Below are 55,516 nucleotides of genomic sequence, written 5' to 3'. Positions count from 1 at the left end.
GCCCGACAAGCGTCGCGAAGAACGTTTCGCGTTTGCTTTGAAGGCGCATGGCGTAAACGAGGCGCAAATCGTCGAAAAGGCTGAGATCGATCCGTTCGCGGGCATTGCGGCGAAGATCGAGCAGGATCGGCGTGGCGCGTTCGATCAGCGGATTGAGCCTCAGATAGTCGAGCGCGTGATCAAGAAGCCGAATGCCGGGCACATAGCCCCGGCCCGAAACGTCGCGTGCGATGTAACCGAGCGTTCGCAATGTGTGGACGACTCGCTGAGCAGCGCTGCGCCCGATACCGCTCGCGTCAGCGATGTCGGAGAGGCTCATCGGCTTGTCGCTGCGATGAAAGGCCGACAGAACCTGCATGGAACGGGCGATTGCGTTGACGAAAAGCGGATCTTCCATCTCCTGCTCGTTCGGGACGCGCTCACCTTCCTCCCCGTTCATGATGTTTCGTTGCAAAAGACACCTGGCATTGTGTGTTGACGAAGCGTCATAGCACTCTTACGGTAACAGTTCGATTAAAATATATCGCCTGCCGATACACTTTCTCACGCCAACGGTTTGAAGAAGGGTTGCGAATGACAAGACGCGTCGCGGTTGCCGGTTTCGTGCACGAGACGAATACATTCGCGCCCAGCCTGGCTCGCTACGAGGATTTCCAGCGAGGCGGCGGCTATCGGCAAATCAGCCGAGGTGACGAAATTCCCGAGCGGTGTGCAGGCGTCAATTTGTGCATTTCCGGTTTCATCGACTATGCGCGCCGTGCAGGCTGGGAACTGGTGCCGTTGTTGTGGACCGGCGCGAGCCCATCCGCCCATGTCGAGCGCGAGACCTATGAGCGGATCGCGGGCGAAATTGCCGAGAGGCTGAAGGCGGCTGGGCAGATCGACGGCCTGCTTCTTGATCTGCATGGGGCGATGGTCGCCGAGCATGTCGACGATGGCGAGGGCGAACTGATTGCACGCCTGCGCGCCATTACCGGCCCTTCCGTGCCGATTGCCGTGAGCCTCGACCTGCATGGCAATGTCACCTCGCAAATGGTCGAACAATCGGACGTTCTGGTCGCCTTCCGCACCTATCCGCATGTCGATATGGCCGAGACGGGCGAGCGTACCGCAGAGCAGCTTGACCGGTTGATGACGCGCGGCAAGCCGTTCGCCAAGGCGTTCCGGCAATTGCCGTTCCTGATCCCGATTCCGTGGCAATGCACGATGATCGAGCCGGCGAAATCGCTTTATGAAGAGGTACGCGCTGCCGAAACGGGCAAGGTTTCCAGCGCCTCGATCCTGACCGGATTTCCCGCTGCCGACTTTGAAGATTGTCTGCCTTCGGTGCTGGCCTATGGCGACACTCAGGCCGCGGCCGATGAGGCGGCAAACGCCTTGGAGAAGGCGTTTCTCGACCGCGAGCAACGTTTCGCCGGGAAGGCGTGGGAGCCGGGCGAGGCGATCGCCGAGGCGATGCGGATCGGCAAGAGTGCGAGCCGGCCCGTCATCATCGCGGACACGCAGGACAATCCGGGCGCCGGCGGCGATTCCGATACGACCGGCATGCTTCGAGCGCTGATCGCCGCTGGCGCGCAGGACGCCGCGATCGGCCTGATCGTCGATCCGCAATCGGCAGCGCGTGCGCACGAAGCGGGCGAGGGGGCGGAAGTCGAGCTGTCGCTCGGCGGCAAATCGAACATCAAAGGCGACGCGCCGCTCGTTGCGACCTTTCGCGTAGAGCGCGTATCGGACGGGCGTTTCCTCGCGCCGGGGCCGTTTTTCGGTGGCGCTGCGCTCGATCTCGGTCCGTCCGCGTGTCTTGCCATCGGCGGGGTGAGGATCGTCGTCGCCTCCTACAAGACGCAGATGGCGGACCGGGAGATGTACCGCTTCATCGGCATCGAGCCGGAAGCACAGAAGATTCTGGTCAACAAGAGTTCGGTGCATTTTCGCGCCGATTTCGAGCCGGTGGCCGAGACGATTCTCGTGGCCACTGCGCCCGGACCGATGGCGCTCGACGCCGCAGATCTGCCGTTTACCCGCCTGCGCGCTGGAACGCGTCTTTCCCCCATGGGGCCGGCCTTCCAGCCAGAGGAGGCTCGCGCACACGCGAACTGACGGCACACGATAATTTTCGAAGCCGGCATCAAGACCGGCGGCAAGGCGAAGGCGAAATCAAACGAAAGAGGGTTCACTTATGACGTTCATTCCACGTGACTTCACGAAATCCACTTTGAAGAAGGGTAGGGCGGGGTTCGTTGCCGCCGCACTTGCCGCCTCGACGGCGCTTTTGCCGTCGGGCGCAGCGCTTGCCCAGGACACCGAGACGATTACCGCCGTGATGCATTCGGGCCTGCGCGTGCTCGATCCCATCATCACCACGGCGCACATCACACGCAACCACGGCTACATGATCTATGACGTCCTGATCGCGATGGACGATCAGTTTCAGGTGCATCCGCAAATGGCGGATTTCGATGTTTCGGACGACGGCCTGACCTACACCTTCACGCTGCGCGATGGGCTGATGTTCCATGACGGCGAACCGGTCACGGCGGCCGACGCGGTCGCCTCGCTCCAGCGGTGGGGCGAGCGCGATTCGGGCGGTCAGCTCATCTTCGACGTGACCGAGAGCCTTGAGGCAACCGACGACAAGACGATCACCTGGACGCTTGCTTCGCCCTTTGCGCCGCTTCTGGACATCGTCGGCAAGCAGTCGGCGGTTCCGCCGTTCATCATGCCCGCGCGTGTTGCCGAGACTTCGTCCGACGAGGCGATCACCGATTATACCGGCTCCGGCCCCTTCGTCTTCGTCGACGAAGAGTTCGAGCCGGGCGTGTCTGTTACCTACGCCAAGTTCGAGGACTACGTGCCGCGCGAGGAGCCGGCCAACTGGATGTCGGGCGGCAAGGTTGTCAATGTCGAGCGCGTGCGCTGGGTCGCGATGCCCGACGCGCAAACCGCGATGAACGCGCTCGTCTCCGGCGAGATCGATTATCTGGAACAGTCGCAGATCGATCTTCTGCCGATCCTCGAGGCCAGCCCGGATGTCGTGACGGAAGTGCGCGATCCGCTTGGCTTCCAGACGATGGGCCGGATGAATTTCAAATATCCGCCCTTCGACAATGAGCAGATCCGTCAGGCCGCATTGATGGCGATGGGCCAGGAAGCGGTGCTTGCGACGCTGATCGGCAATCCCGAATATTACGAGCTTTGCGGCGCGGTCTTCGGCTGCGGCACGCCGCTGGCCTCCGAAACGGGTTCAGAGACGCTGACGAGCGGCGGCGATGCGGAAGGTGCGCGAGCGCTTCTCGAAGAAGCCGGCTATGACGGGACGCCCGTCGTCCTGATGCAGCCGACCGACGTGACGACGCTGACGGCACAGCCCGTCGTCGTCGCGCAGCAGCTTCGCGAAGCCGGCTTCACGGTGGATATGCAGGCGATGGACTGGCAGACGCTGGTCACCCGCCGCGCAAGCCAATCGGCGCCTGCCGAAGGCGGCTGGAACATCTTCTTCACGAACTGGATGGTTCCGGAGATCGCCTCGCCCCTGATCAACCCGATGGTGAACGGGCGCGGTGACGATGGCTGGTTCGGCTGGCCGGAAGACGAGCCGCTCGAAGAACTGCGCGCGGAGTTCATCGCCGCCGACACGCCGGAAGCGCAGGCCGAGGTCGCCGACCGCATTCAGGCGCATGTCATCGACGTGGTGAACTACGTCCCGCTCGGTCAATACCTGACCGTGCAGGCGCGGCGCGCCAACCTTGTCGACATGATCCAGTCGCCGGTTCCGGTCTTCTGGCAGATCGACAAGACCGAATAGGGCTTGGGCGAACGCTGGTCTCCGGCTTACCGGCCGGGGACCTCGCATTTGATTTCCAAAGGATAATCAAGCCGATGCTGGGCTATATCATCCGGCGCATTCTCGCCGTCATTCCCGTGATGGTGATCGTCGCGATCTTCGTTTTTCTCCTCCTTCGCCTGACGCCGGGCGATCCCGCCGCGATCATCGCGGGCGACAGCGCCACGCCGGCGCAGATCCAGCGTATTCGCGAATCGCTCGGTCTGGCCGAGCCGCTGCATGTCCAGTTCATCACCTGGATGGGGCAACTCGTTCAGGGCGATCTTGGAACGTCCATCATCTCCAACCAGCCGGTCACGCGGCTGATCGGCCAGCGCATCTGGCCGACGCTGCAGATCGGCACGCTGACGATCATCCTGTCGGTGCTCATCGCCGTGCCGCTCGGCGTGCTTGCGGCGTGGCGTCACCGCACGTGGATCGACTACGCCGTGATGACGTTCTCGGTGCTCGGCTTTTCGATCCCCGTCTTCGTCATCGGCTATATCTTCATCAAGATTTTCGCCATCGACCTGCGCTGGCTGCCGGTTCAGGGCTACACCGCTCCCGGTCAGGACGTGCAGGGGTTCTTCATGCGCGCCATCTTGCCATGCCTGACGCTGGCGACGATCTATGTCGCGCTGATCGCGCGCATGACACGGGCGAGCCTGCTTGAAGTGCTCGGCGAGGATTATGTGCGCACGGCCCGTGCCAAGGGCGTGAAGGAGCACATCGTCCTCTTTCGCCATGCGCTCCGAAACGCCGCCGTACCGATCATGACCATCATCGGCACCGGCTTTGCGCTTTTGATTTCGGGCGTCGTGGTGACGGAAAGCGTCTTCAACATTCCGGGCATCGGCCGCCTCACCGTCGATGCCATTCTTGCGCGCGACTATCCGGTCATCCAGGCGATGATCCTTCTGACGAGCGCGATCTACGTCTTCGTCAATCTGCTCATCGACATCTCCTACACCTTCTTCGATCCGAGGATTCGCTACTGATGGCCGCCCAACCGCAACCGACCTCCGCCATGCAGGTCGTGCTCGGCGCGATCCAGCTTCCACGCCGCTGGCGTCTCGGCATCGGACCGATCCTGGCCGCGATCGTTCTGGTCGTGATCGTCGCGGCGACGGCGACCGCCTATCTCTACATTCCCAACAATCCGATGGCGATGGACGCGCTCCAGCGCCTGAAAGGACCAAGCGAGACTTACTGGCTCGGCACCGACCCTTATGGGCGCGACCTGTTTTCGCGCGTGATGGTGGGCGGACAGGTGTCGCTTCTGATCGGTGTGGCGGCCGCGATCGTCTCGGTCGTGATCGGTCTCGTCATCGGCCTCGTTTCGGGCTTCTTCCGTGCTGCGGATGCGCTCATCATGCGCGTCATGGATGCGCTGATGGCGATCCCCTCGATCCTGCTTGCCATCGCGCTCGTCGCGCTGGTGGGGCCGAGCGTCGGTTCGGTCATCTTCGCCATCACCATTCCTGAAGTTCCGCGCGTGGTAAGGCTTGTACGCTCCGTCGTCCTTTCGGCCCGCGAGGAACCTTACGTCGAAGCCGCCATCGCGCTCGGCTCGTCCATGCCGAAGATCTTGTGGAAGCACCTGATGCCGAACACGCTCGCTCCGCTCATCGTGCAGGGCACCTATATCTGCGCCTCCGCCATTTTGACCGAGGCGATCCTGTCCTTCCTCGGCGCTGGTGTTTCGACGGAAATTCCCACTTGGGGCAACATCATGGCCGAGGGGCGCGTGTTCTTCCAGATCAAGCCGGAACTGATCTTCTGGCCGGGCCTGCTGCTGTCTTTGTGCATCCTGTCCATCAATCTTCTGGGCGATACCGCGCGCGATCTCCTCGATCCGCGCCTCAAGAAGCGGGAGGCCTGACCCATGCAGTTTCGCAAGCGTTCCTTCGACGAAATGCCCGTCGCCTTGAAAATAGAAAAGCTGTCGGTCCGCACGTCGAGCGACCGTGCCGCCGTCGCGATCCTCGACGAGATCGACGTGACGATCCGCGAGGGCGAAACCGTTTGCCTCGTTGGCGAAAGCGGGTCGGGAAAGTCCGTCACCTCGCTTGCCGTCATGGGACTTTTGCCGAAGGGCGCGCTGGAAGTGGTGGGCGGGCGCATCGAACTCGACGGCAAGAATCTTCTCGACCTCGACGCTTCGTCGATGCGCAAGCTGCGCGCCAGCCGCATCTCCATGATCTTTCAGGAGCCGATGACGGCGCTCAATCCGGTCATGAAAGTCGGCGATCAGATCGAGGAAGTTCTGGACAGCCATGCCAGATTGCCGGCGCGCGAAAAGAAGAAACGCGTCATTGACATCATGAACCAGGTTCACCTGCCCGACGTCGAGCGTATCTACGGCTCCTATCCGCATCAGCTTTCGGGCGGGCAACGCCAGCGCATCATGATCGCCATGGCGCTGATCCTCGAACCGAAACTTCTGATCGCCGACGAGCCGACGACGGCGCTCGACGTGACGACGCAAAACCAGGTGCTGAAGCTCATTGCCGAACTGCAGGAAAAGAACGGTACGGCGGTGCTGTTCATCACGCATGACATGGGTGTCGTCGCCGAGATCGCCGATACCGTCTATGTCATGCGCCACGGCGAGATCGTGGAGAGCGCGCCGATCGAAAAACTGTTGCGCGACCCGCAAAAGGATTACACGCGCAATCTTCTGTCCGCCGTGCCGAGCCTCATTCCGCGTCACGCCGGTGCGCTTGCGCAATCGAAGCCGGTGCTCGATGTCGACGGTCTGACGAAAATCTACGACACACGCGGATTTTTCGGCAAGGGCCGCAAGACGAAGGCGGCACAGGATGTGCGCTTTGCAATCCAGCCCGGCCGCACGCTGGGCATCGTGGGCGAAAGCGGTTCCGGAAAATCCACGGTCGCGCGTTGCATCATGCGGCTGATCGATCCGACCGATGGGCGCATCGTCGTCGGCGAAGCGGATATCGCAAAGCTTGGCCGCGCTGCGCTCCAACCGCATCGCAAGCACATCCAGATCGTCTTCCAGGACCCGTTCCGCTCGCTCAATCCGCGCTGGACGGTCGGCGAAAGCCTGATCGAAGGCCCTCTCAATTTCGGGCAAACCCGCAAGGCGGCGCTCGACCATGCGCGCGAACTGATGGAACTGGTCGGGCTGCCGGCGGACGCCCTCAACCGCTACCCGCACCAGTTTTCCGGCGGCCAGCGCCAGCGCATTGCGATTGCCCGCGCCATCGCCATGCGTCCGGACATTCTCGTCGCCGACGAAGCGGTTTCGGCGCTCGACGTTTCGGTGCAGGCGCAGGTCCTGAAGCTTCTCGATGATCTTCAGGAAAAGCTCGGCATCGCGATCCTCTTCATCACGCATGATCTGCGCGTGGCGGCGCAGATTTGCGACGACGTCGTGGTCATGCAGCATGGACGGATCGTCGAGCATGACACCGCCGCGAACGTCTTGTCGCGCCCCCAGCACGACTATACCCGCGCGCTGATCGAGGCCGCGCCCGGCCGTCGCTGGGATTTCGCGAATTTCAAGGAACTGGAGACGGCCTGACGCCGCTTAAATCAGGAGAAGCAGAATGCCCACCATGCCGCGGATCGAAGAATATGCCGAGGAACTGACAGCGATCCGGCGCGATCTTCACGAGAATCCGGAGATCGGTTTCGAGGAGACGCGCACCTCCGCGATCGTTGCCGAAAAGCTCAAATCGTGGGGCATCGATGTCCATACCGGCATCGGCAAGACCGGCGTCGTCGGCGTTCTCGACGGCAAGCGCGAAGGGCGCACCATCGGCCTTCGCGCCGATATGGACGCGCTGCCGATGGACGAGGAAACCAACCTTCCGTGGCGTTCGAAGAGTGCGGGCAAGTTTCATGGCTGCGGCCATGACGGGCACACGACGATGCTTCTGGGCGCGGCGCGCTATCTGGCCGAAACGCGCGATTTCGCAGGTAAGGCCGTCTTCATCTTCCAGCCGGCCGAAGAGGGGCTGGGCGGCGCGCGCGCGATGCTTGCCGAAGGGCTGTTCGAGCGTTTTCCCTGCGATGAAATCTACGGCCTGCACAACAACCCGCTTGCCGGCCCCAACGAGATCGGCGTGAAGCCGGGACCGGCGATGGCCGGTTCGACGTTTTTCGACATCGTCGTCAAGGGTGTCGGCAGCCACGGGGCGATGCCGCATCATTCGCGCGATCCGATCGTGGCCGTCACCTCGCTCGTCCAGTCGCTGCAGTCCATCGTGTCCCGCAACGTTCCGGCCATCAAGCCGGCGGTTCTGTCGGTCACGCAAATCCATTCGGGGTCGGCCTATAACGTCGTTCCGGATCGCGCGACGATAGGCGGCACGATCCGCTATTTCGACGACGAGGTGAAGGATCTGATCCTGCGGCGCGTGCGCGAGGCCTGCGAAGGGTGCGCGAAGCTCTTCGGCGTCGAGGTCGAGGCGGATCTGCGCGACACCTTCACCGTCCTGATGAACGATGAGGATCTGACGGAAGCCTATCTGGATGCAGCGCGCGACATCGTGGGCGATATCAACGTCTCCACCAAGAACGATCTCGTCATGGGGTCGGAAGACTTCGCCGACATGCTGAAAGTCGTGCCGGGCGCCTATTGCACGGTCGGCCATGCCGGTGACGTGCCGGTGCACAATCCGGCCTTCGTCCTCGATGACGGCATCTTGCCGGTCGGCGCCAGCCTTATGGCCCGTATCGTCGAAAAGCGCCTGCCACTTTGATTTCGGGGAAGATGATGAACCTCAACGAACTGCCTTTCGACGCCGACGCGATGCTTGCCGGTCTGAAACCCTGGATCGAATGCGAAAGCCCCACCTTCGATGCCGCCGCGGTCGATCGCATGATGGATCTGGCAACCTACGATCTAGCCGCCGCCGGTGCCGAGATCGAGCGTATTCCCGGTCGAATGGGTTTCGGCGGATCGGTGCGCGCGCGCTTTCCGCACAAGGATTTCGGCAGGCCGGGCATCTTGATTTCCGGCCATCTCGACACGGTGCATCCGCTTGGCACGCTGGCGAAGCTGCCGTTCCGCCGTGAAGGCAACAAGGCCTATGGCCCGGGCATTCAGGACATGAAGGGCGGCAACTTCGCGGCGGTCGAAGCGATCCGTCAATTGGCGCTGGCCGGGATCGACACGCCACTGCCAATGACCGTTCTGTTCACGCCCGACGAAGAAGTCGGCACGCCCTCGACGCGCGAATTGATCGAGATGGAGGCGCGGAAGAACAAATATGTTCTGGTGCCCGAACCTGCGCGACCGGACGGCGGCGCGGTGACCGGCCGTTACGCCATCGCACGGTTCAATCTGAAGACGGCAGGACGCCCGAGCCATGCAGGCTGGGCGCTGAAGGAAGGTCGGTCGGCCATCGCCATGATGGCGCGCAAACTGCTCGAAGTCGAAAAGATGACGACGGACGACTGCACCTTTTCGGTTGGTGTGATCCATGCCGGGCAGTGGGTCAACTGCGTCTCGTCCGAATGCCACGCAGAGGCGCTCTCGATGGCCAAGCGTCAGGACGATCTCGACAAGGGCGTCGAGGCGATGCTCGCCATGTCGGCGGAAGAAAACGACGTGATTTTCGAAGTGACGCGCGGCGTGACGCGCCCGGTCTGGGAGCCTGATGCCGGGACCATGGCGCTTTACGAAGTCGGCAAGCAGGTCGCCGCCGATATCGGCTTCGATCTGACGCATGGCAGCGCGGGCGGCGGCTCGGACGGCAATTTCACCGGCGCGCTCGGCATCCCGACGCTCGATTCCATCGGCGTGCGCGGCGCAGGCCTGCACACGCTGAACGAACACATCGAGATCGACAGTCTTGCGGAACGCGCCCGGCTGATGGCGGGGCTGCTGCACCGCCTTTCCTGACGGATTGCCACAAGCACAACGCGCCTGCGCGCGTTTTGCTTGTCCGGCTTCGTCACATATGATCGCGTGGAATGCGTTTCGACCGTCGGTTCGAAAACACCTTCTCGCCATTGTGATAGGCCTCGACGCTGTCGGTGATCAGCCAGTCGTCCCGGGTGCAGGAAAGCGTCGATATGCAATGGGTCGTCGTTTCCCAACCTTCACGCGAAAGCTGGCAGGTCCAGCGTGCCTCACCGGTCATCGACAGGGCGTCGCCGGCCGCGATCAACCATGTTTCCTCGCGCCGGTCGCGCGAGGCAAGGCCATTTGCGGGGTGCCGGTTGAGGCCGCCATCGTCGATGATGTGATAGCGGGTCACGCCGTTCTGAAGATCGCGCTCGACCCAGCGCCGGCTTTCCGCCGGTTCGACCGTTTCGTATTTCGGCAACGGATCGGGATTGGCAGGCGTTGCGACATCGATCCGCTCATGCGCGCCGATCAGTGGCAGGGACAGTTTCACCGCAGACAGGTCGATGTCGAGCGTCGCATCGTAAGGAGCAGGCAGGATCGTCGGCCAGTACGCCGTCGAGATGGAGAGCCGGATGCGGTGCCCCGGAGCAAACCTGTATGCGCAGGCGTCGAGGGCGATGGAAAGATCGTAATCCTCTCCCGGGGTGAGCGGCTCGGGGTCCGCGTTGCCGTTGCGGTGCGCAAGATTGAGAACGCCGTATGATACGCGCGTGGCGGTCCCGTCCGGATGAACGTCGATCAGGCGGACGGCGATGTTGGCAAGCGGGCTGTCGCTTGCCAGTCTGACGCTCAAGACAGGTCGCCCGAGGATAATCTCTTCGCCCGCAAGTAGCTGGCTTTCGAAGGTCAGCGAACCTGCATCGTCGCTCCGCTGGTCTCCGGCCAGTTGTGCGTCGGGGCTGGTGGTGAACCACTCGCCGGCTGCCGTTCCCGTGTCGAGCGGCGAACGCAAAAGCACGCGTCCCGAGGCCGAGTGCTGCGGTCGTTCCGAAAGTCGGGCCCCTTCATCGAGCGCCAGTTCAAGGAACTCCGGCTCCTCCCATTTGTCCTTCGCGATCCAGTAGCCCGGATCGCTTTCCCGCCAGCCTCCGGGGCAAGGGCCGTCAAGAACGAACGCACGGACCTGCGGCGTGTCGTCCTCGGCCTTGAGTGACGCGTCATCGTTCAGCCAGCGTCGCCACCACGCGATCGCCTCGCCGTGGAAATCCGCGCGCGGCTTCGGATAAGCGAAATGCGGATATTTGTGGACCCAGGGGCCAATCAGCGCCCGTGCCCTGTCCGGCATGCCTTCGACGGCCTTCAGCGGCGTATTGCGATAGCCGTCCGCCCAGCCGGCGATCACCAGCGCTGGTACGGGAAAGGCCTCGAAATCTTCGCAGATGGAGCCGTGTCGCCAGAAATCATCGCGGCGCTGGTGCGAAAGCCATTCGTCCATGAAGAACGGCTCGTTTTCGAGGCGTTCGAGCCACATCTCCTTCCAGCGGTCGCCGACGATTTCGGGGTCTGGCGAGCGTGACTGATACGCGAGCATGGTGCCGGCCCATGAAAGCTGTGCCGACAGTTGCGTGCCATTCTTGTAGTGAATGTCGTCATTGTATCGATCGACGGTCGATGCGATCGATATGACGGCCTTGAGTGCCGGCGGTTTCAGCGCGGCAACCTGAAGGCAGTTGAACCCGCCCCAGGAAATTCCCATCATCCCGACATTGCCGTTCGACCATGGCTGTGCGGCGATCCATTCGATGATCTCGACGGCGTTGGCAAGTTCGAGGGGCGTATACTCGCCGTCGATAACACCGTCGGATTCACCCGAACCGCGAATGTCGACGCGCACGCCGGCGATGCCGGCTTCGGCGAAACCCGGATAGGTGGATTCGTCGCGCGGCGCCGTGCCGATCCGCTTGCGGTAGGGCAGGAATTCAAGGACAGCGGGCACGGGATCGCTTGCCGCGTCGTCCGGCATCCAGATACGCGCGGCTAGCCGCGTTCCGTCCTTCAGGTGAATCCACTCGTTTTCGGTGACGGTGAAACTACGCTTGGTCATATTGCTGGCCTTAAATCTTTATGCGGCAGAACGCGCCGCGCGAGTGGTTCGCGCGGGTACACGGTCGAAATGGAACGCTTCGTCAGTCGTCGAGCCAGACCACGCTGGCGACGCGGCCGTTGCAAAGATCGTTGCCGATATCGTGGACGTAGTTGCGCAAACGTGTGCTCGCCGCATTCACATAATCATTGAAGACGGGAATGATCGCGCCGCCCTCATTGTGGATCAGAAGCGCCATGTCGCGGTAAAGCGCGCGACGGCGATCTTCATCGAGCTCGGCGCGCGCCTGTTTCACCATCGCGTCGAATTCCGGCCGCTTGAAGCGCGTGTCGTTCCATTCCGCGTTGGAGACGTAGGAGGTCATGTAGCGCGAATCCTGGGTCGGACGCCCGCCCCAGTAAGTGGCGCAGAATGGCTGGACGTTCCAGACTTGCGACCAGTAACCGTCGTCCGGCTCGCGCTGCACCTGGATCGGGATGCCCGCCTCGGCCGCGCTTTGCTCGAAAAGCTGTGCGGCATCGACCGCGCCGGGGAAAGCCGCCTCGGCCGTCCGCAGCAGGATCGGTCCATCATGGCCGGATTGCTTGAAATGGAACGCGGCCTTTTCGGGATCGTAGACGCGTTGTTCTATGTCGGTCGGGGCGAGCGCGTAGTTTTCGTTGACGGGATAATCATTGCCGATCACGCCGAAGCCGCCGACGACCTGATTGAGGATCGCCTCGCGATCGATGGCGTATTTCAGGGCGAGACGCAGATCGTTGTTGTCGAACGGCGCGGTGTCGCAGTGCATCAGGAAGGAATAAAAGCCCTTGCCGGATGTTTGCAGGATTTCAACGTTCGGCGAGCGTCCAAGGAAGGCGGCCGTATTGGGTGCAACCGTGTTGATCAGATCGACCTGACCGGCGCTGATGGCGCTGTTGCGCGCAGTCGCGTCGTTCATGACGGTGATTTCGACGGCATCGACGAAGCCGCGATCGTCACGCCAGTCGTTCTCGTTCTTCTCGAAAGTGGCGCGAACGCCCGGCGTGAAGTTCGTCAGTTTGAACGGCCCGGTGCCGACGGCGGCGGCGGGATCGTCGCGCCCGCCATTCGGCTGGATCTGCAGGTGATAGTCGGTCAAGACCAGCGGCAGGTCGGCATTCGGCTCGGTCAGCGTGATGACGAGTTCACCGCCATTCGCCTCGATCCGTTCGATGTCACCGAGCAGTCCGATCGCACCGGACTCCGAAGCTTCGTCCGCGTGTCTGCGCAACGTCTCGACGACGTCTTCGACAGTCAGTGGTTTGCCGTCATGAAATTCGACGCCTTGGCGTATCTGGAACGTCCAGGTTATGCCGTCTTCGGACACGTCCCAGGATTCAGCCAGCGAGGGCAGGGCTTCGCCCGTTTCAGGGTGCGATTCAACCAGGGTGTCGCCCCAGCAATGGCACAGAATGAATGCGAAAGTGGCTGCTGCAAGTGCCGGATCGAGCGTGTCGGCAGTCGACCCGCCGCCGAGTCCCATCCGTAGGGTGCCACCACGCTTCGGCTCCTGTGCGCGTGCTTTTCCACTGACAAGCAGGCCGGACGTTGCCGCGATACCGACCAGAGCGCTGCCGTGAAGAAAGCCGCGGCGGGTAAGGTTGAAGGGAGCGCGCCGCTTGGACAGGTCGAACGTCATGTCTGTATCCTCGGATTGAAAGTGCCGCGATCATTCTGGCGAAAGGCCGGGCCAAGGCAATTTCGCGCCTTGACGCTGGTTTGCGCTGGTTTACGCTACTCGCCATGTCAGCCCATCCCGAACCATTTGCGGAAAACCTGCGTTATGCCTGCGCGACGATGCCGTCAGTTTCGCATGTCTGTCGGCAGCACGGCTTCAATCGTCAGCAGTTCAATCGCTACATATCCGGCCAGTCGAGACCGTCGCCGAACAACTTACTGAGGATCGCGGCGGCGTTCGGCCTCGACACGGCCAGCTTCGATCTGGACCCGGAAAGCTTCAGGGCGGCGATGAGCGAACGGCGTTCGCCCACCGTTCGGAAATCCCTACTCGAAGATGGCTTTCCCGGCGATATCGATCAGCTTCGCCGCTATCTCGGCTTTTACCAGACTTGGCATGTTTCGCTTTCCTGGCCGGACCGGATCGTGTGCTCCTGCACGCATCTGGTCGAACAGGACGACAAGGTCGTGATAACCTCGCTTGAACGGATCGAGGATGCACAAAGCGGCATCCGGCAGCGATCGCGATATCACGGTCTCGTCGCCTACAGGCGCGGGCGCATTTTCGTGACCGAGCGAACCAGAGGCGAGGCGCCGACATTCGGCCAGACCATCATGCTCCCCTTCGAGATGCATCAGCGGCTGTACCTTCGCGGCCTGACGATGGGCGTCTCGTGGCGAAACGACAATCAGCCTTATGCATCGCGCATGATTTGGCGCTTTCAGGGCACGCATACAAATGTGCGCAAGCTTCTCGAAACATGCGGAATCTATCGCTCGAATTCGGCAGAGCTGCCGTCACCGGTAACGAGCTATCTGTCAGGCCCGCATCCGCTCACTGTCCTGCACGCAAATTGACCGACGAGCGCGCTCCCGCTCGATCCACCTGAGCGGCGGCGGCAGCGATCGCATTTCGCAGCCACACATGGCGCGGCGAGCCATGCTGGCGGGCATGCCACAGCATGCTCAGCGTAAAACGGCCGGGATCGGCCGGCGGCGCGCGCATGACGAAACGGTCCATGCCCGCCGCCATGCGGGCGAGACTTTTCGGTAAGGTCATCACGAGATCGGTGCGCGCCGCCATCTCGACCGCTGCCAGAAAATTCGGAACCCTCGCCTTGACCCGTCTCGTTCGCCCCATCGCCGCCAGCACCTCGTCGATCGGAGTCGATCCGACACCGGTGACGCTGATCGCGATGTGATCGAGTTCGAGAAAGCGCGGCAGCGTCAACGCACCTTCGCCCGCCGGGTGTCCCGAGCGCAGCACAGTCACATAGGCATCATCGAACAGGCTCCGGCGCTTTATACCGGCCGGCGCGTCGTCGATGACGCCGATCACCGCATCCAGCGTGCCGTCCTCGAGTTCATGGATGACGTCCGGTCCCGGCGCGACGATGTCGAGATCGAGCCCGGGCGCTTCACGGCCAAGGTGGCCGAGCAGCGGCGGACCGATAACGGCGGCGTAAAGGTCCGGCGTCGACAGGCGCACGCGGCCCGTTGCGGTTGCGGGATCGAAGACGGGCGCATCGAGCATGTCACCGACGCCCGCGAGAGTCTGCCGCAGGAGGGGCGCGATCTCCGTGGCACGCTCGCTCAAAACATATCCGCCAGTCCCGTCGACGAGCAGCGCATCGCCGAACAGGGATCGCAAACGCGCAAGGGCACGGCTGACAGCAGGCTGGCTCATGCCTAGGCGCACAGCCGCGCGCGTGACGTTCCGCTCGTCCAGCAGCGCTTCGAGCACTGTCAGAAGATTGAGGTCGACCGCACGTAAATTCACCTGACGCATGACGATTATATAACACATGCATTTCAAGCATGATAATGTGCAAGTTACCTTTCGACCATGATCACACAACATCAGGAGATCGGATCATGGACGTTATCTTTGGAGCCAATGGCCGCGCCGGCGGCGAGGTCGCAAGGGCACTTCTGGCAGACGGAAAAACCGTGCGCGTCGTCTTGCGCCGGGCGGAGCAGGCGGAAACCTGGCGGGCGCGAGGCGCCGATGTCGCGATTGCGGATATGGAAGATGCCGATGCCGTCGCGGCTGCACTCGAAGGCGCTACCGGCGCATTCCTGCTCAACCCGCCGCCCGTTTCGGGCGATCCGTATCTTCGTGCCGATATGATCGGAAAGGCACTGGCGCGAGGGGCGCAGCGTACCGGTCTTCCGAAGGCAGTCGTCCTGTCCTCGATCGGCGCGCAGCATGAATCGGGAACGGGCGTGATCTCCACCTTGCACCAGATCGAGACCCTGCTTGCCGATGTCGCCCCTGCCATCGCTTTCCTGCGGCCGGGCTATTACGTCGAGACATGGGGCGAGGTCGTCGATGCCGTTTTAGGCCAAAGCGTTCTTCCGACCTTTCTTGATCCCGATCTCAAAATGCCGATGGTCAGCACCATCGATGTCGGCCGTACGGCGGCGGCGCTGCTGGGCGAGGCGTGGACGGGCAAACGGGTGATCGAGCTTGGCGGCCTGGACGAATGGAGCGCCCGGAACGTCGCCGATGCTTTCGCCGCGGTGCTCGGCCGCGACGTCGCGCCGACCTTTGTTCCCGCGTCGGAGCGTTCGGGTGTCTATGCCGAGGCCGGCGTTCCGGCAGAGATCGCCGAGGCGCTTTCAGGCATGTATGATGGGCTTGCGAGCGGTCGTGTCGCGCGAGAAGGCGGCAGCACCGAGGACAGGCGCGGAACGACGCCGCTGGTCACGGCTGTCAGGCGCATCGTGGAAAACGCGCGGGAGAGCGCGGACCGATAGCGCGGTTTCCGATCGTCCAGCAAAACGGTGTTGAAAACGACATCGACGCGGTCATTGACAATGGCCGCGTCGAAAGCCCATTCTGCGATTTCACCAGGGGGGTCCTGACAAGGGGCTGAGATACTGCTGGCCTGAAGGCAGCGCAGTGACCCGTTGAACCTGATCCAGTTCACACTGGCGTAGGGACGGTGCGGGTGCCTTACCGGTCGGTTCGCGACTTTTCTTTTTCGAGGCGTCCTTCCTCCATCCCGTCAGAGCTGGGTCTCCATTGCTGCCAAGCGAGGAGCCTGACATGACATCGATTTCCGCCCCGAAAGTGACGACCGGCCCGTTGCCGGCCTCCGCCAAGATTTTCAAACCGGGCGTTCTGCATCCCGATATTCGCGTGCCCATGCGTCAGATCTCGGTGCATCCAAGCGCGGGCGAGCCACCCGTGACGGTTTACGATTCCTCCGGTCCCTATACGGGTGAGGGTGACATTGCGATCGAGCGTGGATTGCCGCGCCTGCGCGAAGGCTGGATCACCGCGCGCGGCGATGTCGAGGCTTATGAGGGCCGCCATGTCCAGCCGGCCGACAACGGGTTCGTGTCGAAGGATCGCCTGACGCCGGAATTTCCGCTTCGCCATCGCCCGCTGCGTGCGAAAGCTGGAAAGGCTGTCAGCCAGATCGCCTATGCACGCGCGGGCATCGTCACACCGGAAATGGAATTCGTCGCCATTCGCGAAAATCTTGGCCGCGCGGCGATGCGTGAGAAGATGACGCGGGACGGCGAAAGCTTCGGCGCAGCGATCCCCGACTACGTGACGCCGGAATTCGTACGCGAGGAGGTGGCGCGGGGACGCGCGATCATCCCGGCCAACATCAACCATCCCGAACTCGAACCGATGGCGATCGGTCGCAATTTCCTCGTCAAGATCAACGCCAATATCGGCAATTCCGCCGTCACATCTTCCATGGCCGAAGAGGTGGAGAAGATGGTGTGGGCGATCCGCTGGGGCGCGGATACGGTGATGGACCTGTCGACGGGGCGCAACATCCACAATATCCGCGACTGGATCATCCGCAACGCACCGGTGCCGATCGGCACGGTGCCGATCTATCAGGCGCTCGAAAAGGTCGGCGGCGTGGCGGAAGACCTGAACTGGGACGTGTTCCGCGACACGCTGATCGAGCAGGCCGAGCAAGGCGTCGACTATTTCACGATCCATGCCGGCGTGCGGCTGGCGCATATCCCGCTCACGGTCGACCGCGTCACCGGGATCGTGTCGCGCGGCGGCTCGATCATGGCGAAGTGGTGCCTGCACCATCATCGCGAGAGCTTTCTCTACGAGCATTTCGAGGAAATCTGCGAAATAGCGCGGGCTTACGACGTGTCGTTCTCGCTCGGCGACGGGTTGCGTCCCGGCTCCATCGCCGATGCGAACGACGCCGCGCAATTCGCCGAACTGGAGACACTGGGCGAACTGACGCAGATCGCCTGGAAGCACGATTGTCAGGTGATGATCGAAGGCCCCGGCCATGTGCCGATGCACAAGATCAAGGAAAACATGGACAAGCAATTGGAGGTCTGCGGCGAGGCCCCGTTCTATACGCTCGGGCCGCTGACGACCGACATCGCGCCGGGTTACGATCACATTACCTCCGGCATCGGCGCGGCCATGATCGGCTGGTTCGGCACGGCGATGCTTTGCTACGTCACGCCCAAAGAGCATCTGGGACTGCCCGACCGCGACGACGTGAAGACCGGTGTCATCACCTATAAGATCGCCGCCCATGCTGCCGATCTCGCCAAAGGGCATCCGGCGGCGAAAATCCGCGACGACGCGCTTTCCCGCGCGCGCTTCGAGTTTCGCTGGGAGGACCAGTTCAACCTCTCGCTCGATCCCGATACGGCGCGCAGCTTCCATGACGAGACATTGCCGAAGGAGGCGCACAAAGTCGCGCATTTCTGTTCGATGTGCGGGCCGAAATTCTGCTCCATGAAGATCAGCCACGACATCCGCGACGCCGCGCGCGCGGAAGCCGGGATGGCGGACATGGCGCAGAAATACCGCGAGGGCGGCGACCTCTACATGCCGGTGGAAGCGCGTCAGGCGGGAGAGTGATGGTGCGGGTGCTCGTCAGGGGCGCGGGCGTGGCCGGTCTCGCCGTCGCGTTTGAGCTTCGCCGGCAAGGCCATTCTGTCGAAATCTTCGATCGTGCAGGCGTGGTCGGCGCGGGCGCATCGGGGCTTGCCGGCGGCATGCTTGCGCCGTTCTGCGAAGGGGAAAGCGCACCCGAGATCGTCACGCGGCTTGGCCGCGCCGCCGCTGACTGGTGGGAGGCAGCGCTGCCCGGCCATGTGCGCCGTAAAGGCACGCTTGTCGTCGCGCCGCCGCGCGATACGGGCGAATTGAAACGCTTCGCCGAGCGCACGACAGGCCACGAATGGCTCGGCGAAGACGCTATCGCCGAACTCGAACCTGCGCTGGCGGGACGGTTCCGCACGGCGCTGTTCTTCTCCGAGGAGGCGCATCTCGACCCGCGCGCTGCGCTCGGTGCGCTTCATGAACGGCTGGCGGGCGATGGCGTGCGGTTCCGTTTCGGCGCGTCTTCATCAGCGGAGAATTTCAACGCTGTGTTCGACTGCACGGGTGCGGCAGCGATCGGTGCACTCCCGGGGCTGCGCGGCGTGCGCGGCGAAATGCTTTATCTGGAAACGGACGAGATAGCGCTGTCGCGCCCCGTTCGGCTCCTGCATCCGCGTCATCCGCTCTATGTCGTGCCGCGGGCGGGCGGGCGTTTCATGGTCGGTGCGACGATGGTCGAGGCGAATGAGGGTGGGCCAGTCTCGGCACGCTCGCTGATGGAACTTTTGAACGCCGCCTACGCGCTTCATCCCGCATTCGGTGAAGCGCGGGTGGTGGAGACCAGCGCGGGCGTACGCCCCGCCTTCGACGACAATGTGCCGCGCGTCGTGCGCATCGGCGATGCGGTCCACGTCAACGGTTTTTACCGTCACGGCTTTCTGCTCGCGCCAGCGATGGCGCGTGAGGCCGTGTCGCTTCTGGAAAGGGTGCCCGCATGAGAAAGATCATCGTCAACGGGGAGGAACGGGCGGTCGAAGCCGCGACGCTCGACGCGCTCCTGTCACTGCTCGATTACGAAGGAAACTGGATCGCGACGGCGGTCAATGGCGAGATCGTGCGCAAGCCGGATCGCAGTGGCTGTACGCTCAATAATGGCGACCGGGTAGAAATCCTTTCGCCGATGCAGGGAGGCTGAAAATGCTCGATCTTTACGGCGTTAACGTCACATCCCGCATGCTTTTGGGCACCGCGCGCTATCCATCACCCAAGGTGCTGGCGGATGCCGTGCGTACGGCTCGAACCGAAATCGTCACCGTTTCGCTGCGCCGCGAAAGCGCGGGCGGCCGGGCGGGCGGAGCCTTCCTCGAGATGATCGCCAAGCTGGGCGTGCGGGTCCTTCCGAACACGGCCGGTTGCCACAGCGCGCGCGAGGCCGTCACCACGGCGCAGATGGCCCGCGAGATTTTCCAGACCAACTGGATCAAGCTCGAAGTGATCGGCCACCACGACACGCTCCAGCCCGATGTGTTCGGGCTGGTCGAGGCCGCGCGCATTCTTTGCGACGATGGCTTCGAGGTCTTTCCCTACACGACCGACGATCTCGTCGTCGCCGAGCGCCTCGTCGAGGCCGGAGGCAAGGTGCTGATGCCGTGGTGTGCGCCGATCGGATCGGCTATGGGACCGGTCAATCTGCCGGCGCTGCGGTCTATGCGCGCGCATTTTCCCGATGTGCCGCTGATCGTCGATGCGGGGCTTGGCCGTCCCTCGCATGCGGCTGCCGTCATGGAACTCGGCTATGACGCGGTTCTCCTCAACACGGCGGTGGCGAATGCGGGCGATCCGGTCGCCATGGCCGGTGCGTTCGCGAATGCAGTCGACGCCGGGCGTGCAGGTTTCGACGCCGGGCTTCTGGAGCCGCGCGACATGGCGGTTCCCTCCACGCCCGTGATCGGAAAGGCGGTGTTTTCGTGAAGCTCGACCCGTTCTACCTCATCGTCGACAGCGCCGACTGGATCGCGCGCCTCGTGCCGCTTGGCGTCAAACTCGTCCAGTTGCGCATCAAGGATGCCGACGAGGTCACGCTGCGCGCTGAAATCCGAGCGGCGAAAAAGGTCTGCGAACGTCACGACTGCACGCTGGTCGTCAACGACTATTGGCAACTGGCGATCGAGGAAGGTTGCACCTTCGTACACCTGGGGCAGGAGGATCTGGCGGACGCCGACCGTGACGCTATCGCGCGCGCCGGCATGCGCCTCGGCGTTTCCTCTCATGACGGCGCGGAGCTTGATGCGGCGCTCGGCGCACGGCCGGACTATGTGGCGCTCGGTCCGATCTACCCGACCATATTGAAGAAGATGAAATGGGCGCCACAGGGTGTAGCTCGGCTCGCATCATGGCGTGAACGCATCGGTGATCTGCCGCTTGTCGCGATCGGCGGGCTGAACCCTGAACGCCTGCCTGGCGTGTTCGAAAACGGAGCGGACAGCGCCGCCGTCGTCACCGATATCACGCTCAACGCCGATCCCGAGGCGCGTACGCGTGAATGGATCACGGCGACCGAAAGATGGCGTCACCACTGACGGTAGAAATGATGGAGCGGCCCATGGCCATGACCGACATCGAGCCGGTCCGCCGCGCCGAGCGCGCCCTGGAGATAGTCCTTGGCGCGCCGCACCGCATCCTCGACTGCGTATGAGGGCAGCAGCGCGGCGATCGCAGCCGACAGGGTGCAGCCCGTGCCGTGATCGTTCTTCGTCGCGATCCGGGGCGCGGAAAGCTCGATTGTCGTCTCGCCAGAATGCAACAGGTCGACGCTGGTCTCGCCGCCGGCGTGCCCGCCCTTGAGCAGGACCCAGCGCGAACCGAGCGCGTGGAGATCGCTGACCTTTTCGCGCATCTGATCCAGCGACCAGTCGGACTCGATGCCGAGAAACACACCTGCTTCGGGCAGGTTCGGCGTGATTACGTCGGACAGCGGCACGAGGCTTTCGCGCAACGCCGAGACGGCTTCCGGAGCAAGCAGGTGATCGCCGCTCTTGGCGACCATGACCGGGTCGAGCACGATGTTCTTCGCGCCATGATGGTAAAGGCGATCCGCAATGGCGCGCGCGATTCCTTCATTGGCGACCATGCCGATCTTCACCGCGTCGACGCGCACGTCGTCGAAGACGGCGTCGATCTGCGCGGCGACGAAATCGGGTTCCAGCGCCACGAAGGAGCGCACGCCTTGCGTATTTTGTGCGACGACGGCTGTGACGACCGACATCGCATAGGCTCCCATGGCGCTGAACGCCTTGATGTCGGCCTGGATGCCCGCGCCGCCGGTCGGGTCGGTGCCGGCGATGGTGAGAACGTTGGGCGGTGTCTTGGGCATGGTCGATCCTTCATTCCAGCCGGTCGCGATGGGACGGGTCAAGGGACGTCCGCTTTCGCGATCGCGTTTCGTCGGCGCATATAGGCTGCCAGCAGTGCCAGCAACAGCGTTCCGACAATGAGGAGCAGCGCGGCTGCCGCGATGGCGGGCGAGAGGTTTTCGCGGATCGAGGAAAACATCTGGCGCGCAAGCGTGCGCTGATTGGGGCCGGCAACGAAAAGCGTCAGCACCACTTCGTCGAGCGAGGTCGCAAAGGCGAAAACCGCACCGGTGACGATGCCGGGCATGGCAAGCGGCATGGTCACGCGGCGAAAGACGCGCGCAGGCGACGCACCGAGCGAGGCTGCGGCCCGCTCCACCGCCGGATTGATCCCTTGCAGGGCCGTCGACACGGAGACGATGACGAACGGGATGCACAACACCGCATGGGAGACGATGACGCCGGGATAGCTGCTGCCAAGCCCGATCCGCGCGAGCGATATCTGGAGGCCGACGCCGAGCACGACCGCAGGCACCACCATGGGCAGCAGGAAGATCGTGCGCAACACGTTCGGGAAGGGGATCGTGCCGCCGCGCAACCCCAGCGCCGCGAGCGTGCCGAGCACGACCGAAAGCACCGTTGCGCCCGAACCGATGATCAGGGAGTTGACGATCGAATTGCGCCACTGCACGGCGCGGCTGAGTTCCTCGAACCATCGAAGCGAGACGCCGGGAATGGGATAGTTGAGGAATATGCTCGAAGTGAAGGCAAGCGGCAGAATCGCGATGATCGGCAGGATCAGGAACGCGGCGGCGGCGATGCCGAAAAGGGCCTGTGCGACACGCAGCATCGTCACGTTCCCGTCGGTGCGCCGCCGCGCGAAAGGCGGCCATAGATCATGTAGAGCACGGTGGTGATCGCAAGCAGCAGGATGCCGAGTGCGCCAGCCATGCCCCAATTGGCGGTCTGGAGCGCGTAGAACGCGATGACCGACGAGATCATCTGGTCGTTTGGGCCGCCGATGAGCGCCGGGGTGATGTAGTAGCCGATCGCCACCATGAAGACGAGCAGCGAACCGGCAAGGAGGCCGGGCAGAGAGAGCGGCAGCAACACGCGCCAGAAGGCGCGCAGAGGTCGCGCGCCCAGCGATGCCGCCGCAGGCATCAGGTTCTTCGGAATGGCCGAGACGACCGAAAAGATCGGCAGCACCATGAACGGCAAGAGCACATGCGTCATGGCGATGATGACGCCGAGCCGGTTGAAGATCAGCGGCAACGGCCCTTCGATCCAGCCTAGGCCGATCAGCGTGCGGTTGATGAGGCCCTCGTTCTGCAAAAGGATGAACCACGCTGCGGTGCGCACCAGAAGCGAGGTCCACAGCGGCAGGAGAACGGCCAGAAGAAGCGCTGTGCGTTTCCATCCGGTCACCGACGCGACCAGCATCGCATAGGGCAGGCCGATCAGCGCGCAGAGCAGCGTCACCGATCCGGCGATTGCGAATGTGCGCCAGACGATCAGCCGGTTGGCTGATGCCGAAGCCGGCAGGGCCTCGATCCGGCCCTCGTCGCCGCGTTGCAGGTCGAGTGCGGCGAGGAGGTTGCGGTCGGTATAGGGCGCGACGGAAATCTGGATCGCACGCCAGAAACGCGGTTCGCTCCAGCGCTCGTCAATGGCGGCGAGGTCGAGGGTCTCGCCGTCGTTCGTGTCGCGCGCAGCCGTCGCGGTGCGCCCCATCAGCGTGCGGAAACCGGAGACCTGACTGTTCAGTGTGCGCACCGCCGCGCCGAGCGTCGATTGCGGCGTTTCGCGAAGATCGGCGACGAGGGCGGACTGGATGCCAGCATCGGGCATCGCCTCGCCGTCCCATTCGCCAATCAGTTCGGAAGTGCGCGGAAAGGCCCCGCTGATCGCGTCGTTTCGGATCGATACGTCGACCATCAGCCAGAGCGGCCACGCGAAGAACACGCCGAGGAAGATCACGAGCGGCGCGATGAGGAGCGCGGCGCGTCCCCGCGCGTATCGCGTGCGCGTGCTCATGCGGGAAAGACCGAGCAATCGGCGGCGGAAAAGGACACCGGAATGTTGTCGCCGACCGTGCGCGGTGCCGCGCCGCGCTCGAGACGCGCGACCAGCGGCAGCCCGCCGGCATCGAGGTGAAGGCGAAGGTGGTCGCCCTGATAGACGATGTCGTCGATACGGGCGGACATGCGGTTTTCGCCCGTCTCGCCGCCGAGCCTGAGGCGTTCGGGACGGATCGAGACGAGCACCTGTCCGTCGGACGGCTGCTCGTCGCATCGAAGCTCGATATGCGTGCCGTTTTGAAGCCGCACCGTCGATGGCCCCGTCATCGTACCTTCAAGAAGGTTCGTCTCGCCGATGAACTCGGCGACGAAGCGGTTTTGCGGATCGTCATAGACTTCGTCGGCCGTGCCGATCTGCGCGATCTTGCCCTTGTCGAAGATCGCGATGCGATCCGACATGGTCAGCGCCTCGCTCTGGTCATGGGTGACGAAGATGATGGTCAGGCCGAGCTTACGGTGCAGTTCGCGAATTTCGAGCTGCATTTCTTCGCGCAGCTTCTTGTCCAGTGCGCCGAGCGGTTCGTCCATCAAGATGACGCGCGGCTCGTAGACCAGCGCGCGGGTCAGCGCGACGCGCTGCTGCTGGCCGCCCGATAGCTGGTCGGGCCGTCGGTCCGCCAGATGCTCCAGCTGCACGCGCGCCAGCGCCGCATCGACCCGCTGGCGGATCTCGGCACGGGGCACGCCGCGCATTTCGAGCGGGAAAGCGACGTTCTGCGCCACGTTCATATGCGGAAAGAGGGCGTAATTCTGGAAGACCACGCCCATGCCACGCCTGTAAGGCGGCAGATGACCGATCTTCCGGCCTTCGAGGAGAATGTCGCCCGAACTCGCATCCTCAAACCCGGCGATCATCATCAATATGGTCGTCTTGCCCGATCCCGATGGTCCGAGTAGGCTCAGGAACTCGCCTTCGCGCACGTCGAGATTGAGCCCTTCGACGACGGTTACCTGCCCGAAGGTCTTCGACACCTCGCGAAGCTCGATGAAAGCTGACATGCCGGTACATTGCTCGCCTGGATGGAAAAAAGAGCGCGCCCGCAAAACGGGCGCGCCGTGCCGGATGGCTTTACTGGGCGAGCCAGGCGTTGAAACGCTCGTTGAGCTCCTCGATATTGTCGACCCAGAAATCGCCGTTCAGCGGGATCGCGCCTTCGAGATTTTCCGGAGAGGTGGGCAGTTCGGCCGCGACTTCGGGCGCAAGCGACTCGCCTGCCTCCACATTTGTCAGACCGTAGGCGATGAATTCGGGAAGTTTCGACTGGTTCTCGGGTTGGCTGGCGAAGTCGATGAATTCGAATGCGGCCTCCCGGTTAGGCGATCCCTTCAGGACGACCCATGAATCGATTGCGTAGATCGAGCCGGGCCAGACGATCTGGAAATTGGTGCCTTCCGTCTTGTTAATGCCGGTTAGGCGGCCGTTATAGGCCGTCGTCATGACGACTTCGCCGGATGCCAGAAGCTGGATCGGCTGTGCACCGGCCTCCCACCAGACGATGTTGCCCTTGATCTCATCGAGCTTGGCGAAGGCGCGGTCGACGCCCTCGTCGGTTCCCAGAACGTCATAGATTTCCTCGACCGGTACGCCATCGGCCATCAGCGCGATTTCGAGCGAGTATTTGGGGCCGCGCCGCAAGCCGCGATTGCCCGGATAGGCTTCGGTGTTCCAGAAATCCTCCCAGCCAGCGGGAGCGTCGGTCAGCTTGTCCGCGTCGTAGGACAGGCCCGTCGACCACACGATCGCGCCGACGCCGCATTCATGGACGGCGGCAGGCAGGAACGTGTCCTCGCCCCCGAGTGCTTCCCAGTCGACGGTCTCGTACATGCCGTCGGCGCATCCAAGTTCCAGTTCCTCGGTTTCGACCTGCACGACATCCCAATCCGCCGGCGGCGTCTCCATACGGGCGGCGATGACGCCATATCCGCCATCCCAGGATTCTTCGGTAATGGCGACGCCGCTTTCTGCCGTGAACGGCTCGAAATAGATTTCACGCTGCGCATCCTGATAGGTGCCGCCCCACGACACGATCGTCAGGTTCTGGTCCTGCGCGGTCGAGGCGGACAAACTCAGCGCAAGCGTCGATGATGCCAGGGCGAGGCTTGTAATGATGCGTTTCATGGTTGTTCCCCTTGTTGGTCGTTTTCATCATCCAAGCATAGAATCGCCGGTTTGAAACGATCAAAGCGTTCCGGATCGACAAATTTCACCAAGCCGATCACTGCGGGAGGCGGACTTGAGGTTTTTTGCTGCGATGCTATAAGGCCGCGCCTGCCAGATAAGGCAGGTTTTATCCGCTGATCGGGGGAGGGCACGATGACGTGCGATGCCCCGACATGAGGCCAATCCTGTCATCTTCCCGTGAAGATGACCGTCGATCTTCCCAGCTATCAACGCGATGCCGCCGGCAACCGATGCGGCAGGAACAGTTTTATTCCCAGTGAAATTCCGGACCAGCATATGACCAGCCAAAGCGAACCGCGCACGCCCTACTACCTGATCGACAAGTCGAAGCTCATGGACAACATGAAGATCATCGACCACGTGCGCGAAAAGTCCGGCGCGAAGGCGCTGCTGGCACTCAAATGCTTTGCCACATGGTCGGTGTTCGATCTGATGCGAGAGCATATGGATGGCACGACCTCGTCCTCGCTCAACGAGGTTCGGCTCGGTCGCGAAAAGTTCGGCGGCGAAACGCACGCCTATTCCGTCGCATGGGCCGACCACGAGATCGACGAGGCGGTCTCGCACGCCGACAAGATCATCTTCAATTCGATCCAGCAACTGGAGCGGTTCGGCGGCAACGCGGCCGGCATCGTGCGCGGCCTGCGGCTCAATCCGGGCGTCTCGTCATCCACCTTCGACCTTGCCGATCCAGCGCGCCCGTTCAGCCGTCTGGGCGAGTGGGATCAGGAAAAGGTCCTGCCGGTGATGGACCGGATCAGCGGCTTCATGATCCACAACAATTGCGAGAACTCGGATTTTTCCCTGTTCGCGCGCATGCTCGACCAGATCGAGGAGCGCTTCGGCGAGCTTTTGAAGCGTGCCGAATGGGTCAGTCTTGGAGGCGGCATTCACTTCACCGGCAAGGATTACCCGATCGATGATTTTTGCGCGCGTCTGAAGGGTTTCTCGCAAAAATTCGGCGTGCAGGTCTATCTGGAACCGGGCGAGGCCGCGATCACCAGGAGCACCACGCTCGAAGTCACCGTGCTCGACACGCTTTATAACGGCAAGCATCTGGCGATCGTGGATTCCTCCATCGAAGCGCACATGCTCGACCTTTTGATCTATCGCGAGAGCGCAAAGATCGGACCGAATGCGGGCGATCACGAAATCATGGTGTGCGGCAAGTCGTGCCTTGCCGGGGACGTGTTCGGCACGTTCCGTTTTCCCGAGCCGCTGAGAGTCGGCGACCGCATCACGGTCCAGGACGCGGCCGGCTACACAATGGTCAAGAAGAATTGGTTCAACGGCGTCGCGATGCCCGCCATCGCCATTCGCGAGCCTGACGGTTCCATCCGCACCGTCCGCGAGTTCGGCTACGCAGACTACGAAGCGAGCCTTTCCTGAAATACCCGAAAGACACGGAGCATACACACGGAATGAAAAAGAACGTTCTCATCATCGGCGCCGGCGGCGTGGCGCAGGTCGTGGCGCACAAATGCGCGCAGAACAACGATGTGATCGGCGATATCCATATCGCCTCGCGCACCGTTTCCAAATGCGAGGCCATCGTCGCTTCCGTCCATGAGAAGAAGGCGCTCAAGGTCGAAGGCAGGGTCGAGGCGCATGCGCTCGACGCGATGGATGTGGAAGCGACGAAGGCGGTAATCGAAAAGACCGGAGCCATGATCGTCATCAATGTCGGCTCGGCCTTTCTCAACATGTCGGTTCTGTCGGCCTGCATCGAAACGGGCGCAGCCTATATCGACACGGCGATCCATGAGGACCCGCTGAAGATCTGCGAGACGCCGCCATGGTATGCGAACTACGAGTGGAAGCGCCGTGAGGAAGTCGAAAAGGCCGGCATCACCGCCATTCTCGGCGCGGGTTTCGATCCGGGGGTCGTGAACGCCTATGCCAAGCTCGCCTATGACGAATATTTCGACCGTGTCGATTCCATAGATATCGTGGACATCAACGCGGGCAGCCATGGCCGCTGGTTCTCCACCAATTTCGACCCGGAGATCAATTTCCGCGAGTTCACCGGACAGGTCTGGTCCTGGCAGAACGGCGAATGGGTTTCGAACCAGATGTTCGAGGTCGGCAAGGAATGGGACCTGCCGGTCGTCGGCAAGCAGAAGGCCTACATGACCGGCCATGACGAGGTGCATTCCCTGTCGCAGAGGCTCGGCGTGCCGAACGTCCGCTTCTGGATGGGCTTCGGCGATCACTACATCAACGTTTTCACGGTGCTGAAAAATCTCGGCCTGTTGTCCGAACAGCCGGTGACGACCGCCGAGGGGCAGGAAGTGGTGCCGCTGAAGCTGGTGAAGGCCGTGTTGCCCGATCCAGGCTCGCTCGCGCCCGACTATACCGGCAAAACGTGCATCGGCGATCTGGTGAAGGGCGTGAAGGACGGCGAGGAACGTGAAGTCTTCATCTACAACGTCGCCGACCACAAGGATGCGTTCAACGAGGTCGGCTCGCAGGGCATTTCCTATACGGCCGGCGTTCCGGCAGTGGCCGCAGCCATGCTGATCGCAAGCGGCGAGTGGGACGTTAGGAAGATGGCGAATGTCGAGGATCTGCCGGCGCAGCCCTTCCTCGCCGTGCTCGACAGGATTGGCCTGCCGACCCGCATCAAGGATGAACAGGGCGACCGCGCGCTAACATTTTGATTTCGATGCCTGAAACCGACGTCACGCCTCGGTCTGGTAATCGCCGGGCTGAGGCGGGGCGATCGGCGTGAAGCTGGAGCGCTCCGGCTTCAAATCGATGAGGGGCGTATCGTCGAGACAGTCGAGGCCCTGAACGAAAAGCGTCGCGCCTTCGCGGCGCACCAGCCTGACGATCGATGTTCCGATCGGGTTCGGCCGAACGGGTGTGCGCAGCGAAAAAGTGCCGCGCACATTACCGTCACTGGCCGGGCTCTGGTGAACCAGATCGCGGCGCGACATGTGCAGCCAGTAGAGCACCTCCAGTTCCTCGAACCGCTCGATCCCGTCGAGCGCGGCGACCCAGGGCTCGCTGATCTCGATGCGGCAGACGGGGCCATCCATACGGCCTTGGCGTGGCGTTTCCAGCCGCGACGTCCACGGCGTGCGGATGCGTCCGATGAAGACGAGGCCTGCATCGGTTGCGGGCGGGGCCTCGACCGAGACCTCGCCCTTTCGGATTTCATTTTCGCGGACCATCGGACCTGGCCTCTAGTCGACTGCGACCATGACGTCGGACGCCTTGACGACGGCGTAGGCTTGCCCGCCGACTTCGAGCTTCAACTCGTCCACCGCCGCGTTGGTGATCGAAGCGGTGACGACCGTGCCGCCGCCGATATCAATCTTCACATGCGCCGTCGTCGCGCCTTTGGTTACGTCGACGATCTTGCCTTTCAGCGTATTGCGGGCACTGATCTTCATGGAAATGCTCCTTCGTGTCGGTTGAGTTTCGGCGCGCAGACATTGCGGCCCGCCTCGGCCATATAGTCGATGGCGACCTCGACACCATATATGGCGCGAAGGGCGTCGGGTGTGACGGTCTCGTCCGGTGTGCCGACTGCGATGACGCGGCCGGCTTTCATAAGCGCCACGCGGGTCGCGCAGGCGAAGGCGTGACCGGGATCATGCGTGGACAGAACGATAGCGAGGCCCGATTCACGCAATGCGCCGATACGTTCGAGAACGCGGGTCTGGTTGCCGAAATCGAGGCTGGCGGTCGGCTCGTCCATCACCAGCATGTCAGGTTCCTGCGCAAGCGCCCGGGCGATCAGCGCCATCTGCCGTTCGCCGCCGGAAATTTCGGTGAAGGGCCGTTCAGCAAGATGGTCGATGCCGAGCGTCGCCAGCGCGCGGTCCGCCGTTGCGCGGTCGGTCGGGGAGGGCGTCGCGAATGTGGAGACGCGGGCCGCGCGCCCCATCAGCACCATTTCGCGCACGCGGAAAGGGAAATAGGCGGCATGCGCCTGCGGGACGTAGCCGACGCGGCGGGCGAACTCCGTTCGCGAGAACGACGCGACGTCGCGCCTGTTGAGTTCCAGCCGCCCGCCCTGCGCCGGCAGGAGGCCGAGCATGGTCTTGAACAATGTCGTCTTGCCGCAACCGTTCGGGCCGAGCAGACATAGAACCTCGCCGCTCGTCACCGACAGCGTCACATCCTCGCCGATCGGGTGGGCGCGGTAGCCGAAGGCGAGATCGGTTGTCGAAAACCGCATCATCGCCACCCGTAGCGCGCGGACATGAGAAGCCACAGGAAGAACGGCACGCCGATGGCCGCAGTCAGGATTCCGAGCGGCACCTCTATTTCGGCGATGGAACGGGCGAGCGTATCGACCGCGACGAGGTAGCCGCCTCCGAGCATCAGCGAGGCGGGCAAAAGACGCGAGAAATCCGGCCCGACGATCATACGCGCGACATGCGGTACGAGCAGCCCGATCCATCCGACGATCCCGGAGACCGACACGGCGGCGGCGGTCATCAGCGTGGCGGCAGCGACGAACAGAATGCGCAGGCGCGCCGTCTCGACGCCGAGCGCACGCGCTTCCTCGTCATCGAGCGTCATCAGATTCATGCGCCAGCGCAAAAGCGCCATCGGCACGAGGCCGATCACCATCGCGGGCACGATGGAAAGCATGTCGCCACGCGTGACGCTGGCCAGACTGCCGAGCAGCCAGAAGGTGATGGCGGGCAACTGATTGTAGGGATCTGCCAGAACCTTGAGCAGCGACAGACAGGCGCCGATCAGGGCGCCAACCGCAACGCCTGCAAGAACGAGAACCAGCACCGGATCGCGGCCCCGGATCGAAGTGCCGACGACATAGACCATGGCGACGGCAGACAGACCGCCGACAAAGGCGAGGCCTTGGATCATCAGGACGGATTGCGACAGGAAGATGCCGAGCACGGCACCGAGGCTGGCACCAGCCGAGACGCCGAGAATATCGGGCGAGACGAGCGGATTGCGGAAAAGCCCCTGATAGACGGCACCGGCCGCGGCCAGAGAAGCGCCGACGAGAAGGCCGGTCAGGACGCGCGGCAGGCGCACGTTCCAGATCACCGTTTCGGCGGTGGCGTCCGCCCCGCTCGGTGCGCCTGTCAGGCCGGCGCCGAGAATGCGCAGGATTTCGCCGGGCGACACTGCGTATTTTCCGACGCCAAGCGCGAGCAGCATGATGAGGACGAGCACGAGAAGCCACACGGCAAAGCCGCTCAGTCCGAGCCGTGACCGCACGGCGACCGTCTCCCGGCGGACTTCGCTCATGAGCCGCCTTGGGTATCGGAGAGAAGCCGGTCAATCTGATCGTCTGTCAGGTCGACATGGTAGAACAGCGAATAGAAATCGCGTGTCTCGGCTGAAAGATCGATGTCGACATGCTCGGGATAGAGCACGCTTGCCAGCCATGCGGCCGACATCACGCGGTTGACACCGGGTGGCGTGTCGAACCAGCCGAAGGGCAGCGTCGGCGCGCGATAAACACGCCCCGCTTCGATGGCCGAGATGCCTGCCCAAAGCGGGTTCGTTTGCACCGATGCATGAAAATTCGGATCGAGCGTCAGGATCACGTCCGGGTTCCAGGCGAGCACCTGCTCGACCGACACATTGGCAAGCCCACCTGTTCCCGCCGCCGCCGCGACATTTTCCGCGCCGACCGCGTCGAGAACTTCCATGTTTATGGAGCCTGCCAGACCGGTCTCCAGCCCGTCAGGTCCACGCCCATAATAGACGCGCGGACGCGCATCTTTCGGTACGTCGGCGAGCGCTGCATCCAGCCGCTCGAAGGCGGCTTTCACATAGGAGGAGAGTTCGCCCGCGCGATCTGTCTCCCCCAAAAGTTCGCCGGCTTTTTCGAGCGTTTCCGCCGTGTCGGAAAATCGTCCCTCGATCAGCACATAAGGAATTCCGGTCTGTTCCTGAACGCGGTCGGCGAGCGAAGCATAGGTCGCGTCGACCGTACCGACATCAATGATGATGTCCGGACGCATGGCGAGCGCGGCCTCGATATTCGCCGTTCCGCCCCGTCCGGTAAGGCGTCCATGCGCAGGCAGTTCGCGATAGGGCTCGGCGATGAATTCTTTCGCTTCGTCCGACGGAGCGGTGACCCACCCCACCATCTTTTCGGGCGCAACGACGTAAAGCAGGACCGACGCCGGCGGCCCGGCCGCCATGACGCGTTCGATCCGGTCGGGGATCTCGACCGTACGTCCGGCATCGTCCGTAAAGCTGCGCGTTTGCGCCAGCACCGGCAACGAGAACAGTATCGAGGCCAATGTACAGAAGACAACCAGAAACCTGTCGGCCGATACGGTCATGCTGGACCTCCATGCGTTGTCATCTCTGATTGTTATGTTCACATGGCTATATCGGTCAAGGATGCCGGTTCAGGCTGGCGTCCGTTGGATCGCGTTGGACAACCTGTGTGCTATGAAAGTCATCGGTTCGAGGCGAGCAGGGGAGGAATGATGCTCGAGCGAGGCAAGACCTTCGAGGATGTCCACAGGTCGTTCAGATGGACGATCCCGGACCGTTTCAACATCGGCGTCGATATCTGCGACAAATGGGCGGCAGCCGACCCGGAGCGGACCGCGATCGTGGATGTGGAGCCGGGTGGGAGTTCTCGCGAATATTCGTTCGCCGAGTTGAAGGCGTTATCCAACAGACTGGCGAATGCTCTGGCGGCGCGGGGTATCAGTCGCACGGACGCCAGTGTCGGCGACCGGGTCGGGGTGCTGTTGCCCCAGCGTGTCGAGACCGCGCTCGCGCATATCGCCATCACCAAGATGGGTTGCATCTCGATTCCGCTGTTCACTTTGTTTGGACCGGAGGCGCTCGAACATCGCCTGCGCGATTCAGGGGCGAAGGCCGTCATCACCGATGCGGCGGGATTGAAGCGGCTTGAAACCATTCGCCAGGACCTTCCCGACCTCGAACTGATCCTGTGCGTCGACGGGCCTTCGGCCGGTGCAGAAGGATTTCAGGAAATCTGCGCGGGCCAGTTGGAGGATTTCGAGCCGGTGGAAACGCGCGCCGACGATCCCGCGATCCTGATCTATACGTCCGGCACGACCGGAAATCCCAAGGGCGCGCTTCACGCGCACAGGGTTCTGCTCGGGCATCTGCCCGGCGTCGAGATCAGCCACGATTTCTTCCCGCAGCCGGGCGATCGCATCTGGACACCGGCAGACTGGGCATGGATCGGCGGCCTTCTCGATGTGCTGATGCCGGCGCTTCATCATGGTGTTCCGGTCGTCGCTTGCCGTTTTCCCAGATTTACCGCCGATGCCGCGATCGATCTCATCCGAAGCCACGGAATCCGAAACGTCTTCTTTCCGCCGACGGCGCTGAAGATGATGAAGCTGAAAGAATCCGGGGAGGGATACGGTCTGAACCTGCGCTCGGTGGCAAGCGGCGGTGAAACGCTCGGCGCGGAACTGATCCAATGGGGCAGGGACGCGCTTGGCGTTACGATCAACGAGTTCTACGGCCAGACGGAATGCAACATGATCGTCTCGTCCTGCGCGGCGTTGGAGCCGCCGTCGCCCGGATGCATGGGACGCCCGGTGCCTGGACATGTCGTGGACGTGATCGACGGGCTCACTGGCGTGCGACAGGCGGACGGGATCGAAGGCGCGATCGCCGTCCTGTCTCCCGATCCGGTGATGTTCCTCGAATACTGGAACAACCCGAAGGCGACGGCCGCCAAGTTCGTCGATGGCCGCGACGGGCGCTGGCTTTTGACCGGCGACAGGGGCGTGCGCGAGGCCGACGGGCGAATACGTTTCGTCGGACGCGACGACGACGTGATCGGATCGGCCGGATACCGGATCGGACCGGCGGAAATCGAGGACTGCCTGCTCGGGCACGAAAGCGTGTTGCTGGCAGGCGCGGTCGGCAAACCGGACGCGATCAGGGGCGAAGTCGTCGCGGCCTATATCGTCCTGCGCAACGGGGTGGTGCCATCGCAATCCCTCGCCGACGAGATTGGAGACTTCGTGAAGGCGCGACTGGCTGCGCACGAATATCCGCGCGTGGTCAGGTTCATCGACGAGATGCCGATGACGACGACGGGCAAGATCATCCGCGGGGAACTTCGAAAGATGGCGCAGGCCGAGGCCGCTTCGGAAATCTCCTAAAGCCCGCGCGTGAACCTCGACGATTAAACTTTACCATTATTGTCATATTTTGCATAAGTCGGTTCATGGAACCGATCTTGAAAGCCACCTTCGGACCGCGCATGGAAAGCCGCATCACGGGCTTTTCGGTAAAAGACCTGAAATGGCGGGCCTGGGGCGGGCTTGTCGCGGATTTGTGGGATGTCGAGTGCGCGGACGGCGCGCAGGGGAATTACCTGTCGCCCGATCCGCGTCTGTTCGTTCCGCTGGACGTTCGCGGCGCGGGCGTTTTCATGCTGAGCGATACGCACCAGAGTCAGGAGTTTGGCAGTCAGATTATCGATACCGCAAGCTTTATTCCCGCCGGCCACGCGACGCGGGGCGCGGCAAAGGGTGGTCTGCGGTTGCGGCATCTCGATGTGCATATGAGCGAAGCCGGAGTCGTCAGGCGGTTCGGGCGGGCGCTGTCCCGGCAGCAGATCGAAGAGCCGCGTCTGTCGCTTCAAGACGCACGGATTTCGGCGCTCAGTCGGCTTCTGGCCGATGCGCTGGAAGCCAGCGAGCCGTGTCACGATCTTTATCTCGACGGACTGGCGAACGCGCTTCTGGCGGTGCTCTTCGACATTCGCCCGGAAACGGAGCGGCGGCGGCCGGCTCTGTCGCGCACGCAGCTTCGTCTCACCCTCGATCATATCGACGCCCATTGTCTTGAGTCGCTTCGCCTCGCAGATCTTGCCCGGCTGGTCGGCGTTTCGGAGACCTATTTCAGCCATGCGTTCAAGGCTGCGACCGGTGTGCCGCCGCATCGCTTCGTCATGCAGGAACGCGTGCGCAAGGCGCAAGGGATGATGCAGCGCTCGGCAGCGTCCATCGGCAGCATCGCCGCCGAATGCGGCTTTTCCGATCAGGCCCATTTCAACCGCGTGTTCCGGCAGGTGACTGGCCTGACGCCGGCCGTCTGGAAGCGCGACAACGTCACGATCAAGTGACATTTGTGCATCACGCGCACGGCCCGCAGCGTTGCCGGAACAAAATTGATCAATTCAGTCAAGATTATCCAATTCAGCCGATTTAAGTAGAGATACACGGTCAGGTTTAGGGGGCTGGCGTTTCGCCGGCACGGGGTTGACCGGAGTTCTCGATGACCAATCGCGCACATTTTCGTTTCGCTCTTGCTGGCGGTGTCGCCGCATTGGCGTTGTTGCCGGGGCTGGCAGCCGCGCAGCAGGCCACGCAGCTTGAAGAGATCGTGGTTGAAGGCGCGGGGCAGGAAGAAAAAGGCGGCGTCGGACCGGTCGAAGGCGTCGTTGCGCGCTCAACGCGTACCGGAATGAAATCTGGCACGGAAATCACCGCGATCCCACAGGCCGTCTCCGTTGTCGGGCGCGAAGAGATAGACGATATGGGCGCGCAGAATGTGGGCGAGGCGCTGCGCTATACGCCGGGTACGTTCAGCCAGCCTTTCGGCTCGGACGCGGATACCAACTGGCTGTTCATTCGCGGTTTCCAGGCGACGCAGACCGGCGTCTACATGGATGGATTGCAGCTTTTCGGCTACGCGTTCGGCGGCTTTTACGTCGATACGTTCGGGCTGGAGCGTGTGGAAGTGCTCAAAGGCCCGGCCTCGGTTCTTTACGGCGGCTCGAATCCGGGCGGTATCGTCAACTATGTTTCCAAGCGGCCGAATTTCAGCCGTGAGAAATATGTCGAGACAGGCATCAACGATGCCGGCACCGGCTATATCGGCTTCGATTTCAGCGAGGTCGCAAACGAAAGCGTTGCCCTGCGCATGAACGGACGTCTTCAGGGCGGCGACGGCTACAGCGATAATCAGGACGGCTGGCGCGGCTTCATCGCACCAAGCCTGACGATCCAGCCGGAAGAAGGCACCAGCCTGACTTTCTTCGGCAACTACACGCATATCGACGAGACGCATAATGGCGAAAGCTTCCTGCCCTATGAAGGGACGGTGGTCGACCGGATCGTCGGCGGTGTGAATTACGGCCGGATCGACCGGGACGCCAATTTCAGCGAACCATCGGTGGACAAATACGAACGCCAGCAAGGCTCGATCGGCTACGAACTCGAGCACACGCTCGAAAACGACTGGACAGTTCGTTCCAACGCCCGCTTCGGCGTTTCGGACATCGACGAGCAGTTTCTCTATGCGGACGGATGGGCGAGCGCGACCGAGTTGAACCGTGTCAATTTTGCTCACCAGACGAAGTCGACGACTTTCCTGATCGATAACCAGATCGAGGGTACGGTGAATACCGGCGCAGTCGAGCATCGGTTCCTGGGCGGCATCGACTACAAGTTCTTCAATATCGATCAGGTGCAGTCGTCTGCCCTGTTCGGCACCACGCCGCCGATCGACGCTTTCAATCCCGTCTATGGTGCGCCGTTGACCATACCGGTCAGCTATACCAATCAGGACCTCACCCAGCGCCAGTTGGGCATCTACCTTCAGGACCAGATGCGCTTCGGCGGCGGCTGGATCGCCACGCTCAATGGCCGGTACGACAGGGGCTGGCTTGAGGCGAACGATCGTCCGACCTTCTATGCGCCTGATCAGAACGTCACGCAGAAGCGTTCGGACGGCCAGTTCTCCGGCCGCGCGGGCCTCGCTTATGAATTCGCGAACGGCATCACGCCCTATGTGAGCGTGGCGACGTTCTTCAATCCGATCATCGGCACGGATGCAAACGGACTTCTGTTCGAACCGGAAGAGGGCACGCAGTACGAAGCCGGCATCAAATACGCGCCGACATTCATCGATGGCCTGTTCACGCTTTCCGTCTTCGATCTGACACGCGAGAACGTGCCGTCCAACGTCACCGCCTTCACCCAGCTTCAACTTGGTGAAGTTCGCTCGCGCGGTTTCGAGGCCGAAGCCAAGGTCAACGTCACAGAGCAGTTCAAGGTCACGGCTGGCATCACCGCCTACGACATCGAGATTACGGATGATGCCAACGCGGCGCTGATCGGCAACACGCCCTTCATCGTCCCGGAAGTTCTGGCTTCGGTGTCGGCGGATTACACCTTCCGCAATGGCGATGCGTGGTATGATGGCGTGACGGCAGGCGCAGGCGTGCGCTATGTGGGTTCGTCCTTTGCGGATAACGAGAACACGTTGAAGGTGCCCGATGTCACGCTGGTCGATCTCAAGCTTGGCTACGAGAAGGACAATTGGGGCGTTGCCCTCAATGTCACCAATGTGTTCGACGAGACATTCGTGTCGAGCTGTCAGGGCGTCAATGTCTGCTCCTATGGCGAAGGCCGCACCTTCAAGCTCAAGGCTCATGCCCGCTGGTGACGATGACTGAACGCGGAACGACCGAACGTGAAACGCTGCTGGCGCTGGAGGATGTGACCTTCAACGCCGGTTCCGTTTCGATCCTGAAGCCCGTTTCGCTCGACCTCGTTCGCGGCCGCATGACCGGCATCATCGGCCCCAACGGGTCCGGCAAGAGTTCGCTCGTGCGCCAGCAAAGCCCAAGTTCAGGCACGATCCGGCTCGACGGCCGCCCGCTCGATGCCTACGGCGACCGTGAACTTGCCCGGCGCATCGCCTATATGCCGCAATTCACCCCGCCGGCAGAGGGCATGACCGTGCGCGAACTCGTCGCGCTCGGCCGCTTTCCCTGGCATGGCGCGCTCGGCCGTTTTGGCGCGAGCGATGCGCAAAAGGTCGAGACTGCGCTCGAACGCACCGAATTGATACGCTTTGCCGACAGGCTGGTGGACAGCCTTTCGGGCGGCGAGCGCCAGCGCGCGTGGCTCGCGATGATGCTGGCGCAGGACGCATCCTGTCTGATCCTGGACGAGCCGACCTCCGCGCTCGACATCGCGCATCAGGCCGACATGCTGGCGCTGGTGCGCGACCTGACGCGCGAACGCGATCTTGCAGCGGTGGTCGTCCTTCACGACATCAACATGGCCGCCCGCTATTGCGACGAACTCGTCGCGCTGAAGGACGGACGGATCGTTGCGCGCGGAACGCCCGACGCCATCGTCGTGCCGGAAACATTGGCCGATCTCTATGGTCTGCCGATGGGGATTTTTGCCCATCCCGCGACGGGACAGCCCCTGAGCTATGTCGCCTGACCGATGCAGGACGCGCGCAAAACTCTAGCGGCGATCTCGCGCCGCACCTTTCTGGCTTGCGGCGCAGCAGTGCTCGCCGCGCCCGGTGCGCGCGCCGACGGTCCGCGCAATATCGCGATCATCGACTGGGGATTGCTGGAAACCGCGCTGGCGCTCGGCGTCGTGCCGAAAGCGGCAAGCGAACTCATCCAGTATCGCTCGCTCGTGGTCGAGCCGGCGGTGCCAGATACGGTCGCCGATCTCGGGCTGCGCGGCTCGCCCAGCTTTGAGATGCTGCGGCAGGTTGCGCCGGACCTCATCGTGATCTCGCAATTCTACGAATATCAGCGCCCGCAACTGGAGCGGATCGCGCCCGTCCTGAACCTGCCAGTTTATGAAGCCGGAACGCCTCCCTACGAACTGGTCGAGGCTTCGACATTGAAGCTCGGCGAGGAACTCGGCATTGCCGGGACCGCGCGGGACTATGTCGATGCAAGCGCGCGAGAGATCGATGCGCGCCGCACGGCGTTGACGCGGCATGGCGGGCGACCGATCTTCGTCATCAGCCTGGGAGATTCGCGTCATTTCCGGGCGTTCGGTGGTGATTCCATGTTCGGAGATGTGCTCGGCCGTCTCGGCATGGCAAACGCCTGGACGGACACGACAAGCTACAGCGCCGCCGCGCCCGTAGGGATCGAAGCGCTGGCGCGTGTGCCCGATGCCGGCATCATCGTCGTCGATCCGTCGCCACCGGAAGTCGCGCGCGGCCTGCCGCGCAACGCGATCTGGAACGCGCTTCCCGCCGTGAGGGAAGGGCGCGTCGCCACCATCGCGCCGGTCAACCATTTCGGCGCATTGCCCTCGGCGCGCCGCTTCGCACGGCTCGCCGAGGCCGTGATATCCTCATGGCCGACAGCATGAAGGCGCAGCAGCGTATCCTTTTGCCATGGGCCGGGCTGGCGGCGCTGGCGGTCGTTCTGTTCGTCGTCAGGCTTCGCGATGCGTGGCCGCAGGGCGACGATGCGCTGCAGTGGGTCATCCTCGAAAACGCGGTCCTGCCGCGCGCCGTGGTTGCGGTCGTTGCCGGCGCGGCGCTGGGGCTTGCCGGCCTTTTGCTCCAGCGTGTGTTGCGCAACGCGCTCGCCGAACCCTCGACGCTCGGCATCTCGGCCGGCGCGCAACTCGCGATGGCGCTCGCGACCCTGTTTGCCCCGGCGCTGATGGGTTGGTCGGTAGGCTTCGTCGCCTTTTCAGGCGGTATCGCCGCTGTCGCGATCATCCTCGCCCTTACATGGCGGCGCGGGCTCGAACCCGTCTCGGTGGTTCTGGCCGGCATGATGGTCGCGCTCACCGCCAACGCGGCCAGCGCGGCGCTGATCCTCGCCAATGGCGACTATCTGTTCTCGCTGTTCATCTGGGGCGGTGGCTCGCTCGTCCAGCAGGGTTGGGACCCTGCTATCGTGATCGGCTCGCGGCTGGCAATCGGCTTTGCCGCTGCTTTGCTTCTCTTGCGGCCCCTCGCCATTCTCGGTCTCGACGACGCCTCGGCGCGCAGCCTCGGTGTCGCACTCCATGCCAGCCGCTTTGCCATCGTCGCGCTTGCCGTCTGGATCGCGACGACGGTCGTTGCCGAAGTCGGCGTGATTGGTTTCGTCGGACTGGCCGCACCCGCGCTTGCCTCGCTTTCGGGCGCACGCACGCTCGGCCAGCGCATCGTCGCCGCACCGCTGATCGGCGCGATCCTCCTGTGGGTGACGGACGGGCTGGTGCAGCTTTTCTCCGGCCCCGCCGGCGAGCGCCTGCCGACCGGCGCGGCGACCGCACTTCTGGGCGGCCCGCTTCTTCTGTGGATTTTGCCTCGCCTGCGCATGATGGAATGGCCGTCGCTGACGGCGCCGATGGGAGCTTCGCGCCGCGCTACGCGCCCGATCGCAATGCTTCTCGTCGCGCTGTCAGCACTTGCGACCTCCGTGCTCGTTGCGTTTCTCGTCGGCAGTGGACCGGACGGCTGGACGGTCGCGACCGGCAGCCTTTTGGCGGATCTGTCGCAATGGCGCGTTCCGCGCATCGCAGTCGCGGCTGCATCCGGCGCGATGCTGGCGGCCGCCGGCGTTTTGGTGCAGCGGCTGACGGGAAATCCGCTGGCCAGTCCCGAAGTGCTCGGCGTCGGCACCGGAGCGGGCGCGGGGCTGACGGCGGTCCTGCTGATCAACGCGACGGCCAGTCTGTTCTGGCAGATGGCGGGCGCTGCGGCCGGCGCACTCGGCGCGCTGCTCCTCATTCTCACGGTCGCGGCACGTGGCAGGTTCGGCCCTGAGCGACTTCTTCTGGGCGGCGTAGCGATCGGCGCGGCGGCGAGTGCCGTCATCACCGCCGTCATCGCCATGGGCACCATGACGTCCTACACGCTCCTTGCATGGCTGACAGGATCGACCGCGCAGGCCGACGTGACACAGGCATTCACGGCATTGGCTTTGATGGCGGTACTAATCGCGCCCGCTCTTTTGACCGTGCGCTGGCTGGACATTCTGCCGCTTGGCGGCGAGACGGCGAAGAGCCTCGGCATTCCGCTGGTCCGCGCGCGTTTTCTGGTGGTGCTGCTTGCGGCACTGATGACGGCGTCGGCGGCGATGTTCGTCGGGCCGCTCTCCTTCATCGGCTTGATCGCGCCGCATCTGGCGCGAATGCTCGGCCTTGGCCGGGCACGCGATCATCTGATCGGGGCGGTGCTTCTCGGCGCGGCGCTGATGGTCGTGTCCGACTGGCTGGCCCGCATGGTGGCGTTCCCCTACCAGCTTCCCGTCGGCCTGTTTGCCTCGCTGATCGGCGGGCCGTATCTGGTCTATCTGCTATCGCGCGGCGCGCAGCAGCGCGGCTGAAATCCTATCGGACCGATTTCAGGAAGGTGACGAACGCTTCGCAGGCGTCTTCGAGGCGGCCATTGTTGGCGATCTCGTGAACCGGCGCGCCGAGGTCTGTTTCGGGCACGGCGCGCGCAAGGCGAGCCGCGATTTCTTCCCGGCTCTCGCGCCCGCGCGCGGCGAGCCGTTCGGCCAGGATTTCAGGTGCGACGGTGATCATAACAGGCATCACGCGGCCGAAACGGGCGACGGATTCCGCAACGCTGGCGCGTGACAGGTTTGCGACGACCGTCTGCCCCCCGGCAAGACGATCTTCGACATAACGCGGAATGCCGTAGCAAAGACCGTGTGAGCGCCATGAAAGCGCGAAAACGCCCGCTCTTTCGGCTGCGATGAAGCCGGCTTCGTCGAGCGTGTCGTGGGCCTCCGAGTTCGGATCGCAGGGGCGCGTGACCACACGGCGCACGAAATGCACCGACGGCGTATCGCCAAGGCGCTCGCGGGCATGGGACATAATGGAATCCTTGCCCGCGCCGCTCGGTCCCACGACCGGCACGAAAACGCCCTGTGCGTGGCTCATGCGACGCGTTCGCCTGCGCGCCAGACGGAACGGACGACCGGCACGCCGTGGTCGCGGCGAACGCGGATCAGGTCGGCGCGCCGTCCTTCCTCGATGAGGCCGCGATCGGTCAGGCCAACCGTGCGCGCTGGCTTCTCGGTGATCAGCGACATCGCCTGCGGCAGACTGATCGCCTCCACCTCGTCGGCAAGCTGGAAGGCGGCGAAGATGAGGCTCGACGGCACATAGTCCGACGACAAGACGTCGAGGATGCCCGCTTCGGCAAGGTCGCGCGCGGCGATGTTGCCCGAATGCGAGCCGCCGCGCACGATATTCGGCGCGCCCATCAGGACGGAAAGCCCGGCGTCGTGCGAGGCGCGCGCGGCCTCGACGGAGGTCGGAAACTCGGCGAGCCTCACCCCGTCGCGCAACGCCTCGTCGACATGGTCGAGCGTGGCGTCGTCGTGGCTGGCGAGCGTGACGCTTGCGCCCCGGCAATGTTCGCCGATAGCCCGGCGATGCGGTGCGGAATAGCGGGCCGATTGCTCCTGCCGGCGCGTTACGAACGTGGCGAACTGGTCGTCCGTCAGCCCGCGCTTGACCTTGTAGTAGAGCGTGTACTGATCCATCGTCTGGAACTGGCGCTGCCCGGGCGCGTGATCCATCAGCGAGGCGAGGCGCACGCGCCCGTCACCACGGAAACGGTCGAAGGCGTCGAGCACGTCGGGCGCGGAGACCTCGCAGCGCAGATGGATATAGTGGTCCGAGCGCAGCCGCCCCTCCGCCTGCGCGGTTTCGATGGCGTCGGCAAGGTCGCGCATTTCCTGCGGATCGAAGCCGCCATCCTCGTCGGAACCCATGCGCAGGCAGTCGAACACCGTGGTGATGCCCGAGGTTGCGACCTGCGCGTCATGGGCCTGAACGGCGGCGATCGCGTTCCAGCGCACGCCGGGGCGCGGCGAATAATGGCCTTCGAGGTGGTCGGTGTGAAGCTCGACCAGACCCGCTGTAAGGTAATCGCCGCCCATATCCTCTCCCGCCCGCGAGGTGCCGGTGTCGATGGCGGCGATGCGCCCGTCACGCACGAGGACGCTGCCCTCGACGACTTCGTCGGCAAGGACGATGCGGGCATTGGTGAAGACGGTTTCGGCGGACATGTCAGGCAGTCTTTCTCATCGAGGGGGAAGCAAGGTCGCAAAAGGTGTGGACATTGAACGGAGCGCCGGCTTCGGGTTCTGCGAAGATGGCGAGCGAAGAAATCGTGATAGGCGTTTCGATCAGCGCGCCGAAATGTTCGTTTAGCCTTTCGCGCATGCGCGGCGCGTCCGTGTCGTTGATCCGGTCCGTCAGCGTCATATGAAACTGGAACTGGTCGAGCACGTAAGGGTAACCGTAGGTTTCCAGCATTTCGCGCGCTCCGGGCGAGAGCCTGTCTGGATTGCGCCGCTTGATATCTTCCGGAGTCAGCGCCGCGCGAAAAGGCTCAAAATCGATGACGATGTCCCGTGCGAAGTCCTGAAGCGGTGCGTGGCGCTCCTGCGGGACCAGCGCGAAGAAGCCGTCGATCTGCGCGATGACGAGGCGTGGTCCCATGAAGGACGACCGCGCCGCCGTCCATGCCTCGAACGCTTCGACGAACTCAGCTTCGCTGACGCCGTCGGCCAGCCGGAACGGTGCTTTCAGCGTCGCGTGGAAGCCGTAGCGCCGCGCAGAGACGGTCACGGCCTCCTGCTCGCTCGGAACGGCTGACGCCGCGCCGGTAAAGGCGCTACGTCCGAGCCAGCTCTCGGCGGCGAGCGTGAGGGGATCGCCCTGAGGCGGTGTGAAATAGATCGCGTAGCGCATGGCGCAGCTCCATCTGGAAGACCGCCCCGTTAAGCGATTCAGATGACAGGAATAAGAAACCCCTGTGCATCAAATCACAATCGCCCTTCTAATGCGCGGCCTCGCCGATGAAGCGCTCCCGAATCCTCCGCGACAGCCAGTCGATGACGAAGATACAGACCAGAACATTGAGTACGACGAAGGCGACCTGATCGAACAGATTGGCGCGGAAGCGCTCGATGATGATCATGCCGATGCCGCCAGCGCCCACGATGCCGAGCACTGTCGCGCTGCGTGTGGAGGATTCGAAGAAGTAGAGCGACTGTGAGATGAACACCGGCAGTACCTGCGGCAGGTAGCCGTAGCGCACCACCTTGATCGACGACGCGCCGGTCGCGCGCACGCCTTCCACCTGCTTGCGATCGACATTCTCGATCGCCTCGGAATAAAGCTTCGACAGCGTGCCCGTGTCGGAGACGAAGATGGCGAGAACGCCGGCCAGCGGGCCGAGACCGACGGCGCGTACGAAGACGAGGCCCCAGACAAGCTGGTCGACGCCGCGAAGCACGTCGAGAAAGCGGCGCACGATCTGGCGTATGATGCCGACGCGCATCGTGTTGCGGGCAGCGAGAAAGCCGATGACGAGTGCAGCAAGCGATGCGAGCAGCGTGCCGAGAAACGCCATCGCGATGGTTTGTGCGATGCCGGTATAGATGTTGGCGAACTGCCAGGTCGAAAAATTTCGCCAGACGAAAAGCGCCGATACGAGGCGCCACGCGCGATCCGACGCGTAGGCGAGTTTCCAGATTTCGAAATACCAGAGCGAGCCGGCGAGATAGGCGACGACCGCGATGGTCATCGCCCAGCCGATGGCGCTACGCGTCGGCGAGCCGAACGCGTTCGGGTGGCTGCGGCGCACATCCTCGATACCGGCGGCGTCGAGCGTGGCAAGGGTTGCGGCGCTCATGCGAAATGCTCCTTGCCGATGAAGTGTGTGCGGATGCGCTCGGACAGAAGGTCGATGGCGGTGACCAGAACGATGATCATCAGGAGAACGGCGACCACGCGGTCGTCCGAGTAAAGGCTGATGACGCGGTTGAGCTCCATGCCGATGCCGCCCGCGCCGACGAAGCCGACAATGGAGGATGCGCGCACGTTGATCTCGAAACGCAACAGCGTGTATGAGGCGAAATTCGGCAGGACCTGAGGCATCACGCCGTAGCGCATTTCCTCGAACCAGTTGCCGCCGACGCCCCGCACGCCCTCGACCGGACGCATGGACGCGTTCTCGTTGACCTCGGAGAACAGCTTGCCAAGCGCGCCGGCCGTATGGATGGCGATGGCGAGCACGCCGGCCAGCGGGCCGATGCCGACCGCGAAGACGAGGATGAGCGCGATGAGAATTTCCGGAACGCCGCGACACACTTCGAGGAAGCGGCGCGAGACCCAGAAGATCGCGCGGGTCGGTGCAAGGTTGCGCGCGGCGGGAAAGGAAAGCGCAAAGGCGGCAGCCGCACCGAGGATCGTCGCCGTCAACGCCATGAAAATCGTCTCGACGATCAGGCGCAGATAGACCCAGAAATCGGAATACCAGTAGACGATGGATCCTTGCACAGCGCGTCCGTTTTCGCCGCGCGGCAAGAGCAGTTTGTCGAATTCGAGGTTCGGCATGATCGTGCCGAAATAGTCGAAGATGCGTGGCAGGCCGGAAGCCAGCCGGTCCGGGTAGAACCGGGCGACATAGACCGATGCCGCAAGAACGGCGATGAAGCAGGCGATGAAAAGCAGGTTCATCGCCATGCGCTGGCGCTTCAAATCGGCGCGGTGGCGTTCAAACGCGGAAACGGCGTCCTCGCCGTCGCGGCGATAGGGCAGGTCGAGATTTGCCATGGATCAGCCTACGAGCGCTTCGGCCTTGGCGATCTGCGCCTTGGCGATTTCGGCAGCGGAAAGCTCGGGCTGCACCGGAGCGCCTCCAAGCGACGTCGAGGTCATCCCTTCATGGAAGGCTTCCTCGGCTTCGGCACCGTAGATTTCGCGCGCCATGCGCATCGTAAGTTGCGCCGGTTCACCGTCGAAGACGACCTTTCCTTCGGCAAGACCGATGATCCGGTCGCAATAGGTGCGTGCGGTATCGAGCGTGTGAAGGTTACAGATGACGGTGATGCCGTCCTCGCGGTTGATGGTACGCAGCGCGTCCATCACGATCTTGGCGTTGAGCGGGTCGAGCGAGGCGATCGGCTCGTCGGCGAGCAGGATTTTCGGCTCCTGCACGAGCGCGCGGGCGATGGCAACGCGCTGCATCTGACCACCCGAAAGCGTGTCGGCCTGCTGAAGCGCGGTGTGCGCCATGCCGAGACGATCGAGGGCCTTGATCGCGAAGGCACGCTCGGCGGCAGTGAAATGCTGGAGGAGGCTGGCGACGAGGCCGTGATGGTAAAGACGGCCGGTCAGAACGTTGGTGATCACGTCGAGACGACCGACGAGATTGAACTGCTGGAACACCATCGCGCAGGTCGCGCGCCACTCGTGAAGCTCGCGGCCCTTGAGCTTCGTGATGTCGCGGTTCTTGAAGAGGATGTGCCCTTCGCTCGGCTCGGCGAGGCGGTTGATCATGCGCAGCAGCGTGGATTTGCCAGCGCCGGAACGGCCGATGATGCCGACGATCTGCCCGTCGGGGATCTCAAGCGAGATGTCGTCGACCGCCTTGCGGTCCTTGAAGGCTTTGGTGAGGCCGTCGATCTTCAGCATGATGATCTCCTCGTCGTGTGCGTCTGGGCGGTGTGAAATGCGAAACAGGCCCGCATCGGTCGATGCGGGCCTGTTTCGGCTGAATGCTTAGCGGGAACCTTCGAGTTCGCGCTGACGCATGGCGACGACGTTCTCGAAGAACGAATGGTCGACGGCCTTGAAGCCCTGACCTTCGCCATTGGAGACGTCGACATAGCACTGGTAGTCGGTCTCGTTCAGGTTCGCGAGCCAGTCATTGACGATCTGCTTGGCTTCTTGCGGCATCGACTTGCGGTTTACCCACGGGCCGTTCGGGATCAGGTTCGACTGCCAGATGATGCGAAGATCGGCCATGTCGAGCAGGTCCTTGTCGACCATCGAGCGCAGAGCGCCGCGCGAATAACCCTGCGATTCCTCACCGACGCCCGACGTCCAGGTGACGCCCGCATCGTACTGGCCGTTCAGAACGGCGACGACAGCCTGTTCGTGACCGCCGCCGAAGCCGGTGTTCGAGAAATACTCGTCGATGTTGATTTCGGCAGCTTCAAGCTCGGCCTTCGGCACGAGGTAGCCCGAGGTCGAGTTCGGGTCGGCGAAGGCGAGCGAGTGGCCCTGCATGCCTTCCAGATCTTCGATGCCCGAGTCGGACTTCGTATACATCATGGCGTAGTAGCCGTCCGAACCGTCGTTCTCGAGTGCGACGAAGACCGGCTCGACCGCTTCGGCGTCCTGAAGATAGATGCCGGCATAGCCCGAAGCGCCGAGCTGGGCGGCGTCGAGCTGGCCCGAAACGAGGCCCTGCATGACGCCGGCATAGTCGGAAGCCGGGTAGAGTTCGACCGGCACGCCGAGCGCTTCGCCGAGCTGCTGGACCATGCAGTCGTTCTTGCGCAGGCGGTCTGCTTCGTTTTCGCCGCCCAGAAGGCCGACGCGGAAGGCCGGCATTTCGGACTTCCAGTCGTCCTGCGCTGCGGCAGGGGCGACGAGGGCGGAAGCGGCGATCGCCGCGGCACAGGTGGTACGGATGAGATGCGCGAACATTGCGAAGCTCCCAAGCTTTCGTTGCGTCTGGAATTCTGCGACCGATACCTTTTGGCCGGTCTGACGCGGGGAGCTTTAGGGCGCGCTTGCGACAGCGCGATTACTGTTTCCTGACGGTTTCATGACAAATCACAGGCGCAGAAGTCTTGTGTGCTCAAGGCGCGGGCAAGTGCCTGTCCAGTCGTCAGATCGTCTCGTATTTCTCCAGAAAAGCCTCGACGGAAAGCTTGCGGAAATCGTCGAGCGCCAGGCGAAGCCGTGCGTGATCCCAGTCCCACCAGGAAAGCGCCTGAAGACGATTGGCGACGGGCGCAGGAAAACGCTCGCGGATCGGCTTCGCCGGCACGCCCGCGACGATGAGGTAGGGCGCGACATCCTTGGTGACGACCGCGCCGGAGCCGATCACAGCGCCGTCGCCGATCTTCACGCCCGGCAGGATGGTCGCGCCATGGCCAAGCCATGTGTCGTGGCCGATAGTGATCTTGTGCTCACGCCGCCACTCGAAGAAAGCCGCGTCGTCTTCGGCGCCGTCCCAGTAACTCGCAGAGCGGTAGGTGAAATGATGCAGCGTGGCGCGTTCGATGGGATGGTTCGTCGCGTTGATACGGCAGGCGGCGGCGATGTTGGAGAACTTGCCGATTTCCGCGCACCAGACGCTGCCGTCCTCCATAATGTAGGAATAGTCGCCGAGCGTGGATTCGGAAATCCGCGTGCGCTCGGCAACCTCCGTGTAACGGCCGAGCGTCGAGTTGCGAACATTGGCGGTTTCATGGATGGCGGGCTGTTCGGAGAGTTTTGCGGTCATGCGGCCCTCGCCGGTGCGAAGGCGGAGACGTCGATGACGCGGTCGGCGACCGTCTCACGTACATCGGCATCATGGAAGATGCCGAGCAGGGCGACACCGCCGGCCTTCTTTTCGGCAATCATCTCGATGACGACCTGCCGGTTGGCGGCGTCGAGCGAGGCGGTCGGCTCGTCGAGGAGCAGGATCGCATGGTCGGTTATGAAGCCGCGCGCGATGTTGACGCGCTGCTGCTCGCCGCCGGAGAAGGTCGCGGGCGGCAGATGCCACAACCGTTCGGGTAGGTTGAGCCGGGCAAGAAGCGTGCTTGCGCGCTCGCGCGCGGTTTCAGCGGGCGTTCCCCGCTCGATCAGCGGTTCGGCGACGATGTCGAGCGCGCCGATGCGCGGGACGACGCGCAGAAACTGGCTGACATAGCCGATCGTCTCGCGGCGGACACCCAGCACTGTTCGCGGATCGGCCTTGGCTATATCGATCAGAGTGTCGCGATGCTTGACGATGATCTGTCCGGTATCGACGGCGTAATTGCCGTAGACCATCTTGAGGATCGAGCTTTTGCCTGCGCCCGAGGGGCCGCCGAGAATGGCGCATTCGCCAGCTTTCAGCGAAAAGGATACATCCTCCACGACCGGCAGGCGCAGGCCGCCGCGCATATGCATGGTGAAGGTCTTGGCGACTTCGGAAACGACGAGCGGGGTAGGCATCACGGCATCCTTTCCGAACGGTTTTTGGGGCGAGAATCCATAATCACACCTGAAGGATCGAGGAGACGAGAAGCTGCGTGTAGGGCGCTTGCGGATCGTCGAGCACGCGGTCCGTGAGGCCATGTTCGACGACGCGTCCGTCCTTCATCACCATCATCCGGTGCGAGATGAGGCGCGCAACGGCAAGATCGTGCGTGACGACGATGGCTGACAGGCCAAGCTCGCCGACGAGGCCGCGCAGAAGATCGAGCAGGCGCGCCTGGACCGACACGTCGAGGCCGCCGGTCGGCTCGTCCATGAAAACGAGACGCGGACGCGTGACGAGGTTTCGCGCGATCTGGAGGCGCTGGCGCATGCCGCCGGAAAAAGCGCGCGGCTCGTCATCCACGCGGTCCTCTGCGATCTCGACGCGTCCGAGCCAGTCGATGGCCGACGCGCGGATGTCGCCGTAGTGCCGGTCGCCGATAGCCATCAGCCGTTCGCCGACATTGGCCCCGGCCGAAACCGTCATGCGCAGACCGTCGGCCGGGTTCTGGTGAACGAAGCCCCAATCGGTACGCATCAAAAAGCGTCGCTCGGCCTCGCCCATGCGATAGATGTCGCGCCATGTCTCGTCACGCATCCTGTAGGACACTGTGCCCGATGACGGGGTGAGGCGGGTCGACAGGCAGTTGAGCAGCGTCGTCTTGCCCGAACCGCTCTCGCCCACGATGGCCAGCACCTCGCCGGGCCAAAGATCGAACGAGACGTTGTCGCAGCCGATGCGCGAGCCGTAGAATTTCGAGACGCCCGCAACTTTGAGGAGCGGCGCGTCGGCAGTCGTTTCAGTGCTCATCGCGGTTTTCCTCGCAATGGTCGGTGTCGGAGCAGACGAACATGCGCCCGCCGCGGTCATCGAGGATCACCTCGTCCAGATAGACGCCCGTGGAACCGCACAGCGCGCATGGTTCTGTGAAGGTCTGGATTTCGAAGGGGTGATCCTCGAAATCGAGGCTGACGACATCGGTGAAGGGCGGAACGGCGTAGATGCGTTTTTCGCGCCCCGCGCCGAAAAGCTGCAAGGCAGGCGACATGTGCATCTTCGGATTGTCGAATTTGGGCGTCGGCGAGGGGTCCATCACGTAGCGCCCTTCGACCTTGACCGGGTAGGCATAGGAGGTCGCGATGCGTCCGTGTCGTGCGATGTCCTCGTAAAGCTTGACGTGCATCAGGCCGTATTCTTCGAGCGCGTGCATCTTGCGCGTCTCGGTCTCGCGCGGTTCGAGAAAGCGCAGCGGCTCGGGGATCGGTACCTGATAGACAAGCACCTGACCTTCTGCGAGCGGCTTTTCAGGGATGCGGTGGCGCGTCTGGATGATCGTCGCCTCGCCGGTATGCGTTGTAACGGCGACGTTCGCCACCTTCTGGAAGAAGGCGCGGATCGAGACGGCGTTCGTCGTATCGTCCGCACCCTGATCGATGACCTTGAGAACGTCGTCCGGTCCGATGATCGCAGCGGTGACTTGTACGCCGCCTGTGCCCCAGCCATAGGGCATCGGCATCTCGCGGCTGGCGAACGGCACCTGATAGCCGGGAATGGCGATCGCCTTCAGGATCGCGCGGCGGATCATGCGCTTGGTCTGTTCGTCCAGATAGGCGAAATTGTAGGTGGCGATGTTCATTCCGCCGCTTCCTTCTGATCATCGCCGGCTGCGGCCTGTTCGGCGCGCATGCGGCGCACGATGTCGAGTTCGGCCTGGAAATCCACGTAATGCGGCAGTTTCAAATGCTCGACGAAGCCGGTCGCCTGCACGTTATCGCAATGCGAGACGACGAATTCCTCATCCTGCGCGGGTGCGACCCGATCCTCCGCGAACTCGCCGGCACGCAGCGAGCGGTCGCACAGCGCCATCGCCATCGCCTTTCGCTCCGACTGGCCGAATACGAGGCCATAGCCGCGCGTGAACTGCGGTGGCACCTTCGACGATCCCTTGAACTGGTTGACCATCTGGCATTCGGTCAGGCGGATCGAACCGAGCGGCACGGCGAAGTCCAGTTCGGGAACTTCAAGCTCGATCTCGACCTCGCCGATGCGCACCTCGCCGACGAAGGGATGCGTGCGCCCGAAGCCGCGCTGCGTCGAATAGGCGAGCGCCAGAAGAAAGCCCTCATCGCCGCGCGCCAGCGCCTGAAGCCGCGCGTCACGCTCCATCGGAAATTCCAGCGGCTCGCGGGTGATGTCCCCGGGCTTGTGATCGTCCGGCAGGACGCCGTCCGGCTCGATCAGCCCTTCACCGGCGAGGATCGCGGAGACGCGCATGACGTCTTCCCCCGGCTCCTCGCGTCGCTCCGGCTCGGCGACAGGCGCATCTGACGCAAGTTCGGGATCGAGCAGACGATGCGTGTAGTCGAAAGTCGGGCCAAGAAGCTGCCCGCCCGGAAAATCCTTGTAGGTGGCCGAGACGCGCCGCTCGACCAGCATCGCCTCGGTGTCGACCGGCTTCGTATAGCCGAAGCGGGGCAGGGTGGTGCGGTAGGCGCGCAGGAGAAAGATCGCCTCGATCATGTCACCGCGCGCCTGCTTGACGGCGAGTGCGGCAAGACCTTTGTCGTAAAGCGAGCCTTCAGCCATGACGCGGTCGACGGCGAGCGCGAGTTGCTCGACGATCTGGTCGAGACCGATGGCCGGTACGGAGCGGTCGCCCCGGCGACGGTCGGCAAGAAGGCGATGGGCGTTCGCGATGGCGGCTTCACCGCCCTTGACGGCAACATACATTGATCAAGCCTCCGTCGTTGAAATGCGGGTGGTGCGCGGAAGGCAGGCAATCGCATCGGGCGCGGCGAGGATCACATCGACCCCGCGCGGGAAACGCGCATTGTTTTGCTTCCACTGTTCGGCGAAATGGCGCGGCAGTGGATCGGGCGAAAGATGCGCGATCGTCTCGATGCCGGGGCCTTCGAGCAGGAGCGGGACGCCACCGTAAAGATTTTCGACCTGAAGGATCAGCGTCGTCGAGCGGTCGGGATAGTCCTGCGAGCCTTGCGCGAAATTATCGAGCGCGATCATCGTTGCCGGGTCGGCGATCAGCGCGAAATGGGCGTCGGCCGGCGTATGGGCGAGCGGCGCGCCGGTCTGGAAGGAGAGCCACGCCGAAACGGCCTCGACGCCCTTCAATTTCGGGTCGAGCCAGACGGGTGTATCGTGGTCGCAAAGCGTCAGCGCGATCGCGGCGGCGCTTGCGGAAAGCGGCGTCGGCGGTGTCGTTCCAGCGTGGATCACCTGCACCGTGCCCGGCTGCGCCATGGCGTCCATCACCGCGCGAAAAGCGGCCTGCGCGTCGAGGACGGGAGCGGAAAAGCCGCCTTCGATATGAATGCTGTCCATCAATCCTCTCCGCGAACCATGGTGAAGAAGTCGACCTTCGTGGCCGCTGTCTCGGCTTTTCGGCGCGTGGTCATCTCGCTTTGAGCCGCGCGAAGCGGCGCGAGGATCACGTTCTCGACCGTGTCGGCGTCGTCTGTGCGTTGAAGCAGCGCGTCGATAATGGCGGAAAGCTTCGCCTTTTCACCGTCGCGGCCAAGGGCGTAGGCATGGCCGATCTCGCCGGTGGAAAGGCGCACGCTTGCCCGCGTCACGGTCGCCTCCCCGACATTGAAAGGCGCACCGCCGCCGCCGATACGCCCACGTACCGTGACGAGGCCCGTTTCCGGGCCGCGCAGCATTTGCGCATCGCCGTCGAATTCCGCCTTCGCGAAATGGTTTGCGACATCGCCGGGCGAGGCGGATGTTAGAACCTGCATCGCTTCGCGGCGTATTTCGGAGGTTTTGGGCGCGTCGTTCGTTCGAGGCATCCGATTTCCTATTGGTATATTCGTATAGACAATTCAACAAATTCATACTACACCTATCGCCAGCAGATGACAGCCCGATGACAGGGCCGGAAAAGGACGAACCGTTGACGATAAGAACTGCCAGCCTCGATCGTGGTGGGGGCGTCGCTCTTTGGCGGCAAATTGCCGACGAGCTGCGCCGGGATATCGTCGATGAAGTGCTGACCGAGGGGGCACGCCTGCCGCCGGAACTCGCTCTGTCGGAGCGTTTTTCGGTCAACCGTCACACCGTGCGCGCAGCCATCGCTGCGCTGACCACGGAGGGGGTTCTGCAGGCGGAGCAGGGGCGCGGCACGTTCGTGCGCCGGGCACCGCGCATTTCATACTCGCTTGGGCGGCGTACCCGTTTTTCGGCCAATCTTGAAGGGCAGGCGCGTGAGACGCGCCGTCGCCTTCTGGCTCACGCACTGGTGGCAGCCGATGCGCGCGTTGCCGAGGCGCTGGACCTCGATGAAGGTGCCGAGGTCATCCGGCTCGACCTTGTGGCCGAGGCGGACAGGATACCCATCTCGCGCAGCACGGCTTGGTTCGACGCAGAGCGTTTTCCCGACATGGTCGACGAATTTCGAAAGGCGAGCTCGATTACCGCCGCCTTCGCAGCGCAGGGGGTAAGCGACTACACAAGGCGCTTCACGACCGTCTCGGCCCGGCATGCCGACCCGAAAATCGTCGAGGAACTTGGCCTGTCGCCCGGCGCCATCGTGCTTGCCACACTGGCGATCGACGAAGATGCAAACGGGCGCGCGATCGAATTTGCGCAGACGCTCTTCGCAGCCGACCGCGTGGATCTGGTGGTCGGCTAGTTGCCCATCACCGTGCCTTCGCGGCGTTTGTCGGCCGCACCGATCAGCCCGTCTTCGGTGATCGAAATGACATGCAGGCCGGAATTGAGATTGGTGACGTTCACATCGTGTCCGAGCGCCGCGAGCCCTTCGGCAAAGGCTTCGGCCCCTTCGCCTTCCTCGACATTGGTGCGCCCGTTGAGGTTGGTCACATGCGGAAGGTCGATCGCGTCCTGCGGGTCCATGCCCCAGTCGAGCATCGAGACCAGCGAAAGCGCCGTATAGTCGATGATCGCCGCGCCGCCGGGGCTGCCGGTCAGAAGGATCGGCGCGCCGTCCTCGAAGACGATTGTCGGTGCCATCGACGAGCGCGGGCGCTTACCCGGTTCGACCCGGTTGGCGACCGGCACGCCGTTGTCATCGGCGGTGAAGGAGAAGTCGGTCAGCTCGTTGTTGAGCAGGAAGCCGCGCGTCATGACACGGTTGCCGAAGCCGCTTTCGATCGTCGTCGTGGCCGAAATTGCGTTCCCGTCACCATCGACGATGACGAAATGTGACGTTCCCGCGCGCGGACGTTCGCTGTCCGGCGCAAGCGACGCCCTGTCCCAGCCGGGCGGAACGCCGGGCTCGGCGGTGCCCATGTCGGCGTCGGGATCGATCAGCGAACTGCGCTCCTCCAGATAACCAGCGTCGAGATAGGCATCGGGAATGTCCACGAAATCGCCGTCGCCGAGATAAAGGCCGCGATCGGCGAAGGCGAGCCGCGAGGCTTCGGCAAACAGATGACGGAATTCGACGCCGTCTTCCATCGAGGAAAGGTCGAAGGGTTCGAGGATGCCGAGAATCTGGCCGACGGTCAGTGCACCGGAAGAGGGGGGCCCCATGCCGCAGACGTCATAGGAGCGGTATTCCGTGCAGACCGGATCGCGATGCACAACCTCATACGCCTCGAAATCCTCCATGGTGAGGATGCCCGGATTGATGTTGGTGTTGAGTGCGGAAACGATGTCTTCGGCGATCTCGCCGGTATAGAAAGGTGCGGAACCTTCTTGGGCAAAGAGCTTCAGGGTGTCGGCATAGGGCTGGTTGGTCAGCGTCGAGCCTTCGGCGATCGGCTGGCCTTCGGGAAGGAAATAGTCGGCGGTCTGCACGAAAGTGTCGAGATCGTCCGTTCCGGCGACCGCGTCAGCGAGGCGCTGCGTGACGGTGAAGCCGGCTTCGGCCGTGTCGATCGCGGGCTGGAGAAGATCTGCCCATTCTTTCCGGCCGTGATCGCGGTGGAGCGTTTCGAGCAGCATGGGCGTGCCGGGCACACCGGCCGAACGCCCGCCGAGAACGGCCTCGGCAAACGCCAGTGGCTCGCCGTTTTCGCCCAGCCAGTAATCGCCATCGGCCGCCAGAGGCGCCTTCTCGCGCGCATCGTAGGTCGAAAGCGTGGCAGACGCTGCGTCCCAATAAAGGACGAAAGCGCCGCCGCCCAAGCCAGAGCTTTGCGGCTCGACCAGTCCGAGCATGGTCTGGACGGCGATTGCCGCATCGGCCGCCGAGCCGCCCGCGGCCAGCACGTCGTAGCCGGCCTGCGTGGCAAGTGGATGCGCCGAAGCAACCATGAAGTCGTCGGCCATGACCGACTGGTTTTCAGCAATCGCCGTCGTGTCCTCGGGCTGGGGGCGCGTGTCCTGTGCGTGCGCATTTGCGCAAACGCCGGCTGCGACGACCGGAACAAATGCGAGGGAACGAATTTTCATGGGACTTCCTCCAGCCATGCCTGCCGTTCCATCGTCAATTCACGTCAGGCGGATGATTTCGCGCGTTTCGGCGCTGTCTTCGTCTGGCGCGGCTTTTTCGCCGGCGGTTCCGCTTCCGCTGCCTGCTTGGCCTCGTGTTCGAGCCGCGCCAGCCGCAGCTTTTCCGTCTTGGCGATACGTCGCGCGGCTTCCTCGTCGATGATCGCGCGCGACACCTGATCCGTCAACTCGGCCTTCGCCGAAGCCTTGGACGGCGTTGCGGTGACTGCGCTTTGCTCGGTGATGGTGCTCATGATGCTATCCCTCGGTTCAGAAAAGCAAAAAGGCCGGGCGAACCCGACCTCTCCTATACGCCTCGATGATCATGCCAGTACATCCGTGGTCAACGACCAGAAGCGCAATTCTCTTTAAGCGGACTGAAGATTCTCAGCCGCGCTCTTGCCGCTGCGGTTGTCCTTCACGACGTCGAAGCTGACCTTCTGGCCTTCGTTCAACGTGGACATGCCCGAACGCTCGACTGCCGAGATAT

General features: G+C 63.2%; 54 protein-coding genes and 1 riboswitch (2 of these 55 only partly in view). Of the genes, 23 read left to right on the top strand and 31 right to left on the bottom strand.

The genetic code is table 11. From position 1 onward, the window contains the following. Window positions 1–439, bottom strand: partial view of an IclR family transcriptional regulator gene (locus ACX82Z_RS12340; RefSeq protein WP_459589154.1) — the 5' portion only. 368 nt of this gene lie to the left of the window's left edge; 439 of the gene's 807 nt are visible here — the first part of the coding sequence; its start codon is at window positions 437–439; its stop codon lies beyond the left edge, outside the window. Window positions 440–573: 134 nt separating this feature from the next. On the opposite strand from ACX82Z_RS12340, the gene ACX82Z_RS12335 reads away from it, so the two are divergent. The 7 genes from ACX82Z_RS12335 (at window position 574) to ACX82Z_RS12305 (ending at window position 9,698) form a co-directional block, all read left to right on the top strand. Beyond that, window positions 574–2,100, top strand: a complete 1,527-nt coding sequence (locus tag ACX82Z_RS12335) for a M81 family metallopeptidase (protein WP_459589153.1) — start codon at window positions 574–576, stop codon at window positions 2,098–2,100. A gap of 79 nt (window positions 2,101–2,179) precedes the next feature. Continuing rightward, window positions 2,180–3,805 carry an ABC transporter substrate-binding protein gene (locus ACX82Z_RS12330; RefSeq protein ID WP_459589152.1) on the top strand — a complete coding sequence of 542 codons (1,626 nt, stop codon included), beginning with the start codon at window positions 2,180–2,182 and terminating at the stop codon, window positions 3,803–3,805. A gap of 74 nt (window positions 3,806–3,879) precedes the next feature. Then, window positions 3,880–4,821 carry an ABC transporter permease gene (locus ACX82Z_RS12325; protein ID WP_459589150.1) on the top strand — a complete coding sequence of 314 codons (942 nt, stop codon included), beginning with the start codon at window positions 3,880–3,882 and terminating at the stop codon, window positions 4,819–4,821. Then, entirely contained in the window at window positions 4,821–5,705 is an 885-nt protein-coding gene (locus ACX82Z_RS12320) for an ABC transporter permease (protein WP_459589148.1), read from the top strand. The genes ACX82Z_RS12325 and ACX82Z_RS12320 overlap by 1 nt, the downstream gene beginning before the upstream one ends. Window positions 5,706–5,708: 3 nt before the next feature. After that, window positions 5,709–7,370 carry an ABC transporter ATP-binding protein gene (locus tag ACX82Z_RS12315; RefSeq protein WP_459589146.1) on the top strand — a complete coding sequence of 554 codons (1,662 nt, stop codon included), beginning with the start codon at window positions 5,709–5,711 and terminating at the stop codon, window positions 7,368–7,370. Between the two features lie 25 nt (window positions 7,371–7,395). After that, window positions 7,396–8,553, top strand: coding sequence for a M20 aminoacylase family protein (locus tag ACX82Z_RS12310; RefSeq protein WP_459589144.1), 1,158 nt, complete (start codon window positions 7,396–7,398; stop codon window positions 8,551–8,553). 14 nt (window positions 8,554–8,567) lie between these two features. Continuing rightward, window positions 8,568–9,698, top strand: a complete 1,131-nt coding sequence (locus ACX82Z_RS12305) for a M20/M25/M40 family metallo-hydrolase (protein ID WP_459589142.1) — start codon at window positions 8,568–8,570, stop codon at window positions 9,696–9,698. 52 nt (window positions 9,699–9,750) lie between these two features. Here the strand turns inward: ACX82Z_RS12305 and ACX82Z_RS12300 are convergent, their stop codons facing one another. Beyond that, window positions 9,751–11,751 carry a CocE/NonD family hydrolase gene (locus ACX82Z_RS12300; RefSeq protein WP_459589140.1) on the bottom strand — a complete coding sequence of 667 codons (2,001 nt, stop codon included), beginning with the start codon at window positions 11,749–11,751 and terminating at the stop codon, window positions 9,751–9,753. 82 nt (window positions 11,752–11,833) lie between these two features. After that, entirely contained in the window at window positions 11,834–13,411 is a 1,578-nt protein-coding gene (locus ACX82Z_RS12295) for an ABC transporter substrate-binding protein (protein ID WP_459589138.1), read from the bottom strand. Between the two features lie 104 nt (window positions 13,412–13,515). Between ACX82Z_RS12295 and ACX82Z_RS12290 the strand changes: the two genes are divergently transcribed. Further along, window positions 13,516–14,307, top strand: coding sequence for a helix-turn-helix domain-containing protein (locus ACX82Z_RS12290; RefSeq protein ID WP_459589136.1), 792 nt, complete (start codon window positions 13,516–13,518; stop codon window positions 14,305–14,307). Here the strand turns inward: ACX82Z_RS12290 and ACX82Z_RS12285 are convergent. Further along, the gene (locus tag ACX82Z_RS12285; protein ID WP_459911724.1) at window positions 14,285–15,238 is read right to left on the bottom strand and encodes a LysR family transcriptional regulator; all 954 of its coding nucleotides are present in this window, start codon (window positions 15,236–15,238) and stop codon (window positions 14,285–14,287) included. The two genes, ACX82Z_RS12290 and ACX82Z_RS12285, sit on opposite strands and share 23 nt — an antisense overlap. 86 nt (window positions 15,239–15,324) lie before the next feature. On the opposite strand from ACX82Z_RS12285, the gene ACX82Z_RS12280 reads away from it, so the two are divergent. The 6 genes from ACX82Z_RS12280 to ACX82Z_RS12255 all read left to right on the top strand — a co-directional run bounded on the left by ACX82Z_RS12280 (window position 15,325) and on the right by ACX82Z_RS12255 (window position 20,859). Further along, window positions 15,325–16,209 (top strand): NmrA family NAD(P)-binding protein, encoded by an 885-nt coding sequence (locus ACX82Z_RS12280; protein ID WP_459589134.1) that lies wholly within the window; start codon window positions 15,325–15,327, stop codon window positions 16,207–16,209. Window positions 16,210–16,294: 85 nt separating this feature from the next. Next, a riboswitch (TPP riboswitch) is annotated at window positions 16,295–16,413 on the top strand. Between the two features lie 88 nt (window positions 16,414–16,501). Further along, on the top strand, window positions 16,502–18,316 hold the full coding sequence (thiC, locus tag ACX82Z_RS12275; protein ID WP_459589132.1) for a phosphomethylpyrimidine synthase ThiC: 1,815 nt from the start codon (window positions 16,502–16,504) through the stop codon (window positions 18,314–18,316). Next, window positions 18,316–19,278, top strand: coding sequence for a glycine oxidase ThiO (gene thiO, locus ACX82Z_RS12270; RefSeq protein ID WP_459589130.1), 963 nt, complete (start codon window positions 18,316–18,318; stop codon window positions 19,276–19,278). Before thiC ends, thiO begins: the two co-directional genes overlap by 1 nt. Next, window positions 19,275–19,475 carry a sulfur carrier protein ThiS gene (gene thiS / locus ACX82Z_RS12265; protein WP_459589128.1) on the top strand — a complete coding sequence of 67 codons (201 nt, stop codon included), beginning with the start codon at window positions 19,275–19,277 and terminating at the stop codon, window positions 19,473–19,475. Before thiO ends, thiS begins: the two co-directional genes overlap by 4 nt. 2 nt (window positions 19,476–19,477) lie before the next feature. Continuing rightward, window positions 19,478–20,251 (top strand): thiazole synthase, encoded by a 774-nt coding sequence (locus ACX82Z_RS12260; RefSeq protein WP_459589126.1) that lies wholly within the window; start codon window positions 19,478–19,480, stop codon window positions 20,249–20,251. Beyond that, complete coding sequence (locus tag ACX82Z_RS12255; protein WP_459589124.1) at window positions 20,248–20,859, top strand: thiamine phosphate synthase; 612 nt, start codon at window positions 20,248–20,250, stop codon at window positions 20,857–20,859. The genes ACX82Z_RS12260 and ACX82Z_RS12255 overlap by 4 nt, the downstream gene beginning before the upstream one ends. Here the strand turns inward: ACX82Z_RS12255 and thiD are convergent. The 5 genes from thiD to ACX82Z_RS12230 form a co-directional block, all read right to left on the bottom strand. After that, window positions 20,850–21,653, bottom strand: coding sequence for a bifunctional hydroxymethylpyrimidine kinase/phosphomethylpyrimidine kinase (gene thiD / locus ACX82Z_RS12250; protein WP_459911722.1), 804 nt, complete (start codon window positions 21,651–21,653; stop codon window positions 20,850–20,852). The two genes, ACX82Z_RS12255 and thiD, sit on opposite strands and share 10 nt — an antisense overlap. A gap of 38 nt (window positions 21,654–21,691) precedes the next feature. Then, window positions 21,692–22,483 carry an ABC transporter permease gene (locus ACX82Z_RS12245; RefSeq protein WP_459589122.1) on the bottom strand — a complete coding sequence of 264 codons (792 nt, stop codon included), beginning with the start codon at window positions 22,481–22,483 and terminating at the stop codon, window positions 21,692–21,694. A 2-nt stretch (window positions 22,484–22,485) separates the two neighbouring features. Beyond that, window positions 22,486–23,670, bottom strand: coding sequence for an ABC transporter permease (locus ACX82Z_RS12240; RefSeq protein ID WP_459589120.1), 1,185 nt, complete (start codon window positions 23,668–23,670; stop codon window positions 22,486–22,488). After that, entirely contained in the window at window positions 23,667–24,713 is a 1,047-nt protein-coding gene (locus tag ACX82Z_RS12235; RefSeq protein ID WP_459589118.1) for an ABC transporter ATP-binding protein, read from the bottom strand. Before ACX82Z_RS12235 ends, ACX82Z_RS12240 begins: the two co-directional genes overlap by 4 nt. 70 nt (window positions 24,714–24,783) lie before the next feature. Beyond that, window positions 24,784–25,833 carry an ABC transporter substrate-binding protein gene (locus ACX82Z_RS12230; protein WP_459589116.1) on the bottom strand — a complete coding sequence of 350 codons (1,050 nt, stop codon included), beginning with the start codon at window positions 25,831–25,833 and terminating at the stop codon, window positions 24,784–24,786. A gap of 339 nt (window positions 25,834–26,172) precedes the next feature. Here ACX82Z_RS12230 and ACX82Z_RS12225 point away from each other — a divergent pair, with 339 nt between their 5' ends. Both ACX82Z_RS12225 and ACX82Z_RS12220 read left to right on the top strand, forming a co-directional pair. Beyond that, on the top strand, window positions 26,173–27,285 hold the full coding sequence (locus ACX82Z_RS12225) for a carboxynorspermidine decarboxylase (protein ID WP_459589115.1): 1,113 nt from the start codon (window positions 26,173–26,175) through the stop codon (window positions 27,283–27,285). A 32-nt stretch (window positions 27,286–27,317) separates the two neighbouring features. Then, on the top strand, window positions 27,318–28,556 hold the full coding sequence (locus tag ACX82Z_RS12220; protein ID WP_459589113.1) for a saccharopine dehydrogenase family protein: 1,239 nt from the start codon (window positions 27,318–27,320) through the stop codon (window positions 28,554–28,556). A 21-nt stretch (window positions 28,557–28,577) separates the two neighbouring features. Here the strand turns inward: ACX82Z_RS12220 and tsaA are convergent, their stop codons facing one another. The 5 genes from tsaA to ACX82Z_RS12195 are packed head-to-tail and all read right to left on the bottom strand — an operon-like array spanning window position 28,578 to window position 32,180. After that, complete coding sequence (tsaA, locus tag ACX82Z_RS12215; protein ID WP_459589111.1) at window positions 28,578–29,072, bottom strand: tRNA (N6-threonylcarbamoyladenosine(37)-N6)-methyltransferase TrmO; 495 nt, start codon at window positions 29,070–29,072, stop codon at window positions 28,578–28,580. Between the two features lie 12 nt (window positions 29,073–29,084). Further along, window positions 29,085–29,294, bottom strand: a complete 210-nt coding sequence (locus ACX82Z_RS12210) for a TOBE domain-containing protein (RefSeq protein WP_459589110.1) — start codon at window positions 29,292–29,294, stop codon at window positions 29,085–29,087. Beyond that, complete coding sequence (locus tag ACX82Z_RS12205) at window positions 29,291–30,085, bottom strand: ABC transporter ATP-binding protein (protein WP_459589108.1); 795 nt, start codon at window positions 30,083–30,085, stop codon at window positions 29,291–29,293. Before ACX82Z_RS12205 ends, ACX82Z_RS12210 begins: the two co-directional genes overlap by 4 nt. Then, window positions 30,085–31,131 (bottom strand): FecCD family ABC transporter permease, encoded by a 1,047-nt coding sequence (locus tag ACX82Z_RS12200; protein ID WP_459589106.1) that lies wholly within the window; start codon window positions 31,129–31,131, stop codon window positions 30,085–30,087. Before ACX82Z_RS12200 ends, ACX82Z_RS12205 begins: the two co-directional genes overlap by 1 nt. Next, window positions 31,128–32,180, bottom strand: a complete 1,053-nt coding sequence (locus tag ACX82Z_RS12195; RefSeq protein WP_459589104.1) for an iron ABC transporter substrate-binding protein — start codon at window positions 32,178–32,180, stop codon at window positions 31,128–31,130. The genes ACX82Z_RS12200 and ACX82Z_RS12195 overlap by 4 nt, the downstream gene beginning before the upstream one ends. Before the next feature lie 150 nt (window positions 32,181–32,330). Between ACX82Z_RS12195 and ACX82Z_RS12190 the strand changes: the two genes are divergently transcribed. The 6 genes from ACX82Z_RS12190 (at window position 32,331) to fhuB (ending at window position 40,945) form a co-directional block, all read left to right on the top strand. Next, window positions 32,331–34,001 (top strand): acyl-CoA synthetase, encoded by a 1,671-nt coding sequence (locus ACX82Z_RS12190; RefSeq protein ID WP_459911721.1) that lies wholly within the window; start codon window positions 32,331–32,333, stop codon window positions 33,999–34,001. Window positions 34,002–34,078: 77 nt separating this feature from the next. Further along, entirely contained in the window at window positions 34,079–34,969 is an 891-nt protein-coding gene (locus ACX82Z_RS12185; protein ID WP_459589103.1) for a helix-turn-helix domain-containing protein, read from the top strand. Between the two features lie 152 nt (window positions 34,970–35,121). Continuing rightward, window positions 35,122–37,296 (top strand): TonB-dependent siderophore receptor, encoded by a 2,175-nt coding sequence (locus ACX82Z_RS12180; protein ID WP_459589101.1) that lies wholly within the window; start codon window positions 35,122–35,124, stop codon window positions 37,294–37,296. Window positions 37,297–37,298: 2 nt separating this feature from the next. Beyond that, window positions 37,299–38,087, top strand: a complete 789-nt coding sequence (locus tag ACX82Z_RS12175; protein WP_459589099.1) for an ABC transporter ATP-binding protein — start codon at window positions 37,299–37,301, stop codon at window positions 38,085–38,087. Between the two features lie 3 nt (window positions 38,088–38,090). Beyond that, window positions 38,091–38,987 (top strand): ABC transporter substrate-binding protein, encoded by an 897-nt coding sequence (locus ACX82Z_RS12170; RefSeq protein WP_459589097.1) that lies wholly within the window; start codon window positions 38,091–38,093, stop codon window positions 38,985–38,987. Next, the gene (gene fhuB / locus ACX82Z_RS12165) at window positions 38,972–40,945 is read left to right on the top strand and encodes a Fe(3+)-hydroxamate ABC transporter permease FhuB (protein ID WP_459589095.1); all 1,974 of its coding nucleotides are present in this window, start codon (window positions 38,972–38,974) and stop codon (window positions 40,943–40,945) included. The genes ACX82Z_RS12170 and fhuB overlap by 16 nt, the downstream gene beginning before the upstream one ends. Window positions 40,946–40,949: 4 nt before the next feature. Here fhuB and phnN read toward each other — a convergent pair whose 3' ends face one another. From phnN to phnG, 14 genes are all read right to left on the bottom strand, one after another. Next, window positions 40,950–41,507: a phosphonate metabolism protein/1,5-bisphosphokinase (PRPP-forming) PhnN gene (gene phnN / locus ACX82Z_RS12160; RefSeq protein ID WP_459589093.1), complete on the bottom strand. Its 558-nt coding sequence runs from the start codon at window positions 41,505–41,507 to the stop codon at window positions 40,950–40,952. Next, complete coding sequence (locus tag ACX82Z_RS12155) at window positions 41,504–42,643, bottom strand: alpha-D-ribose 1-methylphosphonate 5-triphosphate diphosphatase (protein ID WP_459589092.1); 1,140 nt, start codon at window positions 42,641–42,643, stop codon at window positions 41,504–41,506. Before ACX82Z_RS12155 ends, phnN begins: the two co-directional genes overlap by 4 nt. A 1-nt stretch (window position 42,644) precedes the next feature. Further along, window positions 42,645–43,331, bottom strand: a complete 687-nt coding sequence (locus ACX82Z_RS12150) for a DUF1045 domain-containing protein (RefSeq protein ID WP_459589090.1) — start codon at window positions 43,329–43,331, stop codon at window positions 42,645–42,647. Between the two features lie 88 nt (window positions 43,332–43,419). Beyond that, entirely contained in the window at window positions 43,420–44,277 is an 858-nt protein-coding gene (gene phnE, locus ACX82Z_RS12145) for a phosphonate ABC transporter, permease protein PhnE (protein WP_459589088.1), read from the bottom strand. Further along, entirely contained in the window at window positions 44,274–45,200 is a 927-nt protein-coding gene (gene phnE / locus ACX82Z_RS12140) for a phosphonate ABC transporter, permease protein PhnE (protein ID WP_459589086.1), read from the bottom strand. Before phnE (ACX82Z_RS12140) ends, phnE (ACX82Z_RS12145) begins: the two co-directional genes overlap by 4 nt. 3 nt (window positions 45,201–45,203) lie before the next feature. Continuing rightward, window positions 45,204–46,061 (bottom strand): phosphonate ABC transporter ATP-binding protein, encoded by an 858-nt coding sequence (gene phnC / locus ACX82Z_RS12135; protein WP_459589084.1) that lies wholly within the window; start codon window positions 46,059–46,061, stop codon window positions 45,204–45,206. Between the two features lie 87 nt (window positions 46,062–46,148). Continuing rightward, the gene (gene phnD / locus ACX82Z_RS12130; RefSeq protein WP_459589082.1) at window positions 46,149–47,081 is read right to left on the bottom strand and encodes a phosphonate ABC transporter substrate-binding protein; all 933 of its coding nucleotides are present in this window, start codon (window positions 47,079–47,081) and stop codon (window positions 46,149–46,151) included. A gap of 184 nt (window positions 47,082–47,265) precedes the next feature. Next, window positions 47,266–47,886, bottom strand: a complete 621-nt coding sequence (locus tag ACX82Z_RS12125) for a DapH/DapD/GlmU-related protein (RefSeq protein ID WP_459589080.1) — start codon at window positions 47,884–47,886, stop codon at window positions 47,266–47,268. Continuing rightward, window positions 47,883–48,587 carry a phosphonate C-P lyase system protein PhnL gene (gene phnL, locus ACX82Z_RS12120; RefSeq protein WP_459589078.1) on the bottom strand — a complete coding sequence of 235 codons (705 nt, stop codon included), beginning with the start codon at window positions 48,585–48,587 and terminating at the stop codon, window positions 47,883–47,885. Before phnL ends, ACX82Z_RS12125 begins: the two co-directional genes overlap by 4 nt. A 43-nt stretch (window positions 48,588–48,630) precedes the next feature. Next, window positions 48,631–49,422, bottom strand: a complete 792-nt coding sequence (phnK, locus tag ACX82Z_RS12115; RefSeq protein WP_459589076.1) for a phosphonate C-P lyase system protein PhnK — start codon at window positions 49,420–49,422, stop codon at window positions 48,631–48,633. Next, window positions 49,412–50,248: an alpha-D-ribose 1-methylphosphonate 5-phosphate C-P-lyase PhnJ gene (locus tag ACX82Z_RS12110; protein WP_459589074.1), complete on the bottom strand. Its 837-nt coding sequence runs from the start codon at window positions 50,246–50,248 to the stop codon at window positions 49,412–49,414. Before ACX82Z_RS12110 ends, phnK begins: the two co-directional genes overlap by 11 nt. Continuing rightward, window positions 50,245–51,342 carry a carbon-phosphorus lyase complex subunit gene (locus ACX82Z_RS12105; RefSeq protein WP_459589072.1) on the bottom strand — a complete coding sequence of 366 codons (1,098 nt, stop codon included), beginning with the start codon at window positions 51,340–51,342 and terminating at the stop codon, window positions 50,245–50,247. The genes ACX82Z_RS12110 and ACX82Z_RS12105 overlap by 4 nt, the downstream gene beginning before the upstream one ends. Before the next feature lie 3 nt (window positions 51,343–51,345). Beyond that, a complete protein-coding gene (gene phnH, locus ACX82Z_RS12100; RefSeq protein WP_459589070.1) occupies window positions 51,346–51,951 on the bottom strand; it encodes a phosphonate C-P lyase system protein PhnH in 606 nt (201 codons plus the stop codon). Beyond that, window positions 51,951–52,418, bottom strand: coding sequence for a phosphonate C-P lyase system protein PhnG (phnG, locus tag ACX82Z_RS12095; RefSeq protein ID WP_459589068.1), 468 nt, complete (start codon window positions 52,416–52,418; stop codon window positions 51,951–51,953). The genes phnH and phnG overlap by 1 nt, the downstream gene beginning before the upstream one ends. Window positions 52,419–52,522: 104 nt before the next feature. Here phnG and phnF point away from each other — a divergent pair, with 104 nt between their 5' ends. After that, on the top strand, window positions 52,523–53,260 hold the full coding sequence (gene phnF / locus ACX82Z_RS12090; RefSeq protein WP_459589066.1) for a phosphonate metabolism transcriptional regulator PhnF: 738 nt from the start codon (window positions 52,523–52,525) through the stop codon (window positions 53,258–53,260). Here phnF and ggt read toward each other — a convergent pair. The 3 genes from ggt to ACX82Z_RS12075 all read right to left on the bottom strand — a co-directional run. Next, complete coding sequence (gene ggt, locus ACX82Z_RS12085; RefSeq protein ID WP_459589064.1) at window positions 53,257–54,987, bottom strand: gamma-glutamyltransferase; 1,731 nt, start codon at window positions 54,985–54,987, stop codon at window positions 53,257–53,259. The genes phnF and ggt overlap by 4 nt on opposite strands. Window positions 54,988–55,031: 44 nt before the next feature. Continuing rightward, window positions 55,032–55,280: a hypothetical protein gene (locus ACX82Z_RS12080; RefSeq protein ID WP_459589062.1), complete on the bottom strand. Its 249-nt coding sequence runs from the start codon at window positions 55,278–55,280 to the stop codon at window positions 55,032–55,034. Between the two features lie 114 nt (window positions 55,281–55,394). Further along, a protein-coding gene (locus tag ACX82Z_RS12075) for a cold-shock protein (protein WP_459589060.1) crosses the window boundary here: on the bottom strand, window positions 55,395–55,516 show its 3' portion. Its footprint extends 88 nt past the window's final position; 122 of the gene's 210 nt are visible here — the last part of the coding sequence; its start codon lies beyond the right edge, outside the window; its stop codon occupies window positions 55,395–55,397.

It is taken from the genome of Aliihoeflea sp. PC F10.4 (genome assembly GCF_054612275.1).
The sequence above is the reverse complement of the archived record's forward strand: the minus strand, read 5'-3'. Positions and strand labels throughout refer to the sequence as shown.

Bases quoted from the DNA above. Each gene is read 5' to 3' on its own strand.
- ACX82Z_RS12295 (WP_459589138.1), bottom strand. From the start codon at position 13,411: ATGACGTTCGACCTGTCCAAGCGGCGCGCTCCCTTCAACCTTACCCGC.
- ACX82Z_RS12280 (WP_459589134.1), top strand. From the start codon at position 15,325: ATGGACGTTATCTTTGGAGCCAATGGCCGCGCCGGCGGCGAGGTCGCA.
- ACX82Z_RS12260 (WP_459589126.1), top strand. From the start codon at position 19,478: ATGCTCGATCTTTACGGCGTTAACGTCACATCCCGCATGCTTTTGGGC.
- ACX82Z_RS12180 (WP_459589101.1), top strand. From the start codon at position 35,122: ATGACCAATCGCGCACATTTTCGTTTCGCTCTTGCTGGCGGTGTCGCC.
- ACX82Z_RS12300 (WP_459589140.1), bottom strand. From the start codon at position 11,751: ATGACCAAGCGTAGTTTCACCGTCACCGAAAACGAGTGGATTCACCTG.
- phnH (WP_459589070.1), bottom strand. From the start codon at position 51,951: ATGGACAGCATTCATATCGAAGGCGGCTTTTCCGCTCCCGTCCTCGAC.
- ACX82Z_RS12290 (WP_459589136.1), top strand. From the start codon at position 13,516: ATGTCAGCCCATCCCGAACCATTTGCGGAAAACCTGCGTTATGCCTGC.
- ggt (WP_459589064.1), bottom strand. From the start codon at position 54,987: ATGAAAATTCGTTCCCTCGCATTTGTTCCGGTCGTCGCAGCCGGCGTT.
- thiS (WP_459589128.1), top strand. From the start codon at position 19,275: ATGAGAAAGATCATCGTCAACGGGGAGGAACGGGCGGTCGAAGCCGCG.
- ACX82Z_RS12285 (WP_459911724.1), bottom strand. From the start codon at position 15,238: ATGCGTCAGGTGAATTTACGTGCGGTCGACCTCAATCTTCTGACAGTG.
- thiD (WP_459911722.1), bottom strand. From the start codon at position 21,653: ATGCCCAAGACACCGCCCAACGTTCTCACCATCGCCGGCACCGACCCG.
- ACX82Z_RS12320 (WP_459589148.1), top strand. From the start codon at position 4,821: ATGGCCGCCCAACCGCAACCGACCTCCGCCATGCAGGTCGTGCTCGGC.
- phnK (WP_459589076.1), bottom strand. From the start codon at position 49,422: ATGAGCACTGAAACGACTGCCGACGCGCCGCTCCTCAAAGTTGCGGGC.
- ACX82Z_RS12125 (WP_459589080.1), bottom strand. From the start codon at position 47,886: ATGACCGCAAAACTCTCCGAACAGCCCGCCATCCATGAAACCGCCAAT.
- ACX82Z_RS12330 (WP_459589152.1), top strand. From the start codon at position 2,180: ATGACGTTCATTCCACGTGACTTCACGAAATCCACTTTGAAGAAGGGT.
- ACX82Z_RS12230 (WP_459589116.1), bottom strand. From the start codon at position 25,833: ATGAAACGCATCATTACAAGCCTCGCCCTGGCATCATCGACGCTTGCG.
- ACX82Z_RS12150 (WP_459589090.1), bottom strand. From the start codon at position 43,331: ATGCGCTACGCGATCTATTTCACACCGCCTCAGGGCGATCCCCTCACG.
- phnG (WP_459589068.1), bottom strand. From the start codon at position 52,418: ATGCCTCGAACGAACGACGCGCCCAAAACCTCCGAAATACGCCGCGAA.
- ACX82Z_RS12225 (WP_459589115.1), top strand. From the start codon at position 26,173: ATGACCAGCCAAAGCGAACCGCGCACGCCCTACTACCTGATCGACAAG.
- thiO (WP_459589130.1), top strand. From the start codon at position 18,316: ATGGTGCGGGTGCTCGTCAGGGGCGCGGGCGTGGCCGGTCTCGCCGTC.
- ACX82Z_RS12195 (WP_459589104.1), bottom strand. From the start codon at position 32,180: ATGACCGTATCGGCCGACAGGTTTCTGGTTGTCTTCTGTACATTGGCC.
- ACX82Z_RS12105 (WP_459589072.1), bottom strand. From the start codon at position 51,342: ATGTATGTTGCCGTCAAGGGCGGTGAAGCCGCCATCGCGAACGCCCAT.
- ACX82Z_RS12245 (WP_459589122.1), bottom strand. From the start codon at position 22,483: ATGCTGCGTGTCGCACAGGCCCTTTTCGGCATCGCCGCCGCCGCGTTC.
- ACX82Z_RS12190 (WP_459911721.1), top strand. From the start codon at position 32,331: ATGCTCGAGCGAGGCAAGACCTTCGAGGATGTCCACAGGTCGTTCAGA.
- ACX82Z_RS12205 (WP_459589108.1), bottom strand. From the start codon at position 30,085: ATGCGGTTTTCGACAACCGATCTCGCCTTCGGCTACCGCGCCCACCCG.
- phnE (WP_459589086.1), bottom strand. From the start codon at position 45,200: ATGGCAAATCTCGACCTGCCCTATCGCCGCGACGGCGAGGACGCCGTT.
- ACX82Z_RS12325 (WP_459589150.1), top strand. From the start codon at position 3,880: ATGCTGGGCTATATCATCCGGCGCATTCTCGCCGTCATTCCCGTGATG.
- thiC (WP_459589132.1), top strand. From the start codon at position 16,502: ATGACATCGATTTCCGCCCCGAAAGTGACGACCGGCCCGTTGCCGGCC.
- phnL (WP_459589078.1), bottom strand. From the start codon at position 48,587: ATGCCTACCCCGCTCGTCGTTTCCGAAGTCGCCAAGACCTTCACCATG.
- ACX82Z_RS12315 (WP_459589146.1), top strand. From the start codon at position 5,709: ATGCAGTTTCGCAAGCGTTCCTTCGACGAAATGCCCGTCGCCTTGAAA.
- ACX82Z_RS12200 (WP_459589106.1), bottom strand. From the start codon at position 31,131: ATGAGCGAAGTCCGCCGGGAGACGGTCGCCGTGCGGTCACGGCTCGGA.
- ACX82Z_RS12235 (WP_459589118.1), bottom strand. From the start codon at position 24,713: ATGTCAGCTTTCATCGAGCTTCGCGAGGTGTCGAAGACCTTCGGGCAG.
- ACX82Z_RS12170 (WP_459589097.1), top strand. From the start codon at position 38,091: ATGCAGGACGCGCGCAAAACTCTAGCGGCGATCTCGCGCCGCACCTTT.
- phnD (WP_459589082.1), bottom strand. From the start codon at position 47,081: ATGTTCGCGCATCTCATCCGTACCACCTGTGCCGCGGCGATCGCCGCT.
- ACX82Z_RS12305 (WP_459589142.1), top strand. From the start codon at position 8,568: ATGAACCTCAACGAACTGCCTTTCGACGCCGACGCGATGCTTGCCGGT.
- ACX82Z_RS12175 (WP_459589099.1), top strand. From the start codon at position 37,299: ATGACTGAACGCGGAACGACCGAACGTGAAACGCTGCTGGCGCTGGAG.
- ACX82Z_RS12080 (WP_459589062.1), bottom strand. From the start codon at position 55,280: ATGAGCACCATCACCGAGCAAAGCGCAGTCACCGCAACGCCGTCCAAG.
- phnE (WP_459589088.1), bottom strand. From the start codon at position 44,277: ATGAGCGCCGCAACCCTTGCCACGCTCGACGCCGCCGGTATCGAGGAT.
- ACX82Z_RS12210 (WP_459589110.1), bottom strand. From the start codon at position 29,294: ATGAAGATCAGTGCCCGCAATACGCTGAAAGGCAAGATCGTCGACGTA.
- ACX82Z_RS12155 (WP_459589092.1), bottom strand. From the start codon at position 42,643: ATGTCCGCCGAAACCGTCTTCACCAATGCCCGCATCGTCCTTGCCGAC.
- ACX82Z_RS12110 (WP_459589074.1), bottom strand. From the start codon at position 50,248: ATGAACATCGCCACCTACAATTTCGCCTATCTGGACGAACAGACCAAG.
- ACX82Z_RS12220 (WP_459589113.1), top strand. From the start codon at position 27,318: ATGAAAAAGAACGTTCTCATCATCGGCGCCGGCGGCGTGGCGCAGGTC.
- phnN (WP_459589093.1), bottom strand. From the start codon at position 41,507: ATGAGCCACGCACAGGGCGTTTTCGTGCCGGTCGTGGGACCGAGCGGC.
- ACX82Z_RS12335 (WP_459589153.1), top strand. From the start codon at position 574: ATGACAAGACGCGTCGCGGTTGCCGGTTTCGTGCACGAGACGAATACA.
- fhuB (WP_459589095.1), top strand. From the start codon at position 38,972: ATGGCCGACAGCATGAAGGCGCAGCAGCGTATCCTTTTGCCATGGGCC.
- tsaA (WP_459589111.1), bottom strand. From the start codon at position 29,072: ATGGTCCGCGAAAATGAAATCCGAAAGGGCGAGGTCTCGGTCGAGGCC.
- ACX82Z_RS12240 (WP_459589120.1), bottom strand. From the start codon at position 23,670: ATGAGCACGCGCACGCGATACGCGCGGGGACGCGCCGCGCTCCTCATC.
- phnC (WP_459589084.1), bottom strand. From the start codon at position 46,061: ATGCTGAAGATCGACGGCCTCACCAAAGCCTTCAAGGACCGCAAGGCG.
- ACX82Z_RS12310 (WP_459589144.1), top strand. From the start codon at position 7,396: ATGCCCACCATGCCGCGGATCGAAGAATATGCCGAGGAACTGACAGCG.